The sequence below is a fragment of the uncultured Streptomyces sp. genome, from assembly GCF_947488945.1.
Classification (GTDB): domain Bacteria; phylum Actinomycetota; class Actinomycetes; order Streptomycetales; family Streptomycetaceae; genus Streptomyces.
Window position 1 is genome coordinate 1 of sequence record NZ_CANLBS010000020.1, and the last position, 57671, is coordinate 57671.

Annotated in this window: 49 protein-coding genes and 1 pseudogene (1 of these 50 running past the window's edge); 30 read left to right on the forward strand and 20 right to left on the reverse strand. The window is 73.5% G+C overall.

Annotation, left to right across the window (positions count from 1 at the left end; all coding sequences use genetic code 11):
• The 5 genes from Q0994_RS26410 to Q0994_RS26430 form a co-directional block, all read right to left on the reverse strand.
• The coding region (locus Q0994_RS26410; protein WP_299539094.1) for a hypothetical protein at positions 1-188 on the reverse strand (188 nt) is incomplete at its 3' end.
• A gap of 242 nt (positions 189-430) precedes the next feature.
• On the reverse strand, positions 431-1243 hold the full coding sequence (locus Q0994_RS26415) for a phosphatase PAP2 family protein (RefSeq protein WP_299539097.1): 813 nt from the start codon (positions 1241-1243) through the stop codon (positions 431-433).
• Positions 1244-2197 carry a YihY/virulence factor BrkB family protein gene (locus tag Q0994_RS26420; RefSeq protein WP_299539100.1) on the reverse strand — a complete coding sequence of 318 codons (954 nt, stop codon included), beginning with the start codon at positions 2195-2197 and terminating at the stop codon, positions 1244-1246.
• Complete coding sequence (locus Q0994_RS26425) at positions 2198-3985, reverse strand: diacylglycerol kinase family protein (protein ID WP_299539103.1); 1788 nt, start codon at positions 3983-3985, stop codon at positions 2198-2200.
• Between the two features lie 244 nt (positions 3986-4229).
• On the reverse strand, positions 4230-4625 hold the full coding sequence (locus Q0994_RS26430) for a cupin domain-containing protein (RefSeq protein ID WP_299539106.1): 396 nt from the start codon (positions 4623-4625) through the stop codon (positions 4230-4232).
• A 53-nt stretch (positions 4626-4678) separates the two neighbouring features.
• Between Q0994_RS26430 and Q0994_RS26435 the strand changes: the two genes are divergently transcribed.
• Positions 4679-5671, forward strand: a complete 993-nt coding sequence (locus Q0994_RS26435) for a helix-turn-helix domain-containing protein (RefSeq protein WP_299539108.1) — start codon at positions 4679-4681, stop codon at positions 5669-5671.
• 301 nt (positions 5672-5972) lie between these two features.
• Positions 5973-7118, forward strand: a pseudogene (locus Q0994_RS26440) (sialidase family protein); the annotation flags it as partial.
• A 183-nt stretch (positions 7119-7301) separates the two neighbouring features.
• Here Q0994_RS26440 and Q0994_RS26445 read toward each other — a convergent pair.
• The 5 genes from Q0994_RS26445 to Q0994_RS26465 all read right to left on the reverse strand — a co-directional run bounded on the left by Q0994_RS26445 (position 7302) and on the right by Q0994_RS26465 (position 15855).
• The gene (locus Q0994_RS26445) at positions 7302-8240 is read right to left on the reverse strand and encodes an ABC transporter ATP-binding protein (protein WP_299539110.1); all 939 of its coding nucleotides are present in this window, start codon (positions 8238-8240) and stop codon (positions 7302-7304) included.
• Positions 8237-13219, reverse strand: coding sequence for a non-ribosomal peptide synthetase (locus Q0994_RS26450; protein ID WP_299539113.1), 4983 nt, complete (start codon positions 13217-13219; stop codon positions 8237-8239). Before Q0994_RS26450 ends, Q0994_RS26445 begins: the two co-directional genes overlap by 4 nt.
• A gap of 118 nt (positions 13220-13337) precedes the next feature.
• Positions 13338-14153, reverse strand: coding sequence for an ABC transporter permease (locus Q0994_RS26455; protein WP_299539115.1), 816 nt, complete (start codon positions 14151-14153; stop codon positions 13338-13340).
• Positions 14150-14929, reverse strand: coding sequence for an ABC transporter permease (locus tag Q0994_RS26460; RefSeq protein ID WP_299539117.1), 780 nt, complete (start codon positions 14927-14929; stop codon positions 14150-14152). Before Q0994_RS26460 ends, Q0994_RS26455 begins: the two co-directional genes overlap by 4 nt.
• Positions 14926-15855 (reverse strand): ABC transporter ATP-binding protein, encoded by a 930-nt coding sequence (locus tag Q0994_RS26465; RefSeq protein WP_299539119.1) that lies wholly within the window; start codon positions 15853-15855, stop codon positions 14926-14928. The genes Q0994_RS26460 and Q0994_RS26465 overlap by 4 nt, the downstream gene beginning before the upstream one ends.
• Before the next feature lie 265 nt (positions 15856-16120).
• Here Q0994_RS26465 and Q0994_RS26470 point away from each other — a divergent pair, with 265 nt between their 5' ends.
• Positions 16121-17098 carry a radical SAM protein gene (locus Q0994_RS26470; protein ID WP_299539122.1) on the forward strand — a complete coding sequence of 326 codons (978 nt, stop codon included), beginning with the start codon at positions 16121-16123 and terminating at the stop codon, positions 17096-17098.
• Positions 17099-17111: 13 nt separating this feature from the next.
• A complete protein-coding gene (locus Q0994_RS26475) occupies positions 17112-17630 on the forward strand; it encodes a 2'-5' RNA ligase family protein (protein ID WP_299539124.1) in 519 nt (172 codons plus the stop codon).
• Here the strand turns inward: Q0994_RS26475 and serS are convergent.
• Positions 17627-18913: a serine--tRNA ligase gene (serS, locus tag Q0994_RS26480; RefSeq protein WP_299539127.1), complete on the reverse strand. Its 1287-nt coding sequence runs from the start codon at positions 18911-18913 to the stop codon at positions 17627-17629. The two genes, Q0994_RS26475 and serS, sit on opposite strands and share 4 nt — an antisense overlap.
• 101 nt (positions 18914-19014) lie before the next feature.
• Here serS and Q0994_RS26485 point away from each other — a divergent pair, with 101 nt between their 5' ends.
• The 10 genes from Q0994_RS26485 to Q0994_RS26530 all read left to right on the forward strand — a co-directional run bounded on the left by Q0994_RS26485 (position 19015) and on the right by Q0994_RS26530 (position 31015).
• Positions 19015-20076, forward strand: a complete 1062-nt coding sequence (locus Q0994_RS26485; protein ID WP_299539375.1) for a radical SAM protein — start codon at positions 19015-19017, stop codon at positions 20074-20076.
• Positions 20073-20855, forward strand: coding sequence for a bifunctional 2-polyprenyl-6-hydroxyphenol methylase/3-demethylubiquinol 3-O-methyltransferase UbiG (locus tag Q0994_RS26490; protein WP_299539130.1), 783 nt, complete (start codon positions 20073-20075; stop codon positions 20853-20855). The genes Q0994_RS26485 and Q0994_RS26490 overlap by 4 nt, the downstream gene beginning before the upstream one ends.
• Complete coding sequence (locus tag Q0994_RS26495; RefSeq protein ID WP_299539132.1) at positions 20852-22201, forward strand: hypothetical protein; 1350 nt, start codon at positions 20852-20854, stop codon at positions 22199-22201. Before Q0994_RS26490 ends, Q0994_RS26495 begins: the two co-directional genes overlap by 4 nt.
• Complete coding sequence (locus tag Q0994_RS26500; protein ID WP_299539136.1) at positions 22198-22959, forward strand: deoxynucleoside kinase; 762 nt, start codon at positions 22198-22200, stop codon at positions 22957-22959. The genes Q0994_RS26495 and Q0994_RS26500 overlap by 4 nt, the downstream gene beginning before the upstream one ends.
• 1 nt (position 22960) lies before the next feature.
• Positions 22961-24331 carry a hypothetical protein gene (locus Q0994_RS26505; protein ID WP_299539139.1) on the forward strand — a complete coding sequence of 457 codons (1371 nt, stop codon included), beginning with the start codon at positions 22961-22963 and terminating at the stop codon, positions 24329-24331.
• Positions 24328-26073 (forward strand): carbamoyltransferase C-terminal domain-containing protein, encoded by a 1746-nt coding sequence (locus Q0994_RS26510; protein WP_299539142.1) that lies wholly within the window; start codon positions 24328-24330, stop codon positions 26071-26073. Before Q0994_RS26505 ends, Q0994_RS26510 begins: the two co-directional genes overlap by 4 nt.
• Positions 26070-27179: a 1-aminocyclopropane-1-carboxylate deaminase/D-cysteine desulfhydrase gene (locus Q0994_RS26515; protein WP_299539145.1), complete on the forward strand. Its 1110-nt coding sequence runs from the start codon at positions 26070-26072 to the stop codon at positions 27177-27179. Before Q0994_RS26510 ends, Q0994_RS26515 begins: the two co-directional genes overlap by 4 nt.
• Complete coding sequence (locus Q0994_RS26520; RefSeq protein WP_299539147.1) at positions 27176-29041, forward strand: hypothetical protein; 1866 nt, start codon at positions 27176-27178, stop codon at positions 29039-29041. The genes Q0994_RS26515 and Q0994_RS26520 overlap by 4 nt, the downstream gene beginning before the upstream one ends.
• 65 nt (positions 29042-29106) lie before the next feature.
• The gene (locus Q0994_RS26525) at positions 29107-30444 is read left to right on the forward strand and encodes a lysine N(6)-hydroxylase/L-ornithine N(5)-oxygenase family protein (protein WP_299539150.1); all 1338 of its coding nucleotides are present in this window, start codon (positions 29107-29109) and stop codon (positions 30442-30444) included.
• Positions 30437-31015, forward strand: a complete 579-nt coding sequence (locus Q0994_RS26530) for a GNAT family N-acetyltransferase (RefSeq protein ID WP_299539152.1) — start codon at positions 30437-30439, stop codon at positions 31013-31015. Before Q0994_RS26525 ends, Q0994_RS26530 begins: the two co-directional genes overlap by 8 nt.
• Before the next feature lie 161 nt (positions 31016-31176).
• Here Q0994_RS26530 and Q0994_RS26535 read toward each other — a convergent pair whose 3' ends face one another.
• Complete coding sequence (locus tag Q0994_RS26535; RefSeq protein WP_299539154.1) at positions 31177-32115, reverse strand: LysR family transcriptional regulator; 939 nt, start codon at positions 32113-32115, stop codon at positions 31177-31179.
• Positions 32116-32375: 260 nt separating this feature from the next.
• Between Q0994_RS26535 and Q0994_RS34190 the strand changes: the two genes are divergently transcribed.
• From Q0994_RS34190 to Q0994_RS26585, 11 genes are all read left to right on the forward strand, one after another.
• A complete protein-coding gene (locus tag Q0994_RS34190; protein WP_363325580.1) occupies positions 32376-32480 on the forward strand; it encodes a putative leader peptide in 105 nt (34 codons plus the stop codon).
• A gap of 466 nt (positions 32481-32946) precedes the next feature.
• Positions 32947-33513 (forward strand): NADPH-dependent FMN reductase, encoded by a 567-nt coding sequence (gene ssuE, locus Q0994_RS26540; RefSeq protein ID WP_299539156.1) that lies wholly within the window; start codon positions 32947-32949, stop codon positions 33511-33513.
• A 148-nt stretch (positions 33514-33661) separates the two neighbouring features.
• Positions 33662-34900 (forward strand): SfnB family sulfur acquisition oxidoreductase, encoded by a 1239-nt coding sequence (locus Q0994_RS26545; protein WP_299539159.1) that lies wholly within the window; start codon positions 33662-33664, stop codon positions 34898-34900.
• Between the two features lie 55 nt (positions 34901-34955).
• Positions 34956-36104 (forward strand): LLM class flavin-dependent oxidoreductase, encoded by a 1149-nt coding sequence (locus Q0994_RS26550; RefSeq protein ID WP_299539161.1) that lies wholly within the window; start codon positions 34956-34958, stop codon positions 36102-36104.
• 214 nt (positions 36105-36318) lie between these two features.
• A complete protein-coding gene (locus Q0994_RS26555) occupies positions 36319-36765 on the forward strand; it encodes an ABC transporter permease (protein WP_299539163.1) in 447 nt (148 codons plus the stop codon).
• A 455-nt stretch (positions 36766-37220) separates the two neighbouring features.
• The gene (locus Q0994_RS26560) at positions 37221-37361 is read left to right on the forward strand and encodes a hypothetical protein (RefSeq protein WP_299539165.1); all 141 of its coding nucleotides are present in this window, start codon (positions 37221-37223) and stop codon (positions 37359-37361) included.
• A gap of 151 nt (positions 37362-37512) precedes the next feature.
• Positions 37513-38544, forward strand: a complete 1032-nt coding sequence (locus tag Q0994_RS26565; RefSeq protein ID WP_299539168.1) for an amino acid ABC transporter permease — start codon at positions 37513-37515, stop codon at positions 38542-38544.
• The gene (locus Q0994_RS26570; protein ID WP_299539170.1) at positions 38541-39395 is read left to right on the forward strand and encodes an amino acid ABC transporter ATP-binding protein; all 855 of its coding nucleotides are present in this window, start codon (positions 38541-38543) and stop codon (positions 39393-39395) included. Before Q0994_RS26565 ends, Q0994_RS26570 begins: the two co-directional genes overlap by 4 nt.
• 75 nt (positions 39396-39470) lie before the next feature.
• The gene (locus Q0994_RS26575) at positions 39471-40496 is read left to right on the forward strand and encodes a transporter substrate-binding domain-containing protein (protein ID WP_299539172.1); all 1026 of its coding nucleotides are present in this window, start codon (positions 39471-39473) and stop codon (positions 40494-40496) included.
• A 74-nt stretch (positions 40497-40570) separates the two neighbouring features.
• Entirely contained in the window at positions 40571-41674 is a 1104-nt protein-coding gene (locus Q0994_RS26580) for an FAD-dependent oxidoreductase (RefSeq protein ID WP_299539174.1), read from the forward strand.
• Between the two features lie 93 nt (positions 41675-41767).
• On the forward strand, positions 41768-42592 hold the full coding sequence (locus Q0994_RS26585) for a GNAT family N-acetyltransferase (protein ID WP_299539176.1): 825 nt from the start codon (positions 41768-41770) through the stop codon (positions 42590-42592).
• A 75-nt stretch (positions 42593-42667) separates the two neighbouring features.
• On the opposite strand, the gene manD is transcribed toward Q0994_RS26585, so the two are convergent.
• The 3 genes from manD to Q0994_RS26600 form a co-directional block, all read right to left on the reverse strand.
• Positions 42668-43882, reverse strand: coding sequence for a D-mannonate dehydratase ManD (gene manD / locus Q0994_RS26590; RefSeq protein WP_299539178.1), 1215 nt, complete (start codon positions 43880-43882; stop codon positions 42668-42670).
• A gap of 9 nt (positions 43883-43891) precedes the next feature.
• On the reverse strand, positions 43892-44563 hold the full coding sequence (locus Q0994_RS26595; RefSeq protein ID WP_299539180.1) for a hypothetical protein: 672 nt from the start codon (positions 44561-44563) through the stop codon (positions 43892-43894).
• Between the two features lie 96 nt (positions 44564-44659).
• A complete protein-coding gene (locus Q0994_RS26600) occupies positions 44660-45745 on the reverse strand; it encodes a MerR family transcriptional regulator (RefSeq protein ID WP_299539183.1) in 1086 nt (361 codons plus the stop codon).
• A gap of 244 nt (positions 45746-45989) precedes the next feature.
• Here Q0994_RS26600 and Q0994_RS26605 point away from each other — a divergent pair, with 244 nt between their 5' ends.
• The 3 genes from Q0994_RS26605 (at position 45990) to Q0994_RS26615 (ending at position 48644) form a co-directional block, all read left to right on the forward strand.
• On the forward strand, positions 45990-46937 hold the full coding sequence (locus tag Q0994_RS26605) for a GNAT family N-acetyltransferase (protein ID WP_299539186.1): 948 nt from the start codon (positions 45990-45992) through the stop codon (positions 46935-46937).
• A gap of 229 nt (positions 46938-47166) precedes the next feature.
• Complete coding sequence (locus Q0994_RS26610; protein ID WP_299539188.1) at positions 47167-47625, forward strand: MarR family winged helix-turn-helix transcriptional regulator; 459 nt, start codon at positions 47167-47169, stop codon at positions 47623-47625.
• 362 nt (positions 47626-47987) lie between these two features.
• Positions 47988-48644, forward strand: a complete 657-nt coding sequence (locus Q0994_RS26615; protein WP_299539190.1) for an NADPH-dependent F420 reductase — start codon at positions 47988-47990, stop codon at positions 48642-48644.
• Positions 48645-48759: 115 nt separating this feature from the next.
• Here Q0994_RS26615 and Q0994_RS26620 read toward each other — a convergent pair whose 3' ends face one another.
• The 3 genes from Q0994_RS26620 to Q0994_RS26630 form a co-directional block, all read right to left on the reverse strand.
• Positions 48760-50436, reverse strand: coding sequence for an FAD-dependent oxidoreductase (locus Q0994_RS26620; RefSeq protein ID WP_299539192.1), 1677 nt, complete (start codon positions 50434-50436; stop codon positions 48760-48762).
• A gap of 228 nt (positions 50437-50664) precedes the next feature.
• Positions 50665-51585, reverse strand: coding sequence for a diiron oxygenase (locus Q0994_RS26625; protein WP_299539194.1), 921 nt, complete (start codon positions 51583-51585; stop codon positions 50665-50667).
• 475 nt (positions 51586-52060) lie between these two features.
• Entirely contained in the window at positions 52061-52543 is a 483-nt protein-coding gene (locus Q0994_RS26630) for a DoxX family protein (protein ID WP_299539197.1), read from the reverse strand.
• A 417-nt stretch (positions 52544-52960) separates the two neighbouring features.
• Between Q0994_RS26630 and Q0994_RS26635 the strand changes: the two genes are divergently transcribed.
• Both Q0994_RS26635 and Q0994_RS26640 read left to right on the forward strand, forming a co-directional pair.
• Complete coding sequence (locus tag Q0994_RS26635; protein ID WP_299539200.1) at positions 52961-54766, forward strand: gamma-glutamyltransferase family protein; 1806 nt, start codon at positions 52961-52963, stop codon at positions 54764-54766.
• A gap of 116 nt (positions 54767-54882) precedes the next feature.
• Positions 54883-55380 (forward strand): NUDIX domain-containing protein, encoded by a 498-nt coding sequence (locus Q0994_RS26640; protein ID WP_299539203.1) that lies wholly within the window; start codon positions 54883-54885, stop codon positions 55378-55380.
• Here the strand turns inward: Q0994_RS26640 and abc-f are convergent.
• Positions 55350-57032: a ribosomal protection-like ABC-F family protein gene (abc-f, locus tag Q0994_RS26645; RefSeq protein WP_299539206.1), complete on the reverse strand. Its 1683-nt coding sequence runs from the start codon at positions 57030-57032 to the stop codon at positions 55350-55352. The genes Q0994_RS26640 and abc-f overlap by 31 nt on opposite strands.
• Before the next feature lie 268 nt (positions 57033-57300).
• On the reverse strand, positions 57301-57671 hold the final stretch of the coding sequence (locus tag Q0994_RS26650; RefSeq protein WP_299539208.1) for an NAD(P)-dependent alcohol dehydrogenase. The gene runs 670 nt beyond the window's last position; 371 of the gene's 1041 nt are visible here — the last part of the coding sequence; the start codon falls outside the window, past its right edge — the gene reads right to left on this strand; it ends in the stop codon at positions 57301-57303.

A 57671-nucleotide genomic window follows, 5' to 3' on the forward strand; every position in this document is an offset into this window, starting at 1 on the left:
CTCACCGTCTCCGGCCCCGACTGATCCGCCTTCGGCGGCAACGGCTCACGCGGCTCCACCGGCTCCGACACCGACGGAGGTACGGAGCCCGGCACGCCGGGCACGCCGTCGGCCGGACCGGCGGGGCCCAGCAGCGCGTCCGCCGCCTTCTCCGCCGCCGCTTTCAGAGGGTTCTTCTTCTCGCTCATGCCTTCAGCTCCTGGAAGTGCGTCGCCCGGACGATTACGTCACTCCACGACACATACCGCGCACACGGGGTGATCGCCGCGCGGAAATCCTCTGCTCCTCCCCCACCCGGCACCCGAGGGGGCCGCGCTCCGCAGGCCGCGCCGGGCGGCGGGGGTCGGCGGGGCCGCCAGCCGGGTGCACCGCCGTTGGACTGACGGGGTGGCGCTCCGCGCGGTCGCCCGAGCCGGTGGCGTGCCGGGTGTCAGGCTTCCGGGCCGTCGTCCGTACGGCCGGACCGGGCGCCCACGTGGTCGGGTTCGGGCTCGTCGGTGTCCAGTTCGGGTTCCAGGCCCTCGGCCACCGTGGTGCGGCGCAGCCCGGCATCGGCGCGCCAGGCCTCGAAGGACCAGGCCGTCAGGGCGACCACGGCCAGTCCGAGGATCCAGCCGCCGACCACGTCGCTGAACCAGTGCACGCCGAGCGCGATCCGGGTGAAGCCCACGCCCAGTACGGAGACCACGGCGACGGCCCAGCAGAGGCCGCGCAGACTCCGGCGCACCATCGGCAGCAGGACGAGCAGCAGCACCGCGAACGAGGTGGTGGCGGTCATCGCGTGGCCGGAGGGGAACGAGAAGCCGGGGGCGTGCGCGACCGGGTCGGACAGCACGGGCCGGGCGCGTTCGACCACGGCTTTCACCAGCAGTCCGGTGAGGCCGCCGCCGATCGCCGTCACGGCGGACCAGGCCGCCAGCCGCCAGGCCCTGCGGTACAGCAGCCAGCCGGTGAGCAGGGCGACGGCGACCCGCAGGGTGACGGGGTCCCAGACCCGGTCCGAGAGGAAGCGGAGGGTGCCGGTCCAGCCGGGATGTTCGAGCGCCGCCCGGTGCAGCGAGGTGGCGGCGCTCTCGTCGAGCCGGTGCAGGGGCGGCCAGCCGCTCTCCACGAGCAGCAGGAGCAGCCCGAAGAGCACGGCGGCGCCCGCGGCGGCCGCCGCGGAGCCGAGCAGCCGCATCCCGTAGGTGCGGTCGGCGGCCTCGCGCCTCCGGGCGCGCGGGGTGGGGGGTGGCACGGCCATTCAGGCTCCAGGGTCGGGCTGGATCGGGCCGGGCTTGCGGGCCCGGACCGCCTCCAGCTGAGCGGCGAAGGACAGCCCGAGGAACAGGGCGATCGAGGTGAGGTAGGCCCACAGCAGCAGGGACATGAAGGCGGACAGCGGGCCGTACACGGTGTCGAACGACCCGCTGATGCCCAGGTAGAGGCTCAGCAGCCAGGTGAGCAGCGTCCAGAGCACCAGGTAGACGGCGGCCCCGAAGGCCAGCCAGGTGTAGCCGGGCTGCTTGCGGCGCGGGGAGCGGCGGAAGATCGCGCTCGCGGAGAGCAGCGCGAGGATCAGCCCGAAGGGCCACCGCAGCAGGTCCCAGGCGGTCTCGGCGGTGTCGCTGAGGTGGTACACGGACACCGCGGCGGAGACCAGCTCGCCGCCGGCCACCATGAGGATGAAGCCGAGGCCGAGCGGGATGCCGGCGCTGAGCGACATCACCAGGCCGCGCAGGTACTTGCGGTGGAAGACCCGGTCGCGCTCCACGCCGTAGATCCGGTTGGCGCCGCGCTCTATCTGGCACATGGCGGTGGTGACGTTGACGAGGGAGAAGACCAGGCCGAACCAGAGGGCGAGCTGCGCCCCCTCGTCGGCCGTCCGCCGGCTGCGGTCCAGTGCGTCGTCGACGACGTCGGCACTGGGGCCGGCCGTGATCCGTTGGATCGTCAGTTCCGCGACCTGGCCGATGTTCTCGGTGTGCAGGGCGGTGGAGAGGCCGATGAAGGCGATGACCAGCGGTATCACCGCCAGCACCGTCTGCAGGGCGAGGGCGCGGGAGTGGCTGAACCCGTCGGAGTACCGGAAGCGGACGAAGGAGTCCCGCAGCAGCGGCCACCGGCCGTAGCGCCGCAGGGTGACGAGTGCCTCGTCGGCGGAGAGTTCCTCCCCGATCATGTCGCGGGTCTGCGGGACCCTGGTCGCGGTGCCCATTCACGCCTCCCGGGCCGGCAGCAGCACGGTGAGCGCACCGGGCACGACCTCGGCGGCGATCAGCCGTCCGGGCGCCACGGTGTCGCCGTCGAGTTCACGGGGCTGCTCGGTGCCGAAGTCGATGTGGGCGCGGCGGAAGGTGAAGTACTCCACCGCGCCGCGGGGCGACGAGGGGCCGGGCCGGGTGTCCCCCGCGGGGCGGGCGGGCGCGGCCGGGCGGCGGCGCAGCAGGGTCGTGGCGGCGCGCATCCAGCCGCCGGGACCGTGCGGGTCGAGGATCATCAGGTCGAGCAGTCCGTCGTCGGGGCGGGCGGTCGGTACCACGGCGGCACCGCCCTGGATGGTGCCGGTGTTGGCGATGAGCACCATCCGGGCGCTGCGGCGCAGGGCCGGGCGGTCGTCCAGACGGAGCGTCAGGCTGGTGCGGGGGCCGCGCAGTTCACGGACCCCGGCGAGGACGTAGGCGGGCCAGCCGAGTCCTGCCTTCGCGCGGTCGCTGGTGCCGTCGAGCATCGCGGCGTCCAGCCCGGCTCCGGCCATGGCGGCGAAGTGGGCGGGCGGCAGGCCGTCGCCCTCGATCCGGCCCAGGTCGATGCGGTGCGGTGTGCCGCGCAGGGCGGCGTCGAGCGCGTCGGCGGGCTTGATCGGCAGTCCGAGGTTGCGGGCCAGCAGGTTGCCGGTGCCGCAGGGGACGACGGCGAGCGGTACGCCGGTGCCGGCGAGGGCGTCGGACGCGGCGCGGACCGTCCCGTCGCCGCCGCAGACCACGACCAGCGCGGCCCCGTCCCGCACCGCGTCCCCGGTCTGGCCGCCGCCCGGGTCCTCGGCGGTGGTGGAGACGAACTCCGCGCCGTGGTGGCCGTGGCGTTCCAGCACCAGGCGCAGCGCGTCGCGGGTGGCGTCGTCGGTGACGGTGGGGTTGAAGACCACCACGGTACGGCCGGGGACCTGGTCGGACCCGGACTCGGCGGCGGCCAGCGCGACGTCCAGGGCGGCGGCCGGGCGGGGGGCCGGCACGTGGGCGCCGGACAGCAGGGCGCGTCCCACGACGAACATCGAGAGACCGCCGTTGAGCATGCCGCCCACCACGTCGGTGGGGTGGTGCATGCCCCGGTACAGGCGGGCGACTCCGACCACCAGCGGCAGCAGGAACAGCAGGAAGGCGACGGCCTTGCGCCAGGGGCCCTTCATCCGGGCGAGCACCAGCACGGCCAGGCCGGTGTAGAGCGCGGTGGCGGCGCCGGTGTGGCCGGAGGTGTAGCTGGAGGTCGGCGGCGAGTCGTCGAGGCGCTCCACGTCCGGGCGGGTGCGGTCCACGGCCTCGGTGATGACGAGGAAGATCAGTGACTGGAGGGAGACGCCGACGGCCAGGAAGACCGCCTCCCGCCAGCGCGGCAGCCGGGGCACCACGATCAGCAGGAGGCAGGTGACGAAGGTGATGAGGACGATGGTGAGGGTGTTGCCCGCCTCGGACGCGACGAACGACACCTGGTTCCAGGTCTGCGTGCGGATCCGCTCGAAGCCCGTGTTGATGTCGTCCTCGGTCGTCAGCGGCCAGAAGTGGGCGCCGGGCCGGGTGATCAGCAGTCCGATCCCCACCATCAGCGCGGCCTGGCACACCGCCATCGCGGCGATCAGCCCGGCGGCGCGGGCGGCGCCGGTCGTCAGCGCGGGCGCCCGGCCGGGCCGCCGGGAAGGGGCGGTCCCTTCGCCGGAGTAGGGCGCCCGGGGTCCGGGGACCGCCCGGTCCGCCTGGGTCGCTCGTCTCTCGGGTGTGTCCGTCGGCATCGGTGTCCCCGCCCCATTTCATGTCGTCCGGCCGCGGCAGCGGCGGGCCGGGCGCGACGTGTGCGACCAGCTTTCCGCCGCCTTCCCCCAAAGCGGCTCGTCAGACATGGCGGGGCGGGTGCCACGCGGGTTCGGTCCGTCCCCGCGCCGTCCCGTCCGTCCCGCCGGGCGCGCGGCCCCGGATTCACCGCGCCGGGCGGTCCGCCCGGCGCGGTGCGGTGACAGGGAGACCGGACCGGCCGCTTCAGACGCCCAGCTCGTGCCCGGTCGTCGCGTCGACGTGGTCCGGGACCGCGTCGTGGCGATCGCCCACGGTCGGTGTCCCGGTCGGCTCGAACAGGAGGATGGCGGCGCCGGACGGCGCGTACGGCTTGTGTTCCGTACCGCGCGGCACGGTGAAGACCGCCCCTTGCGGGAGGAGCACCGTGCGCTCCCCCTCGGGCTCCCGCAGCCGGATGCTCAGTTCGCCGTCGAGGACCAGGAAGAACTCGTCGGTGTCTTCGTGTACGTGCCACACGTGTTCGCCTTCTACCTTGGCGACGCGGACGTCGTAGTCGTTGACGCGCGTGACGATGCGAGGGCTCCACAACGCGTCGAAGGAGGCCAGGGCCTTGCTGAGGGAGATGGGTTCGCTGCTCATGGGACTCATCCTGCGACGTGCGGCGTGCCTACCGTGAGTGCTAGAAATCGCATATGACGCAAGAATCCTCGCACGCGGTCGGCCCAGCACGCCCCCACCGGGTCGTCGTGATCGTGGACGAGAACTCCAACCCCTTCGAGCTCGGCTGCGCGACCGAGATCTTCGGTCTGCGCAGGCCGGAGATCGGCCGCGACCTCTACGACTTCGGGCTCTGTTCCGCCGAGCCGCGCACCCTGATGCGGGACGGGTTCTTCACCCTCACCGGGGTCGCCGGCCTGGAGGCGGCCGACGCGGCGGACACCCTGATCGTGCCCAATCGCCCGGACGTCGAGGTGCCCCGCCGACCCGCGGTCCTGGCTGCCGTCCGCCGGGCGCACGCCCGTGGGGCGCGGCTGGTCGGTTTCTGCAGCGGCGCCTTCACGCTGGCCGAGGCCGGGGTCCTCGACGGCCGCCGGGCCACCGCCCACTGGCAGTGGGCGGACTCGTTCCGGGCCCGTTTCCCCGCCGTCCGTCTCGAAGCGGACGTGCTGTTCGTGGACGACGGCGACATCCTCACCGCGGCGGGGAGCGCGGCCGCGCTCGATCTCGGGCTGCACGTGGTCCGTCGCGACCACGGCGCGGAGATCGCCAATTCCGTGAGCCGTCGGCTGGTCTTCGCCGCGCACCGGGACGGCGGACAGCGGCAGTTCGTGGAGCGTCCCCTCCCGGACCTGCCGGACGAGTCCTTGGCGCCCGTCCTGGCCTGGGCGCAGGAACGGCTGGACTCGCCGCTCACCGTCGCCGGTCTCGCGGCGCGTGCGGCGGTCAGCCCGGCGACCCTGCACCGCCGTTTCCGGGCGCAACTGGGCACGACACCGCTGGCGTGGCTGACGGGGGAACGGCTCGCCCTGGCATGCCGGCTGATCGAGCGCGGTGAGTCCCGGTTCGAGGTGGTCGCGCGTCGCAGCGGTATCGGCACCGCCGCCCATCTGCGCACACTGATGCGCCGGGGAACCGGCATCACACCGTCGGCGTACAAGCGCCGGTTCGGGCAGGCGACGGACTGACGGCCGCGCTCCCGACGGGGCGTCGGCGGGGCGCCGGCGGACCACGTCCCACGACGGCGCGGACGTGCCGGCCGCCACGTGGCCCGGCCGGGTCAGCCTTCCCTTGTACGTGTGCGCCGCCGCGCGGTCGGCGCGGCGGACCGTGATATGCGTCTACCGACGCCGGTCGCCGTGCCGGGGCCTCCCCCGCCACAGCCCGCACCCGTGTGACCCTCCGCACCGCGCTCCGAGCGCGTACCGCGCCCTGGCCGGCGCCCCGCTCCGTCGCGCGCTCGTCCCCCTCACGAGAACAGAGCCGTCCATGCAGCGCAGACGCACCCCGGCCCTGGCGGCCACCGCCGCCCTCCTGGCGATCGCGGCGGGCGCCGCCGTCGCGGCCCCCGCGGCCGGGGCGGACGAACCGGCCCCGCTGGACATCGCGTCCCAGGGGATCGGCTCCCCGTACTACCGCATCCCGGCGCTGACCACGTCCGTCCGGGGCACCCTGCTCGCCGCCTACGACGCCCGGCCCACGCTCGCGGACCTGCCGGGGAACATCGGGGTCGTGCTGCGGCGCAGCACCGACGGCGGGGCCACCTGGCGGGCGCAGCAGGTGATCCGGGCGGAGGCCGCTCCGAAGGGGTTCGGCGATCCGAGTCTGCTGGTCGACCGCGTCACGGGCCGGATCTTCGTGTTCTACGCGGCCTCCGTGAACCAGGGGTTCTTCGGCTCGGCCACCGGCGTCGACGAGAGCGACCCGGACGTCCTCCAGACCGACTACAGCTACTCCGACGACGACGGGCTGACCTGGAGGCACCGCAGGATCACCGGCCAGATCAAGAACCCGGCCTGGGGAGGCATGTTCGCGGCCTCGGGAGAGGGCGTCCAGCTCCGGGCCGGCGCCTACGCGGGGCGCCTGATCCAGCAGTACACGGTCTTCCACCGCGGCGGCACCTACGCGGTGAGCGCCTACAGCGACGACCACGGCGTCACCTGGAGGACGGGCGCACTGGTGGGGCCCGGCGGGAACGAGAACAAGACCGTCGAGCTGAACGACGGCCGGATCATGCTGAACAGCCGCGCGGCGCCCTACCGGAAGGTCGCCTATTCGAGCGACGGCGGCGTCACCTACACCCCCTTCGTCGAGGACGCCCGGCTGCCCGATCCGGCGAACAACGGCTCGCTCATCCGCTACGCCCCGGACGCCGCCGCCCCCGATCCGCGTTCGTCGTGGCTGCTGTTCAGCAACACGGAGAGCACCTCCGCACGGGTCAACCTCACGGTGAAGATGTCCTGCGACAACGGCCGTACCTGGCCGGTCCGCAGGGTCGTCGAGCCCGGCAGCGCCGCCTACTCGACGCTGACCCGCCTGCCCGGCGGCCGGTTCGGGCTGCTCTGGGAACGGGACGGCTACCGGCACATCACCTTCTCCTCGTTCGGCCCGGCATGGCTCGGCACCTGCGCGGACGCCGGTGCCGCCCCGGCGACCGGGACGTGACGGCCGGGGTCGAGCGCGGGAGGGAGCACCACGGAGTGGCGCCCGGAAGGCGGGGACGCGTACGGGTGCGGGCTTGCGGACGGGTGCCGATGCCGCTCCCGTTCTCGTTGGGGCCTCTGGGGAAGACGCTGCCGTCGTGGTTCCGGAGCCCGCTCAGCCGACCAGGGCACGACCGGTGAGGCGCAGGAAGACGTCCTCCAGCGAGCCCTTGCGGACCATACTGGCTTCCGAGCGGATGCCCCGGTCGCGCAGTCGGGCGAGCACCCGTTCCCCCTCGTCGACGTACACCAGCGTGCGGTCCGGCAGCACCTCCACGTGCGAGGCCAGTCCCGCCATCGCGTCCCGTACCCGCGCGTCCTCGCCGGCCTCCGTCCGGATCTCCACCACCTCGGGTGCGGCGTAGCGGGCCGTCAACGCGGCGGGCGTTCCCTCCGCCGCGGTCCTCCCCCGGTCGAGGATCTGCACGCGGTCGCACAACTCCTCGACCTCGTCCATGTAATGGGACGTCACGACGAGGCTGACACCCTCCTTCTTCAGCAGCCGGAGCTGCTGCCAGATGATCTGCCGGGCCTCGGGGTCGAGACCGGTGGTGGGCTCGTCCAGGATCAGCAGGTCCGGGGAGTTGACCAGGGCCCGCAGGATGACCAGCCGCCGTCTCATCCCGCCCGACAGGGTTTCCACGGTGGAGTCGGCCCGGTCCGTCAGGCCGGCGAAGGCGAGCAGTTCACCGGTCCGCCGCCGGGCTTCCGGCCGCGACAGACCGAAGAACCGTGCATACGCGTAGAGGTTCAGGCGGGCGCTCAGTTCGGTGTCGAGGCAGTCGTACTGGGGCACCACACCCAGCCGGCCGCGGATGTGGGGCCCCCGGCCCGCCGGGTCCATCCCCAGGACGCGCAGCTCGCCCGAGTCGGGCCGGGAGACGCAGCCGATCATGCGCATCAAGGACGACTTGCCCGCACCGTTGGGGCCCAGCAACCCGACGGACTCCCCGCGCCCGACCGTGAAGTCCACCCCGCGCACGGCTTCGTGACCGCGGTAGCTCTTGCGCAGGCCGCGCGCCCGCACGAGCGCCTCGTCCGGGGCGCCGGTCACCGGGGTCCCTCGGCCCGCAGGTCCGCGACCGCCGAGGCCAACCCCCGTGGCGTCGGCACTGCGAGGAAGCGTCGGACGGGGACCTGCACTCCGACCTCGGCACGGATGGCTCTGATCAGCCGGATGGCCAGCAAGGAGTGTCCCCCCTGGTCGAAGAAGTTGTCGTCCGGGCCGATGCCGGGCCGATCCAGCACGGCGGCGAACGCGCGCAGCACCGCCTTCCCCGTCTCGCCCGGCTCGCCCGGTGCCGGATCCGGCCCAGGGTCCGGATCCGCGCCGGGGGCCGCCGGGTGAGCGGCAGCAGGACGGACGACGGCGGTCTCCATTCGGTCCACGAACTCCTCCCAGCGGTCGAGGAAGCGCTCCACCGTCTCCCGGCCGTAGAGGGACGACCGGTAGTGGACGGTGATCCCCATACCGTCGGGGCGCTCGACGAACGCCACGGCGATGTCGAACGGGGAGGAGGTGACCGGCGGCGTCACCGCCGTCACCTCGGCACCGGGCAGTGAGGGCAGCGTGTCCGCCGCGTCCTCCTGGGCGAGCATGATCTGGAACAGCGGGTTGCGGTCGGGACGCCGCTCGGGGTTGACGGCCTCGACGATGTGGGCGAAGGACAACTCGGACCGGGCGAAGGCCGCCGGGTGACCGTCGCGGACCTCGCGGAGCAGATCGGTGAATCTCACGCCGTCGTCGATGCGGAGCCGGAGCGCGATGGTGTTGACGAAGAACCCGACGACGTCCTCCGAGGCGGCAAGCGTCCGGTTGGCGATCGGGCACCCGATAACCACGTCGCCGCCGGCCCCTGACTCGGCGAGGACGGCGGACAACGCGGCGCTCAGCACCAGATAGGGCGTCGTCCCGGTCCGCCGTGCGAGGGAGCGGATCGCTTGCGCCCGTTCCGTGCTCCAGGTGCGGTGGACGGCCGACCCGGCGGTGTCGCTGGAGCGGGCGCGGTCCGTGGGGAGGGTGACCTCCGCGGGTGCGCCCGCCAGGTACTCCCGCCACCACGCGACGGACTCGGCGCCGCGCCGGGTGGGCGCCCCGACCGGGCCGATCTCGGCCCGCTGGCGGGCGGCGTGGTCGGCGTACGCCAGGGCGGGCGACGGGAACGGCTCACCGGCGTAGGCCGCGGTGAGGTCACTCGTCAGGCGCCTCACCGACCAGTCGTCGGTGACGATGTGGTGCAGGCAGAGCAGGACGACGGCGTCGTCGGGTCCGAGGTGGAAGACGTCCAGGCGGAAGGGCAGGTCCCGCTCCAGCGAGAACGGCCGGGACGCTGCCCGCGCCAGCCCGGCGGTCAGTCCGGCCGCGGTGGTCCGGTGTTCCACGGGTGCCCACGCCGGGTCCGGGTCGATGCGCTGCCGGGGTGTTCCGTCCTGCTCGGGGAAGCGGGTGCGCAGCACCGCGTGGCACCGGACCACCGCGTCCCAGGCCGCCCGGAGGGCCGCCACGTCCAGCGGCCCGCGTACCCGCCAGGTCCACGGGACGACGTAGGCGTCGTCGTCGGGATCAAGCGTCTGGAGCGCCCACAGCCGCTCCTGTTCGAAGGAGAGCGGTGCGTCGTACGGGTCCGCGCGGACCCCCGGGGCCGGGGGCTCTGCCCCGGGCGGAGGCATGACACGTGCCAGGTCCGCGACGCGCGGATGGGCGAACAGGTCGGCCAGCCGGGGCGCGCGGCCCCGGCGGGCACGGACGGCGTTGAGGAACCGGATGGCGAGCAGCGAGTGGCCGCCAAGCGCGAAGAAGTCGTCGTCCGGGCGCACTTCGGGAATCCCGAGCACCTCGGCGAGCACCTCGCACAGCAGTCCCTCGGTGTCGTCCGACGCCGTGGCGGTGGAGGGTTCCGTCCTCCGCTCAGGCAGCGGGGACGACCGGCGCGGCGCGGTGACCGGGTGCACGAAGACCGGCTCGCCGGCCAGCACCGACGTGAGTACCGCGTCGACCCGGTCCAGGAGGGCGTCCACCGTGCTCCCGTCGTAGAGGGCGGTCCGGTATTCGGCGGTCAGGGTGATTCCGTCGGGTCCTTCGGCGAACCCCAGTCCGAGGTCGAAGGCCGCCGCGGCCCCGGTCGCCGTGACGGGCTCGACCTTCGCGTCCGGGAGGCGCGGCACCACACCGGTGCGGTACTGCTGCGCGAGCATGACCTGGAAGAGAGGGTTGCGGTGGGGCAGCCGGGGTGGCCGGACCGCCTCCACGACGTGGGCGAGCGAGACCTCCGAGCGGGCCAGGGCGGCCAGGTCCGTCTCCCGGACCCGGTCGAGGAGTTCGGCGAACGAGGCGCCGTCCGCCACCCCGACCCGCAGCACCACGGTGTTGACGAAGAACCCCACCATGTCGTGGGTGCGTGCGTCGGTCCGGCCCGCCACCGGGCACCCCACCACCACCTCGGGTCCCACCCCCTTCTCGGCGAGCGCCACGACCAGGGCGGTGTGCATGACGTGATAGACCGTCGCCCCGGAGGCACGGGCCCGTTCGGCGACGGCGCGCCGCCGTTCCGGCGACCAGTGACGGTGGATCACCCGGCCCGTCAGGTCCGCCGACCGCGTCCGGTCGTGCGGGAGGGACGTCTCGGCGGGAAGGCCGGCCAGTTCCTTCGACCACCACTCGACCTGTTCCGCGGCCTGGCCCACGGGCGCGCCGACCTCTCCGAGCGTCTCCCGCTGCACCCGGGCGACGTCGGCGAAGTCCACCCGCGGGCCGGGCAGCTCGGGGACCCGGCCCGCCGCCCGGTGCGCGTAGGCGGTACTCAGGTCCTCGGCGAGCCGGACCGTCGACCAGTCGTCGGTCACGATGTGGTGCAGGCACACCACGACGACGTGCTCCCGGGGAGCGACGCGGTGGACGAAGATCCGGAACGGGAGGTCCTCGACGAGCCGGAACGGCTCACTCAGGGCCGCCACGACGTCGTCCGTGAGCCGGACGGCCCACGTCGGCTCCGGGTCGACCACCTGGGCCGGGACGCCGTCGGTCACCGGGAAGCGGGTGCGCAGCACCGGATGGCGGCGGATGACGTCGGACCAGGCGGCGTGCAGGATCTCCAGGTCCAGATCGCCCCGTACCCGCCAGGCCCACGGCACCACGTGCGGACTCTCTCCGTCGGACAACTCCGCCAGCAGCCAGAGCCGTTCCTGTTCGAAGGAGAGGGGTGCCGGGCCCGCTCCGCCCACCGACGCGGCCGGCTGCACGGCACGGCGGAACGCCCGGACCAGGTCGGCCGGCCGGTCGGCCGAGAACAGGTCCCGCACGGTGGGCGCCCACCCCAGCTCGGTCCGCAGCCGGGCGATGATCCGCATCGCCATGAGGGAGTGCCCGCCCCGGGCGACGAAGCCCACCGTGTCGCCGTCGCCGTCCCCCAGTTCGTCGGCGAGCACGGCCCGCAGCACGTCCTCGGCCGCGTCGGGGACGGCGGCCGGGTGCCCCGTGGCCGACGGAGTCACCGGGGCGTCCGGGACCTCGGGTGTCTCAGGAACCGCGGGCTCCGTCGCGGGGACGGCCCGTCGGTCGACCTTGCCGCTCGGCAGCGTCGGCAGGGAGGGCACCGCCGTGATCACGTTGGGCACCATGTAAGGGGGCAGCGCGGCGGCCACGTGCGCACGCAGCTCGGAACCGGCCACGCGGTCCCCGGCCACGAACGCGACCAGTTCGGTGCCACGCGTGGTGACCAGCGCCTGCTGCACGGCCGGGTGCGCCAGGAGCACGGACTCCACCTCACCGGACTCGATCCGGTGACCGCGGACCTTCAGCTGGGCGTCGGCCCTGCCGACGAACTCGTACACTCCCGAGGCGTCCAGCCGGACCCGGTCACCGGTGCGGTACATCCGCGTCCCGGGCGGGCCGTACGGGTCCGCGACGAAGCGCCCGGCGGTGAGGTCCGGGCGACGGAGGTAGCCGCGGGCGAGGCCGTCGCCCGCCAGATACAGCTCCCCTTCCTCGCCCGGCGCGACCGGACGCAGCGCCTCGTCGAGCAAGCGGATCCCGGTACCCGGGTCGGCGATCCCGATCGGTGCGAGGGGGCGCGTCCACGCCGGATCGAAGGACCACAGGGTGGAGTTGACCGTCGCCTCCGTGACACCGTACGCCGCGACCGTCACGCACCTTCGTGACCAGCGGCGCATCAGCTCCGTGGGTACCTTGTCCGCCCCGGTCATGACGGTCAGCCCCGGTGGCAGGGGGACGTCGTGCGGAAGCAGTTCGAGGAAGGCGGGCGGCAGGGCGGTGTGCGTCACCCCCTGTTCCCGGAGCAAGCGCCCGAACTCGTGGTCGGGCACCCGCGCGTCGTCGGGCACGATCACCAGTCTGCCGCCGAGCAGGAGGGCCATGGCCGTCTCCCAGAAGGCCACGTCGAAGCTGAGCGAGGAGAACTGGGTGATGACACTGTCCGGCCCCACGGCCACGCGTCGCGCCGCGGTCTCCAGCAGGCTCCGCACGCCCGTGCAGGTCACCACGACGCCCTTGGGTCTGCCGGTGGATCCGGAAGTGTAGATGACGTAGGCGGCGCTGTCGGCGGGCGCCGTGGGTCCGACGGCGCAGTCCGCTTCGTCGCTCCCGTCGCTCCCGCCGGTCCCGTCGGTCCCGTCGGTCCCGTCGGTCCCGTCGAGGAGCAGGATGTCGTGGGCGGCTTCCCCGATGCGCGCGCGTCCCCCGGGGGTGGCCACGACCAGTGCGGGGCGGGCGTCGTCGATCATCATGGCCAGTCGTTCCGGCGGGTAGTCGAGACCCAGCCACAGACAGGCGGCGTTGACCTTCGCCACCCCGAGCCAGGCGACGACGGCGAGCGGTGAGCGTTCCACGGCCAGCGCGACGATGTCCCCCGTGCCGAGTCCCCGTGCGGCGAGACGCCGGGCGAACCGGTCCGACGCCCGGTCCAGTTGTCGGTACGTCAGCCGTTGCGCGCCGCACACCAGCGCGGTCCGGTCGGCACGGGCACGCACCCGCTCGGCGAAGAGTTCAGCGATCGGCGACGGCGTACGCAGGGGCATGACGGGTTCTCCTACGAGTTCGGGCCGGCGCGGCGGGCGGTGCCGGACGGTTGGCACGCGGGGGCGCTCCCGCGGAGGGAACCGGCGGACCGCACGGGCCTCCGGCGATCGGGACGGTTCAGTCGAGCAGCAGGGTGGCCAGGCGCCGTCCGGTCACCAGGACTCCCAGGGCCGCGACGGCGGCGAGGTATCCGGCGTTCAGCAGCAGGTCGGGGGTGGGCGCGCCCGAGCACAGTCCGCGCAGCAGCCTCACCGCGTGGGTGAGCGGCACGGCCTCGACGAACGGCCTGAGAGGCCCGGGATAGGCGCTCAACGGGAAGAAGGTGGTGGACAGGAGGGACATCGGCAGGGTGGCCAGCGAGATCAGGTCGAGGTCCTTCCAGTTCCGCAGGAACGTCGTCGCGGCCATGCCCGTCGCGGCGAACGCGAACGCGGTCAGCACCGCGGCGGGGAGGGCGAGGAGCGTCCACCAGGTGTGTGCCTCGCCCATGGCGGTCAGGACGGCGAGGAAGACTGCGGCGTAGCCGGCGCTGCGCACCAGCGCCCAGCCGATCTCTCCCAGCGCGATGTCGACGGGGCCCAGCGGGGTGGCGAGAAGAACGTCGTACAGCCGGGAGTGCCGGAGGCGGAAGAGGACCTTGAAGCTGGTGTCCGCGACCGCGCTCGACATCATGGCGGAGGCGAGCAGTCCGGGTCCGAGGAACGCGGTGTAGGGCATCGGGCCGAACGGCGTTCGTACGTCACCGATCAGCGCGCCGAGCGTCGCGCCGAACAGGACGAGGTAGCACAGTGGTTCCACGAGTCCCGCCGCGAGGTCGAGCCACTGGTGGCGGTGGGCGCGGGCGGCCCGCCTCACCACGGACCGGGCGCGTCCGGCGTACAGGCCCGTCAGGGCGAGCGCCGGGCGGCGGCCCCGGGCGGGTGCGGTCGTCATACCGTCAGCCTCCGCCGGAAACGGGTCACCGTGAGCGCGGTGCCCGCGGTGAGCAACGCCAGCAGGTAGCCGAGGTGCGGGAGCGCGCCGCCGTCGCCGCGCGCCAGTGCGACGCCGTGCCACAGCGGCAGCGCCCACGCCGCGGGTTGGAGCCAGGCCGGAAGGAGACCGAAGGGGAAGAAGGCACCCGACAGGAGCACCATGGGCGGACTCAGCACGCGGGTGACCAGCTGGATCAGCCCCGTCCCCTCGGCCATGACCACCGTGAGGGCGCTGAGCGCGGTGGCGAACGCCGTGCCGCAGAGGAACGCCGCGAGCGCGGCGCCGAGCACCGGGCCGGGCGGAACGGCGGTGAGCAAGAGGACGGCGAGGCAGGTGCACAGGGTGGTCACGGCGATCCGTGCGGCGACCCAGAGCACATGGCCGACGGCCAGTTGGGCCGGGGTGATGGGGGTGGACACCGTGGCGTGGTAGGTGCGTTCCCCGTTCAGTCCGGTCATGATCGGGTGGATGGCCTCCCCCGCCGCCGTCTGTACCGCTCCTACGACGAGGATCGCCGGAGCGAGGTATTCGAGGTAGGGAACGCCGCCGCCGATCCGCTGTTCCTGCTCCCCTCCGTCGAGGAGGCCGCCGACCCCCAGGCCGAGGGCCAGGAGCAGGAGGGTGGGGTGGACGAATCCGGATACCAGACAGATGCGCCAGTTGCCCCGGTACCGCGGGGCCGATCCCTCCATGACCAGGTAGACGCCACGCCACCAGACCGCACCGCTCCTCATCTCCTCCCCTCCGGCACGGTCAGGGCGAGATAGGCGTCCTCCAGGGAGGCACGTCGCACCACGGCCGCCTCGAAGTCGGCCGACGCCCGGCGCACCGTGGCCAGAGCCCGCCCCGTGTCGTCGGTGGGGACCAGCAGATGCTCTCCGACGGTGTGCAGACCGGGGAAGTACGGGGCCAGGAGGGTGGCGGCGGCCTCGGCCCCACCGGCGCGGAACCGCAGCTCCAGCACGCGTTCTCCGCCGTGCCGGGCGATCAACTCCTGCGGGGTGCCCTCGGCGACGACCCGTCCGCCGGCCAGCACCACGATCCGGTCGCACAGGGCGTGCGCCTCCTCCATGTGGTGGGTGGTCAGGAGTTGTGCCACGCCCCGGCTGCGCAGTTCCCCGAGCAGCGACCAGACGGCCTGTCTGGCCTGGGGGTCCAGTCCGGACGCGGGTTCGTCGAGGAGCAGCAGGTCGGGGTCGTTGACCAGGGTGCGGCCGATCGCGAGTTTCCGGGCCATGCCGCCGGAGAGGGAGCCGACCCGGGCGCGTGCGCGGTCGGAGAGTCCCGACAGCGCCAGAAGTTCGTCGGCGCGACGCCGCGCCGCGGCCCGCCGCAGGCCGAAGTACCCGGCCTGCACCTCCAGGTTGTCGCGGACGTTCAGCTCGGCGTCCAGCACGCTGCGCTGGGCGAGGTACCCGGTCCGGGACCGGATCCGGGGGCCGGCGACGTCCGGATCGTGGCCCAGCACCCGCAGGTGCCCTGCGTCTCTCCTGCTCAGTCCAGCGAGCATTCGGATGGTGGTCGATTTGCCTGCACCGTTGTGCCCGAGAAGGCCGACGATCTCCCCGGCGCTCATATGGAGGTCCACCCCTCCGACTGCGTCGACACGCCCGTACGCCTTCCGAACACCCCGGGCTTGAACAATCCATTTACTCGCCATCCGCGCCGAGGCTACCCCGGCTCCACCGACCGATCAAGACCGCCCCGCTCCGCCGGATTCACCCTCACTTCCCTTGCGTAGAAGGAGACTTGACCTCGGTCTACTTAGGTTCCCCTGACCATTCAATGGACCCTGGACAGCTCCGGAGGCCGCTGCTAGCGTTTCTTTTCTCGCTCGTCCGAAAACCCGTTCGGCACGGCGAAAGCCCGCTCTATGCAATTTGTGGAGAAATTCGCAAGATGTAAAAGACGGAAGGGTGATCAGCGTGCGAGTCAGTCTCGACTTGGCACCAATAGGACAGAGAATTCCGCCGGAAAAAAGGGTTTCGGTCGTATCCGAAATCGAGCAGAGACTCGCCGACCGCGGTCAGACCCTCGCCGAGGCCATCAGCGACCGGGAGCTCTACTTCCGCATGTCGGTCGTCGGTACCTGCAACCTCTCGTGCAGCTTCTGCCACAACGAGGGTGCGCCCACGTCCGGCAAGATGAACACCGAGAACGCTGACCGTGCGATCGCCGCCGCCGTCCGCGCCGGGTTCACCCGGGTACAGCTCACCGGCGGTGAACCGCTGCTGCGTCAGGACATCGACGAATTCGTGCGCGTCGCCCGCAGGCACGTGGACGACGTCGGCGTGACGACCAACGGAACCTATCTGCCCAAGCGGCTGGACGCCCTGATGGACGCCGGGCTGGCCCGCATCCACGTCTCCCTCCAGACCGAGCCGCTGGAGGAGGCCGGCACGGGCGGCGCCTGGGGAATCCCCGACTGGCTGCTGCCCACCGTCGAACGGGCCAGGTCCGGCGCCTTCAGTCTGCGATTCAACCTTCCGGTCCCCGTCGACTGCCTCGACCGTGCCGACGCGTTCCTGGACCTGCTCACCTACAACGGCGTCGACGTGAAGGTCTTCTCCGTGCTCCCGGAGGGTGAGCAGCGGGAGGACACCTATCCGCTGGAACGGCTGGAGGAGATCGTCGAGCAGGCAAACGCCCGCGCGGTCGCACCGGCCGGCAAGCGGCCCGGAGAAGTGTTCATCCGGGGGTTCCGTCCCCCGTCGGGCCTGCGCTGCGGCTCCTGCGGCGACGCGGCACGCTGCATGGAGCAGTCACACTCGCTGCGCCTGGGTGCGGACATGAAGTTCCGTCCCTGCCTGGCCACCCGGGACTGGGACAGCTGGTTCACCGAAAAGGACCTCGACGCCACGGTCCGTGAAGCGGCTCTGCTCGCCCTGGACTACCGGTGGTGAGCGGGGAGGGCAGGTGAACCCCCTGAGCCACCTGTCTCTCTGGCTCCATCCCGCGGCGCGGGACGAGCCCGCGTTGCGGGCGGAGATCGGCCGGCTGGCGACACGGTGGGGTTCACCGCCCTTCGCACCGCACCTGACGCTGGTCGGCGGATTCGACGCACCCGAGGACGAGGCCCGCCGCCGGGCGGCGGACCTGGCGTCGGAACTCGGCCCGCTGGACGTCGAGTTCACCACGCTCGCCTCGGAGGAGCCGCTGCACAAGTCGCTCTTCCTGGGCGCCGCACCGAACGCTCGTCTGGACGCGGCGTTCGGCACGGCGGTCCGGATCTGTGCCGGCCCCGTGGGCGAGGAGCCCTTCCGGCCGCACCTGAGCCTGGCCTATCTGGACGCACCGGCGGAGCTCAGGGAACGCGCCGCGGCCTCCATCGCCCTGTCCCTGCCGGTACGGGCGCGCTTCGACGCCCTGGCGCTGTGGCGCACGCCCATGCCCGTGGTGGAGGACTGGCGGAGGGTTGACGTATGGGCGCTCTAGCTCTTCGGCCGGACCAGCCGGTCGGTTCCCACCCGGTCGCGCAGGACCTCGGGGATCACCACGGAACCGTCCGCCTGCTGGTGCTGCTCCAGGATCGCGGGAAGGATGCGGCTGGTGGCCAGGGCGGACCCGTTCAGCGTGTGCAGGAACTTCGTCCTGCCCTGGGCGGGGCGGTAGCGGATAGCGGCCCGGCGGGCCTGGTAGTCACCGGCCCAGGAGACCGAGGAGACCTCCTTGTATCCGCCGACGTGCGGCATCCACACCTCGACGTCGAGCGTCTTGCGCATCGAGGCGCTGGCGTCGCCCGCCGCCAGCAGCGACGTGCGGTAGTGCAGCCCCAGGCCCTCCAGCAGGGACTCGGCCTGCCTGACCATCGAGTCGAAGGCCTCGGGTGCTTGCTCCGGGGTGGTGAACTGGAAGATCTCGACCTTGTTGAACTGGTGGCCGCGGACCGTACCGCGCTCGTCGGAGTGGGCTCCGGCCCGCTCCCGCCGGTAGCACGGGGTGTAGGCGAATGCCCGGTGCGGGAGGTCGCCCTCGGCGAAGATCTCGTCCTGGTGGGCGCCCAGAATGGCCGTCTCCGACGTCGGCAGCAGGAACTGCGGCCGGTGGGAGTCCGGGTTGGCGATGTGGTAGACGTCGTCGCGGAACTTCGGGAACTGCCCCGCCGCGAAGCCGGCCGACTCGAGCAGCATGTGGGGAGGGAGGAGGAAGGTGTAACCGGCGGCGATGTGCTGGTCGATGAACCAGTTCAGCAGCGCCCACTCCAGGCGGGCGCCGTAGCCGGTGTACATCCAGTAACCGGCGCCGCCGAGCTTCGCGCCCCGGGCGAAGTCGACCAGGCCGTACTCCTTGGCGACGGTGGTGTGGTCCACCACCTCCGACAGCGTCGGTTTGGTGCCCCACTCGCGCAGGACCCGGTTGCTCTCCTTGCCCCCGGCCACCACGTCGTCGGCCGGGAGGTTGGGCAGGGCGCTCATCTCCTCGTGCAACGCGGCCTCGACCTTGGCCAGTTCCTCCTCCAGCGCCGCCACCACCGCCTTGGTGTCCGTGGGCGGCGCGGGCGGCTCACCGGACGACGCGCGCTTGGCCGCGGCATAGGCGCGGGCCGCCTCCTTGCGCTTGTGCTGCTCGTCCGCGATGCGGCCCACGAGGTCCCGCCTGCTCACGTCCAGCTCAACAATCGCGGACAGCGCGCGCTCCACCTCGGCGGCGTCCAGCCTTTTGGCCAGCGCGGCGGCCGTGGCAGCCCTGTCCTTACGAATCACGTCCAGATCAAGCATGCGTGTTCCTCACGATCGACTGCTACTGGGAAGGGAGCAGGGAGTTGTCCAATCCAGACCAAAGCGGCACCCAGCGGGGCCGACACCATGACACGCCGGCCGTGGAGTCCGGACGGGGAGCGAGTCTAGCCGCTGACCTGAGCCGGATCTTCTTCTGGATCAACAGCGGCTGCAACGCGCGCTGCCGGATGTGCGACATCTGGAGGGAACCCCCCGGCAGGACCTTGGCGGCGTCCGACGTCGCCCGCTGGGCCCCCGGTTGGCGGGAGCGCGGCGTGTCCCGGGTGGTGCTGTGCGGCGAACCCCTGCTCCATCCCGAGATGGCCGAGGTGTGTGCCGCGGTGCGCGACGAGGGCATCCGTCTCGACATGCTGACCAACGGCCTGCTGCTGGAACGGATGGCCGACCAGGTGGTGACCTCGTGCGACACCCTCACCGTCAGCCTGGACGGCCCCGAACCGGTGCACAACGAGGTCCGTGGTCGCGGCAACGCCTACGGCCGTCTGCGGGCGGGCGTCCGGGCCGTCCGGGAGAAGGCCCCGGACCTCCCGGTGGCGGCGCGCTGCGCCGTGCACCGGATGAACGCCCCGCATCTGCGGGCGACCGTGGCCGCCGCCCGTGACCTGGGCGTCGACGGCATCAGCTTCTCCGGGGTCGACCTCCACAACGAGGCCGCCTTCCGGCGCGAGGGCGTGATCGACGGTGCCTACGTCGACGGTCTGAGCGTACGGGGCACCGACCTGGACGCGCTGGAGACGGAGCTGTCGGCGCTGATCAGCACGCACGCGGCCGACTTCGCCTCGGGGTTCCTCAACGACTCACCCGGCCACCTGCGCTCGGTACTGGTCGACTACTACCGGGCGCTGGACGGCCGGGGGCAGATGCCGGAGCCCCGCTGCAACGCGCCCTGGCGGTCGGCGGTCCTCGAGTACGACGGCACCGTGCGCCCCTGCTTCCCGATGGAGCCCTACGGGAACATCTTCGACACCGACGACCTGTTCCGGGTGGCGAACGGCGCGACGGCGCGCGCGCACCGCACGGACCTCGACGTGCGGACGGACGCGACCTGTCTCGGCTGCGTGTGCCAGACGCGGATCACCGACGAGGTGTCCAGGAGGTGGGCCGAGCGGCCGGACGAACTGGCCATCAAGGCGATCCGGTGACCGCACTCCGGGCCCGCCGCCGCCGGGTCAACGAGCACGCGTGGGACCTGCGGACCGGAGTGCATCTGGACTCCTCGTTCTACGACGTGCCGTCGGTGCGGGCGGGCCGCTGCACCCTGGGTGAGCGAGAGTTGTCGCAGGCGGGTGACGTCACCGGTGCGCGGCTGCTGCACCTCCAGTGCCACTTCGGACTGGACACCATCTCCTGGGCGCGGCGCGGAGCCCTCGCCACCGGGGTCGACTTCTCGCGGACCGCGGTGGCCGAAGCCCGCTCCCTGGCGGCCGAGTTGAGCGTGCCGGCCGAGTTCCACCGCGCCGACGTGCAGGATCTGCCGGCCGGGCTCCGCGGCTTCGACCTGGCCGTGGCCAGCTACGGGGTCATGTGCTGGCTGGACGACCTGTCCGCGTGGGCCGCCTCGGTGCACGGGGCCCTGCGTCCGGGGGGCCGTTTCCTGCTGGTGGAGTTCCACCCGGTGCTGGAGCTGGCCCTGCCCGGATCCGTCAGCGGCCACGGCTCGTACTTCGGCGTGGCCGACCCGCCACCGGCCGCGACGTCCGGCACCTACACCGACCGCGACGCGCCGATCCATTACCAGGAGTACCGCTGGCAGCACCCGGTCGGGGATGTCGTGAACGCCCTCGTCGGCGCCGGTCTGGAGCTCACGAGCCTGGGCGAGCACCCGGACAGCCCGGTCCCGCTGTTCGACCGGGAGTTGGAGGGCGGCCCGTTCGCACGGGCCCCGCGCACCTATTCGATCACCGCACGGAGGAAACCTTGACGGACACGACGGCGCTTCCCGCCGCGACCCGGGAGTCGGTGACCGGTCTCTTCGCCGCGCTCGCCCGCGACCAGGAGCGTGCCAGAGCGACGCTGAACCTCGTGCCGAGTGAGAACGTCCTGTCACCGCTGGCCCGGGTGCCCATGGTGCTGGACGCCTATGCGCGCTACTTCTTCGACCACAAGCGGATGTTCGGCGCCTGGTCGTTCTTCGGCGGGACGGGCGCGGGAGAGATCGAGCAGGAGACGCTGGTCCCACTCCTGCGCGACCAGGCCGACGCGCCGTTCGTGAATCCGCAGCCGGTCTCCGGGCTGAACTGCATGACGGCGGCGATGAGCGCCCTGGCCTCGCCCGGGGACACCGTCGTGCTCATTCCGACCGACGCCGGCGGCCACATGAGCACGTCCGGGGTGGCGCGGCGGCTGGGGCTGCGGGTGCTGACGCTCCCCATGGCCGACGCCCACACGGTCGACCGCGAGGCGTTCGACGTCCTGCTGCGCACCGAACGGCCCGCGCTGGTCTACCTCGACCAGTCGACGGTGCTGTTCCCGCTGGACTGCGCACCGTTACGGGCGGCCATCGAGCGGGAGTCGCCGGGGACGCTTCTGCACTTCGACTCCAGCCACCTCAACGGCCTCATCCTGTCGAAGGCGCTGCCGAACCCGCTGGACCAGGGAGCGGACACCTTCGGCGGGTCGACGCACAAGACCCTCGCCGGCCCGCACAAAGCGTTCCTGGCGACCCGCAGGGAGGACCTGGCCGGCCGCATCGCCGCGTCGACCGCCGACCTCGTCAGCCACCACCATCCCGCGGAGGTGCTCTCCCTGGCGGTGACCCTGCTGGAACTGCGGGACCGTGACGGTGCCGGCTACGGCGCGGCGGTCCTGGCCAACGCCCGTGCGCTGGCGGGGCGGCTGCACGAGCGGGGAGCCTCGGTGGCCGCCGCCGAACGGGGCTTCACCGGCTGTCACCAGGTGTGGCTGGACACCCGGTCGGACGACGAGGGCGTCTCCATGGCGGACACCCTGTTCGAGGCCGGCGTCGCGGTGAACCGGGTGGGCGTGCCGGGTGTGCGCGGTGCCGGTTTCCGGCTCTCCTCGGCCGAGGTGACCCGCTGCGGGGCCACCGAGGCGGACAGTGTGGAACTGGCCGACGTCATCGCGGACGTGGTGGTCGACGGCGCCCCGGCGGACCGGGTGGAGGCCCGGGCGGCAGCTCTGCGGGCCCGCCTGTACCGCCCGAGGTACTGCTTCGACGGCGAGGCGCTGGAGGATCCGGCGGTGCCGCAATGGCTGCGCCGACTGGCCGCGGCCGTGGCCCACGGCGTGTACGGGGAGGACCGATGACCACCCTCGACCAGGACACCGCGGACCGGCTGAAGGCCGTCGCGCAGAACCTCTACGACGTCGCGCCCGACGACAGCGGGCGGACGAACGGCGCGGGCCGCTACATCGCGATCTCGGGCAACACCGCGGCGGGGAAGACGACGCTGATCGACACGGTCGCCGAGAGCCTGCGGGAGGACGGAGCCGACGCGGTGGGCGTCAGCGAACGGGTGTTCCACCACCGCTACCTCAAACTCATGTTCTCGGCGTCGGCGGACTTCGCCTTCCCCATCCAGTTGTCGTTCATGCTGGAACGCCATCTGCTGCTGCTGGACAACCTCGTCCGGCGCGGGCGCACGATGGTGATGGAACGCTCGCACCTGGACGACGCGATGTTCGTCCGGGAGCACGTGGGCACCGGCAACATCACCGCCGCCCAGGAACGGGCGTACACCGAAGTGTCGAGGGAACTGAACGCCCGCATCCCCAACCCCGGCCTGATCGTCCTGATGAATCCGGAGCCGGAGCTCTCGCTGGAGCGGCTGGCCCGGGCCGAGGCCGAGGGCCGCAGGCCCAGGGAGTTCCCGTCGGAGAGCGCCAAGAGCGCCTGGGTGCACCGCTGGTACGACCTGTACCGGGAACTGCACGACGACTACCGGCGCCGGGCCGTCGACGGTGACCTGCGAGGCACCGTGCTGCTCGAACTGGACGCCGCGGCGCCGCCCGAGGAGAAGATCGCCGCGGTGGTGGCACAAGCGCGTTCGCTGGTGGGGGGCTGAGGTGGACCTCCCCCCGGTTCCGGCCGGTGCTCCCGCTCTGCTGCCCCGGCTGCTCGACGCCGGCTCCTGGTTCGGACGGCGGTTGGCGGACGCCTGGGACGTTCCGTTGCGCTCCTATCTGCGCTCGCTGATCCCGCCCGAGCGGCCGTCCGGCTCGGCCGGTCCCTGGCTCTCCCTGCTCGCGGAGGCGGTGGCCCGCGACGCGGACGGCGGACCGGAGGCGGCCGACACTCTGCTGCGCCGTCCGGTGATCCAGCAGAGCGATCACGCGAACCTGCTGCTGGACCGGGAGACCTGCCTCAACAACGTGCTCTTCCACCGGGCGGCCGCCGACGCCGGGCTCCCCGTGGCGATCAACAGCCAGTGCACGACCGTCGTCTGCCTGTCCCGGCGGGTCCCGCCCACCGGGCCGGTCTTCCTCGGCGTCGCGGGCGGCAGGTACGACGTGTTCGGCCGCTCCAGGAACGAGTACCGCCGCTCGAACTTCTGCGCGCTGCGCGGGCCGGTGGAGATCGTGCTTCGTCCGACGGGGCCCACCGCGCTGCCGCCGTCCCTGGCCGCACGCTTCGTCGGCCGGGTCTTTCCCGACGCCCCGACGGCGTACCGGGTGTGCAACACCGAGCTGTGGTCCGGCTTCGGGACCGACCGGGGAGTGCGGCGCGTGCAGCTGGACGAGGCGACGACGGCCGAGGCACTGGCCCTGCACGTGGAGCATCCCGGCTCCCCGGTGCGGCGGCTGCTCTTCGACCCTCCGGTCCGGTCCGCCTTCCTCGCCGTGAAGCGGGAGATCGTGGCCTCGCCGGACAACCTGGTCGTCAACCGGGCCGCGCCGGACTGGTTCTGGCTGCGCAGGGGCTCACGTCTGGTGGCACTCGTCCGCACGGAGGGCGGTTACGTGAGCGAGCACGACGGTTCGCCGGCCCCGCTGGACCTGGAGGATCCGGCGGTGGTCGCCGCCGCGCTGCGCGCGGGCGACCTGCACGGGGACCGCGTCCTGGCCTATCTGGTCCGTTCGATGCTGCCGGGCGCGGTCGCCGTGGGGGGCTCGGTGCAGCAGGACTACACGGCCGCCTACCGGACCATGCTGGCGAGAACCCAGGAACTGACCCCTTTCCTCGACGCCGGGGAACTGGCCACCGTCCTCGATCCGGACCTGAGTCGGCTCGGCGGCGCTCCCCTGCTGGAGCCGCCTCCGGCGGAGCACGCCGACTGGGACCGTCTCGGCGTCGGGGCGGACCCGGCTGAGCTCGTCGCACCGTGGCTGGAACGAACGGTGGGCGCGGCGGTCGGCGGCCTGGACTGCGCCTGGTTCTACGACGGCAACCTCCGCGCGGCCCAGCGGCGTCGCGTGATCCAAGGAGCGAACTCTTGATCATCGGTATGAACAGCTACTTCGAGCACCCGTCGATCGCGGTGCTGGACCAGGACGAGATCCTCTTCGCGGTCGAGGACGAACGGTTCACCGGCATCAAGCACGGCCGGACGTACAGCCCTTATCAGACCTACCTTCCGGTCGCGTCGCTCTACCACGGGCTCGCCGCGGTGGACGCCACGGTCGACGACATCGACGAGATCGGCTACTCCTACCACCGGTGGACACACCTGCGGAGCCTGACGGGTTGTTTCACCGGCAAACGCGTCTCCGGTTTCCGTGAGGAGCTGACCGCCTTCTTCAGCCTCGTCAATCTGCGCCAGGCCATGCGCAGCGGTTACGACATTCCGCGCCGTTACCGGGACCGTGTCTTCCCGGAGAAGCTGGCCAAGATCCCCTTCCGCGAATACCACCACCATCTCGCGCACGCGTCCTCGGCGTTCCACTGCTCCGACTTCGAGGAGGCGCTCGTCGTCGTGGCCGACGGCGCGGGCGAGCGGTCGGCCACCTCCGTCTACCGGGGCCGGGGCGGTGCCCTCGAACGCATCGGCGGAGTGGACCTGCCGAACTCGCTGGGGATCTTCTACTCGATGCTCACCGCCCACCTGGGATTCGAGCCGTTCTCCGACGAGTTCAAGGTGATGGGCCTGGCGGCCTACGGCGAACCGGTCCATCAGGACGCCTGTGCCCGCATCCTCCGGCTGGGCCCCGCGGGCTCGTACGTCCTGGATCTGGCCGCGCTGCGCTCGCTCGGCGCTCTGCTCGGTCCCGCCCGCCGACCGGGCGAGCCGCTGACGCGGCGGCACCAGGACATCGCGCGGTCGGCGCAGGACCGGCTGACGGAGGCCCTGCACCATGTGGTCGGTCACTGGCTCCAGAACACCGGTCTGCGCAACGTGTGTCTGGCCGGCGGCACCTTCCTCAACTGCGTCGCCAACGGCAGCCTCGCCCGGGATCCCCGGATCGAGGGCATCTTCGTCCAGCCGGCCGCGCACGACGCCGGCACGGCCGTCGGCGCGGCGGCGCTCAGCGCGATCCGGCGCGGTGGCGGCCCGAAGATGACGTTCCGGTCGGCGGCGCTGGGCACCTCCCACACCTCGGCGGCCTGCGAAAAGGCGTGCGCCGACGCGGACGTGCCCCATGTGCGGCTGAAGGAGGAGGCCATGCTCGACGCGGTCGCCCGTCGGCTGGCGGCGGGCGAGGTCGTCGGAGTCTTCCGGGGCCGCATGGAGTTCGGGCCCCGTGCACTGGGCATGCGCAGTCTGCTGGCCTCCCCCGTCGACCCGACGATGCGTGACCGGCTGAACCGCATCAAGGGACGGGAGGATTTCCGGCCGGTCGCCCCCATCGTCCTGCGGGAGCACTTCGACACGTACTTCGACGGGCAGCCCAACCGGTACATGCTGTTCACCACGCGCGCGCTGGAGCGGACGGTACGGGACGCGCCGAGCGCGGTGCACGTGGACGGGACCGCCCGGGTGCAGTGCGTGCAGGAGGACGAGGATCCCTGGCTGCACGCGCTGATCACCCGTTTCGCCGAGCTGACCGGCCTGCCGATGGTCATCAACACCTCGCTCAATGTCCGTGGCAAACCCATCGTCGAGTCGCCCTTCGAGGCGCTCGCCTGCCTGGGGTCCACCGCGATGAACCTGCTGGTCCTGGAGGACGTGCTGGCCGGGCCCGCAGCCGTCGCCGCCGCACGGCCGGCGGTCCACGGCACGATGCCGGAGGAGGCGGTATGACGAACTTTCCCACCACGGTCGCCGCCCTCTTCCCGGGCGCCGGGCTCACCGCTGCCGACGGGGAGATCCGGGTGCCGTCGCCCCTGGACCCGGCGCCCTCGCTCGGCTCCGTGCTGGGGGTCGACCTGTGGGTGAAGCGGGAGGACCGTCTCGACGACCTCGGGTGCGGGCACAAGGTCCGCAAACTGGCCCACGTGGTCGCCCACGCGCGGGCCGGCGGGGCGACCGCCCTGGTGACCACCGCCAGCGTGCCCTCCAGCCAGGCGGTCATGGTCGCCGCCGGCGCCGCCCGGGCCGGGCTGCGGGCCCACGTCGTCTACTGCGGTGACGTGCAGGAACGGCCGCGCTCCGCAGCGGGCAACTACCTCCTGGTGGGACTCCTCGGCGCGGACGTCACCTGGCACGAGCACACCGCCTGGGACCGCTGGCCCGAGCTGCTGGCCGACGTCGTGGCCCGTCTGCGGGACGAGGGCGAGATCCCGTATGCCGTACCGCCGGGCGTGACGGACTGGCCCGGTCTGCTCGGCAGCGTCGAGCTGGGGCTCGAACTGGCGGCCCAACTGCCCGCGGACGGTCGGACGACCCACGTCCTGACGGCCGCGGGATCCGGGGGCACGGCCTACGGGATCGCGATCGTGGCGGCCCTGCTGGACCTGCCCTGGCAGGTGCACGGCATCTGTCTCGGCACGGGGCCCGCGGGGGTCCTGGCGGAGATGGACCGGCAGCACGCGGACGGCGAGAAGGCGCTGGGCACGGCGCTGCCCGGGCCGGAGCGGGTCCGTCTGCACGACGGGGCGCGCGGCGGGGGCTACGACCGCTGGGGGCGGGCGGAGGTGACGGAGATCCGGCGCTGGCTCACGCACCAGCAGACCCTGCTCGACCCGACGTACACGGCGAAGACGGCCGTGGGCCTGACCCAGCTCGTCGCCGGCGGCACCGTGCCCCGAGGGGCACGGGCCGTCTTCGTGCACACCGGCGGGAGCTTCCGGACGCTGCAAGGCGCGCCCGCCCTCGACGCGGAACTCGGCAACCTGGTCCGCGGGCCCGCGCCAGGTTTCCGGACCCCCGCCGCCGTGCCCGAGACGAACGAGGAGTCACCTGCATGAAGAACCTGACCGACACCATGCCCGTCCAGGTCTACGCGGACCCGTCCGAGGCGGTCGAACGGTCCGCGCGGTGGCGGCCGGGCGACCCCTTCCCCCTGCCGGCGGGCCCCGCGCTGGACCGCTTCAGCCGGCTGGTGGGCGAGCTGCCCGCGGTGGAGGTGACGCCGCGCACGGGCACCGTCGTGTCCACCGGGGGCCCCGTCTCGCGCGCGGCAGGGCGGCTGCTGGCCGTGGCGACCGGGCGCCCGCACCTGCACGTCGACCCGGCCGGGCTCGCCTCGGCCGTGGCCGGGACGGGCCCGGTCGCCCTGGTGGGGCTGGCGTCCGACCTCGCCCGCGTGGGCGACTGGCCTGCGGCGGGCAATCCCCGGGTGGGCGTGCTGACCGGACGTACGCCGGCCTCCCTGCTGTGCCTGGTCTACCGGACCCTCGTGCCGGAGGCCGGCGCGCGGGACGGGACGTTCGTGGTGTCGAATCCCTTCCATCAGGACGAGTTGGACGCCGACGCGGTCGAGAAGGCCGAGATGGACCGGCTGTTCACCGAACGGAACCGACTGGTCGTCTACCACCTGCACGGGCGGGAATGCAGTGCGGGGATGCCGGACGCGGTGATCTGCGGGCGGTCGGACGACGGTGTGGGCCCCCCGGCGCCGCTGCCGGACGGCTTCAGGATCCCGTCGTGCCTGCGGGGCGAGGGGTGCTACCGCCGTGATCTTGCCGAGGAGCAGCGCGTCAGGGCCATGGACCTGAACGCCGTCCTCGTCTTCTCCCAGAGCTGCTCGACGGTCGCGGTCGGCGCTTCCGCCTTCCCCCCCGAGGTGTCGCTCGGCACGGGGTTCCTGGAGGGGACGACCGTGGCGGTCATCGGGGGCATGGGCTCGCACATGGCGGAACCGGGGCTGGAACGGGAGGTGCTCGACGGGGTGGCCGCGGGGCTGCCGCTGGGCGACATCGTGGCCCGGTTGAACGCCGGGGAGCGGGGGCACCGGGGCGGCATGGCGGCCTTCGGGCTGCTCGGCGACCCCGGCCTGGTGCTGACGCCTCCGGCCGGACCGCAGACGCCGCAGCCGTCCCGCGCGCCGGCCGGCTCCGGCGCGGACGAGGAAGCGGCGCTGGAGACCCTGCGCCACCTGTCCGATGTCGTTCTCCCGAGGTGCGAGCGGTTGCCCTGGCTGGAACTGGACGGCGCGCAGGAGGAGTTCCTCGCCCTGCGTCGGCGTATCCGGGAGGTGGCCTATCGTCCCGACGCCGCGGACGCGGCCGCGCGGGCCGCGCTCCTGGCCGACGAGGTGGCCGAGGCGCAGCACCATCTGATCCGGCGGGCGGCCGCCTCGGCGCAGCGTGAGGGAGCCGACTTCCTCGGCGACTCGTCCCCGCTGTTCGACCAGGAGGCGCGGGAGGAGATCCACTGCGTCGGCTGCGACCGGCCGCGTGCCTTCCGGATCAAGCTGCGGCACCGGGTGGAGCGGGGCCTGACCGTCCTCACCGAGCAGTGCAGGCGCTGCGGAGACCTGCACTGGTCCACCGCCGAGTCGCCCGAGACGGCTCCCCGCATCCTCGGCCCGGTGGACTTCCCCGCCGACAGGCGGACCGCCGCGGTGCTGACCCGGGACATCGTCAACCCCGGGCCGCACACCGTGCGGGGCGCGGTGGGGTTCGCGTTCCAGACCAAGGACGAGCCGGTCCTGCCCTCGTGGGTGAGCGAACCGGTCGAGATCCCCGCGGGCGGGGTGTACCGGTTCCGGATTCCGCTGGATCTGCCGGCCTTTGCGACGGTGCGGCCCGACCCCCACACCGGGCAGGTGATGGCGTTGCTCGACGGCGTCTGCCTTCTCTCGCCCGCGGTGATGAATCTCGCCTGACGCACACGGGCGACGGGCGAGCGACAGGCGCCGACGCCTCGACCGGCACCGAGGAGGTAGCAGAAGTGGCAGAGGAATTCCCCGGAGGAACCGACGTGCTCGACGTCGTGGGCATCGGTTTCGGCCCGTCGAACCTGGCACTGGCGATCGCTCTGGCCGAGCACAACGCCGCCGTGCCCGAGGCCGACCGGGTCTCGGCACAGTTCTACGAGAAGCAGGCCGCGTTCGGCTGGCACCGCGGCATGCTCCTGGACGACACCACCATGCAGGTGTCCCATCTGAAAGACCTGGTCACCCTCAGGAACCCGACCAGCCGATTCACTTTCCTGGCCTATCTGCACGACCGCGGGAGACTCGCCGATTTCATCAACCACAAGATCATTTTCCCTTCACGTGTCGAGTTCCACGACTACCTGGAATGGGCCGCGGCCGCTTTCCAGAAGGAGGTGGCGTACGGAACCGAGGCCGTCGACGTGCGACCGGTCGAGCAGAACGGTGAAGTCGGCCACTTCGAGGTGACGGCTCACAGCGGGGCGTTGCCGTCGAAGCCGTTCGTGCAGCGGGCCCGCAACGTCGTCGTGGCGTGCGGACTGCGCCCGCACCTGCCCGGGGGCGCGACACTGTCGGACCGGATATGGCACACCGGCGAACTCCTCGACCGGCTCGGGCGGCTGCCCTCGCCCCGGCCGCGCAGCTTCACGGTGGTGGGCGCGGGGCAGAGCGGCGCGGAAGCGGTCGCGCATCTGCACCACGCGTTTCCCGGGGCGGACGTCCACGCCGTGTTCAGCGGTTACGGCTACTCCCCCGCCGACGACAGCTCCTTCGTGAACCGCGTCTTCGACCCGGGGGCCGTCGACCTCTTCCACGGGGCTCCCGAGGACGTCAAGCGGATGATGCTCGACCGCCACCGCAGCACCAACTACTCGGTGGTCGACCTCGACCTCATCGACGAGCTGTACCGCCGCGTCTACCAGGAGAAGGTACGCGGCCACGAACGGCTGCACGTGCACGGGCTCACCCGACTCGTGGAGGCGCGCACCACCGGGGACTCGGTGCGGGTGACCGTGGAGTTCCTGGCGACCGGCGAACGTCGGCTGCTGGACACGGACGTCCTCGTCCACGCGACGGGATACCGGCCGGCGGACCCGCGCGAAGTGCTGCCCGGACTCGCGCCGCATCTGCTCACCGACGAGCACGACCGGGTCCGGGTGAGGCGTGACTACCGCGTCGAGACGGGTCTGCGCGGCCCCGCCGCGGTGTATCTCCAGGGAGCCACCGAACACAGTCACGGCCTCGGCTCCAGCCTGCTCAGCAACACGGCGGTGCGGGCCGGCGAGATCGGCCGGGCCATCACGGGAGGCGGCTCCCGCGACGCCGGCCCGCGAAAGGGCGCCCATGCCTGACACTCTTCTCGACGCGAGACTGGACGTACGGCCTCCGTGGTCCGCCACGCTCCTCACCGGCGCGGCGGGGGAGGGCGAACTGCTGTCGACCCGGATGCGGCAGGACTATCTGGTGCGCACCTGGGGGCGGGTGTGGCCGGCCGAGCGCTGGACCGAGCACTTCGTCCGGGCCGCCGCCGGGGGCACCAACCGGCCCTTCCTCGTCAGGTACGAGGACCGGCTGTTCGCCTACGTGGAGGTGTACCTGCTCACCGACTCGGTACTGGCTCCGCACGGCGACTGGGGTGCGCACGACCTGGGATTCCACATAGCCGTGATCGATCCGGCGCTCACCCGCCGCGGGCTCGGCACGCGCTTCGTCCAGGACCTCACCGCGGCCCTGTTCCGCCAGTCGCCCGCCACCTCCCAGATCGTCACCGAGCCCGACATCGCGAACACCTCCATCTGCAAGACACTGGAGCGCTCCGACTTCCGGCTCGTCCGCCCGGTCCGCCTCGCGGACAAGACCGCGGCCCTGATGCGCTGCCCCCGCCCGGCGTCGGGCGGGATGCCCGCCGGCACCGGGCCGTGAACGTTCCATGGCCGGTTTCGGGTGTCTCCGGCCCCTGCCTCCGACGCCCCCTCCGAAGGCCGTGAACCCCGCTGCGCGCCGTGGACCCCGTTGCACCCGTCGGGCCGTCGCGCGGGACGGACGCGCGCGGGCGTGTCCGTCCCCCGCCGGGCTCACGGCTCTCACGCGTCGCCGCCCGCCGGGGCGTGCTCCGTCCGCGTGCGGGTGTGCAGGGCGGCCTGTTCGACCAGTGCGGCGCGCAGTTCGCGGGCCGCTCGCGGGAAGGAGCCGCTGCGGGGGCGCTGGACCACGACCAGGACGCGCGTGGCGGTGTCCGAGAGAGAGCGGCAGGTGAGCAGTCCGGCCCGCTCCAGCGGATCGCCCTCGACGCTGAAGTCGGGGAGCACGGTGACGCCGAGGCCCTCGGCGACCATCAGCTTCCCGACCTCCGCGCCGTCCGTCGCGTACGAGAAGGACGGGGTGCGGCCCTCCAGCAGACGGTGCGTGTACCGGTGCATCACGTATCCGGCGCGCATGGCGATCACCGGCTCGGTCAGCAGCTCGGCCGGTGTGACGACGTCCAGCGCGGCGAGCGGGCTGTCCGGGCGCATGCAGACGACCGGGCGACCGCGCAGCAGCTCGGTGGTCTCCATGTCCGGCGGAGTGTCGTCGCCCTGGAGGTAGTTGACGAGTCCGAGGTCGAACGCGCCTTCCCGCAGGCCGCGGTGGATGTCCTCCTGCTGGGTGCCCACCACCTCCACCTGGGTGGCCGGATGGGCGGCGCGGAACTGCCGCATGGCGGGCATCAGCAGCGGCACGGTCGCCGCGTTGACCGTGCCGACGCGGACCGTCCGGCTGCTGTGGTGCTGGTCGTGCGCGGCGCGACGCAGCCGGTCCACCGATTCCAGCACCTCGACGATGTGGGGCAGCAGCTCGCGGCCCTGCTCGCTGAGCCGGGCCCCCGAGCGGCGGCGGTCCAACAGGTCGACGCCGAGCTCGCGTTCGAGGTTGCGCACGGTCTCGCTCAACGCGGGCTGGGAGAGGTGGAGATCGACGGCCGCACGCCGGAGCGAACCGGTTCGCGTCACCGCCGCGATGCATTCCAGCTGTTCGATGCGCATGCCGTCCTCCTCGGTGCCGGACCGCCGACGGCGGGCGGGGCGCGGGCCGGTCGGCGGGCCAGGTGAAAGGGGGACCCTATCAATGGTTCGCCGATACCGACTCCCACCTCCGGGCCGGGGGCCGGTAGGCTCCCTGACGGAACGGCGGGGCGCGGCCTGCGGGCCACCCGTCGGCTCCCCGGAGGTGACCGGGCCGCTCGCGCGGCGCGGGCGCCCGGTGTCATCCGTGCCGACGGCACGCTCCTACCGGATCGGTGAGCATGGACAAGCGAGTGGAACTCACGCGGCGACGCCACGTCGACCTCGCGCGCGTCTCCAGCTCGGCCTGTCGCCCCGGCCCCAGCTGCCCCGGCGGACTCAGCTGACCCGAGCGCGGTAGCTCCCCCGCACGCCCCACCGGTCCCTCCCGACCCACCGGGTGCCCTGTCGAGGCGTGCGCGCACCATGTCCCCCACCGCCCGCGCACGGTTCCGCCCCCTGCGTCCCCGCGCACGCGTGCGACCGGTCGCGCCGCACGCGTGCGCGGACCGCCTCCCGCCCCCGCGGGGACGGGAGGCGGGGACGCCGGGCTCGTCGCCTTCCCCCCTTCTGCCACGTACGCGCCACAGGTGCACAGGTTTCCCGATCGCCGGGTGACCGGCATCGCGGTGTCCGTGCCGTCCGTGCCGTCCGTGCCGTCCGCAACGCGGCTCCCGGCCGTCCGGCCGGGGTGCCGCGGTGCGCCGGCACGGATCGCGCCGCACGCGGTCCGTCGGCAACCCGGTGCGTACGCCGTCCGTCCCGCCATCCGCCCGTGCGGTCCCCCGACCGCGCCCGTTCCACGGAGTTCCCATGGCCGTCGTCCTGTCGCTGTCCGGAAGCCCGTCCGCCGCCTCGCGCACCTCCCGGCTGCTGCGCCACCTCGACGCACGGCTGGAGGCGAACCGGCACGAGGTCGTCCCGCTGAACGTGCGGGACCTTCCCGCGGAGGCGCTGCTGGGAGCGGACCCGGGTCACCCGGCGATCGCCCGCGTCGCCGGGCTGGTCGCGCGGGCCGACGGGATCGTCGTCGGCACGCCCGTCTACAAGGCCGCGTACGCGGGGATCCTCAAGGCCCTGCTGGACCTGCTGCCGCAGTACGCGCTGGCCGGCAAGACGGTGCTGCCGCTGGCCACCGGCGGATCGACCGCGCACGTGCTGGCGGTGGACTACGCCCTGCGCCCGGTGCTGAGTTCGATGGGCGCGGCCCACATCACCCAGGGCTGGTTCGTCCTCGACAAGGAGATCGGATCGGGTCCGGACGGACGGGTCACGCTGCCCGCCGCGACGGCCGCCACCCTGGACGAGCTGGTGGACCGCTTCTCCGCGTCGCTGACCGCCACCACCGCCGTGCCACGGCCCCTCCACGTCGCGGGCTGACCGCCTCCCCCGCCCGGCCCTTCCCCCGTTCCCCGTTCCCTCGTTCCCCGTTCCAGCAGAACGCTTCCGCTCCCGTAGCCGCAGAACGCCCCTGTTCCCGTACCCGCAGAACGCCCCCTTCCGCCCCGTCTCTCCCCCGGAGCCCGCCATGACGTCCGCCGCCCCGCCCCACCCGGACCCCGCCGACGGCACGGTCCCCCCGCCGGCCGCCCATCTCGTCCACGACGACGCCGAAGCCCTCGCCCTGGCGGAGGAGTTGGCCGACCGGTTCCGGCCCGGCGCCGCCGGGCGCGACGCGCGGCGGGAACTTCCGCGCGCCGAACTGGACGCGTTGTCGGCCTCCGGGCTGCTCGCGGTGTCCGTTCCGGCCGCCTACGGCGGGGCGGGCGTGCGGCACACCACGCTCGCCCGGGTGTTCCGCACCCTGGCGTCCGCCGACGCGAGCCTCGCGCAGATACCGCAGAGCCACTTCGTGTACGTCAACGTGCTGCGCGCCCGGGGCACCGAGGAGCAGCGCCGCTTCTTCTTCGGGGAGGTCCTCGCCGGCCGCCGCTTCGGCAACGCGCAGTCCGAGGCGGGCACCAAGCACGTCCAGGACATCCGCACCCGGCTGTTGGTCCGCGACGACGGCTCGTTCGTGCTGGACGGGGTGAAGCAGTACTCCACCGGCGCGCTCTACGCCCACTGGATCCCGGTGCTCGCCAAGGGCGACGACGAGGAGTTGTACGTGGCGTACGTGCCGCACGACGCGCCCGGTGTGTCCGTGGTGGACGACTGGGACGGCATGGGGCAGCGCACCACGGCCAGCGGAACCGTGCGGCTGACCGGTGTCGTGGTGCCGGCCGACCGGGTGGTCCCGCACCATCTGACCTTCAGAGGACCGCAGTTGCACGGCGCGGTGGCCCAGTTGCTGCACGCGGCGATCGACGCCGGCATCGCGGCGGGGGCGCTGGAGGAGGCCGCCGGGTTCGTGCGGACCACGAGCCGCCCGTGGTTCGAGAGCGGCGTCGAGCGGGCGGTGGACGATCCGCTGCTCGTCCAGCGGTTCGGCGAACTCTCCCTGCGCGTACGGTCGGCGGACGCCCTGCTGGCGGAGGCGGCACGCGCCGTGGACCGGGCGGAAGCGGATCTGACCGACGACACCGCGGCCGAGGCCTCGCTCGCGGTCGCCGCGGCGAAGGTGGTCGCCGCCGAGGCCGCGGTGGAGACGGGCTCGGCGCTCTTCGAGGTGGCGGGCACCCGGGCGGCCCTCGACTCCCTGAACCTGCACCGGCACTGGCGCGACGCGCGTACCCACACCCTGCACGACCCGGCCCGCTGGAAGGTGCAGCATCTCGGCCGCTGGGCGCTCAGCCGGATCCGTCCGCCGCGCCACGGCCTGCTCTGACACGCGCCGCCTCCCGCGCCCACCCCCGTACCCCTCCGCAGAAGGACGCCTTCCCATGAATCTCACCTTCCACTGGTTCCTGCCGACCAACGGAGACAGCCGCCACGTGGTCGGCGGCGGTCACGGCACCCCGGTGACCGCCGCCGGCGGGGACCGGCCCCCGACCGTCCGCTACCTCAGCCAGATAGCGAGCGCCGCCGAGCAGTTGGGCTTCGTCGGGGCGCTCACGCCCACCGGCGCCTGGTGCGAGGACGCCTGGCTGACCACCGCGCTGGTCAGCGAGAACACCGAGCGGCTGAAGTTCCTGGTGGCGTTCCGCCCGGGTTTCGTCTCGCCGACGCTGGCCGCCCAGATGGCCTCCACCTACCAGCGCCTCACGCACGACCGGCTGCTGCTGAACATCGTCACCGGCGGCGAGAGCCACGAGCAGCGCGCCTACGGCGACTTCCTGGACAAGGAGGGCCGGTACGCGCGGACCGGCGAGTTCCTGCAGATCGTGCGGGAGCTGTGGCAGGGCGGGACGGTCGACTTCACCGGTGAGCATCTGCGGGTGGAACAGGCGCGGTTGGCCCGGGTGCCGGACCCGGCGCCGGAGATCTACTTCGGCGGTTCGTCGCCGGCCGCCGGCAGGGTCGCCGCCCGACACAGCGACGTGTATCTGACCTGGGGCGAGCCGCCCGCCGCGGTGGCCGAGAAGATCGCCTGGATCAGAGGGCTCGCAGCGGCCGAGGGGCGCACCGTCCGCTTCGGCATCCGTCTCCACGTCATCACCCGGGACACCGCCGACCAGGCGTGGGCGGAGGCCCGGCGGCTGCTGGACGGCTTCGACGAGGCGACCGTCCGGTCGGTCCAGGAAGGGCTCGCGCGCAGCGAGTCCGAGGGGCAGCGGCGGATGCTCGCGCTGCACGGCGGCGGCCGGGACGGGCTGGAGATCCACCCCAATCTGTGGGCGGGCATCGGTCTGGTGCGCGGTGGGGCGGGCACCGCGCTGGTCGGTTCGCACGAGGAGGTCGCCGACCGGATCGAGGAGTACCGGGCGGTCGGCATCGAGGAGTTCGTGCTCTCCGGCTACCCGCACCTGGAGGAGGCGTACTGGTTCGGTGAGGGCGTCCTGCCGGTGCTGGAGCGGCGCGGTCTGTGGAAGCACCCGTTCGGCAGCGGGGCCGCGCCGTCGTCCCTGGTGCCGTTCGCGGGCCGGTCGTGACGGCCGCGGGCGCGCCCGCCGTGGCGGGTGCCGGGCCGGGGGCGGACGCCTCCCCCTCCGCGCCCACCCCGGCCGCGGCGGCGGACCGCGCGGCCGGCCTGCGCCGGGGCGCGGCGCGGGCGGGCCTGGGGCTGCTGGTGCCGGCCGCCCTGCTGGTCGGCTGGCACGTGGCGGCGCACTCGGGTGCGTACGCGCCGAGTCAGCTGCCGGAGCAGTGCCGTCGCTGGCCTGGGTGCCGCTGCTGCTGCTCTGGCTGGGCATCGGCGAGACGCCGAAGATCACCCTGGTCGCGGTCGGCGCGTTCTTCCCGGTGTACACGACGGTGTCGGCCGCGCTGGACCACGCGGACCCCGGCCTGCGCGAACTCGGACACGCCTACGGGCGCCGGGGCGCCGCGCTGCTGGCCCGGGTGCTGATCCCGGCGGCCGCCCCGTCCGTGCTCTCGGGGCTGCGGCTCGGGCTCGCCCAGGGATGGCTGTTCCTGGTGGCGGCCGAACTGATCGCCTCGTCGATGGGGCTCGGCTTCCTGCTGATCGACAGTCAGAACACCGGGCGCACGGACATCCTGCTGCCGGCGATCGTGCTGCTGGCCGTGCTGGGCAAGGCCACCGACGCCCTGCTGGGGCTCGTGGAGAGCGCCGTGGCCCGGCGGTGGAACTGACGGGCCCGGCTCCGGCCCACCGGCCCCCGCCCGTCCTGCCCGGGGCGGGCGGGGGCCGGGCCGTTCCCCGTCCTCGCATGCGTCCGTCATATGTACCGCCGTAACGCACATATGAAGGGCGTACGAAATGACCAGCCGTTCCCGAGGGATCGGCGCGGGGTCCACGCACGCGGCCCGTTTCCGCCCTCCCCGGCGAACACCCAGGTCACAGGCGCGCCGGGCGCCGTCTCCCCGGAGCCTCGCGGACTTCCGGTGACCGAACAGGAACGCGTACGGGCCCCGTTGACGCGTCCGCACACACGTGCCTTACTTGCGCCGGACCGGTCCGGCGCCAGAGCCGGCAGGTCCACGGCGACGAACCCGTGCGCCGTCGGGGCGCGTTCCGCGAGGACGTCCGTACAGCAGAGGGAACCAGGGTGACCGGCAACGTGGGCGCGGCGAGGAGGAGCGAGGTCGTGTCCGTCCGTCGTTCCGCTCCGGCGGCCTCGTCCGGCCGCGTCGCCCTGCGCCACACCGGTCCGCTGTCGGGCGGCGCGGGCTCCCCCACCGGGTGTACGGGCGGGCTTCCGGCCCGCGTCCCGGCCACCGGACGCTGAGCCGGAGGGCCGGCCCCGGCACCGGGGTCGCCGTCCCGCAGGCCCGCGCCTTCCGCTCCACCCTCCCACCCCGAGCCACCGGGGCCTTCCGACCGGGCACGACCGCGCCGGTATCCGCCGCCCGGCACCGCCCCCGCACGCTGGAGTTCCCATGCCCGAGACGTCCGTGCCCACGGACGAGCCGGCCACCACCGGCTCCTCCTCCGCACCGCCCGGTCCACCGGCCGGTCCCCCGCCGCCCTCCCTCACGTCGAAGGCGCGCGATCCCCGCCTCGACGCCGAGCGGGTGCTGCCGCTGCGCCATCCCGGCCGGTGGGTGCTGACGGCCGTGGTCCTGGTCGTGGTGGCGCAGATCATCCACGGGCTGGTGTCCAACCCCTTCTACCAGTGGGACCGGTTCTGGTACTGGTTCTTCCGGCCTGTGGTGCTGGACGGCCTGCTCATCACCCTGGAAGTCGCCGCCCTCAGCGCGGTGTTCGGGCTGCTGGGCGGGGTGGTGCTGGCCCTCGGACGGCTCTCCCCCAACGCGGTGCTCCGGTCGGTCTCCTGGGTCTACATCTGGCTCTTCCGGTCGGTCCCGCTGATCGTGGTGCTGCTCTTCCTCTACAACTTCTCCGCCCTCTACCAGACGTTGAGCGTCGGGGTGCCGTTCGGCCCGGCGTTCTTCCACTTCGACGAGTCGCGGCTGGCCACCGACATGGTGGTCGCGGTCGTCGGCCTGAGCCTCAACGAGGCGGCCTACGCCGCCGAGGTGGTCCGCTCCGGGGTGCTCTCGGTGGACCAGGGCCAGCACGAGGCGGCCGCCTCGCTCGGCCTGACGCGCCGCTACCACTTCACCCGGATCGTCTTCCCGCAGGCGCTGCGCGTGATCGTGCCCTCCTACGTCAACCAGCTCATCGGCCTGGTCAAGGGCACCTCGCTGGTCTTCTACGTGTCGCTGCTCGACCTGTTCGGGACCGTGCAGTCGCTCGGCTCCACCTACTCGGGCGACATCGTGCCGCTGCTGCTGGTGGCGACCACCTGGTACATCGTGCTGACCAGCGTCATCTCGGTGATCCAGTTCTACGTGGAGCGGTACTACTCGCGCGGCGCGCTGCGCACCGTTCCGCCCACCCCGCTGCAGAGGTTCCGGGCCGGCGTCCGCACGCTGCGCGCCCGCATCGCGATCGGATCAGCCGCATGAGCGCCACCACGGAGACCACCGCCGGCGCCTCCCCGGTCGCCGCAGTACCCGCCGCCGAGGAGTCCGCCGCCGGACCGGAGCCCCGCCCCGAGCCGGTGGGCGTCGAGATCCACCACGCGCACAAGTGGTTCGGCGAACACCTCGTGCTGGACGGCATCGACCTGACGGTCGCCCCGGGCTCCGTCACCGTCGTCCTCGGGCCGTCCGGCTCGGGGAAGTCGACGCTGCTGCGGGCCGTGAACCACCTGGAGAAGCTGGACATCGGCCACGTCAGCGTCGGCGGCGAACCCATCGGCGTACGCCACCACCGGGGCCGGCTCAAGGAACTGGGCGAGCGGGCGATCCGGGCCCAGCGCGCCCGGATCGGCTTCGTCTTCCAGAACTTCAACCTGTTCCCGAACCTGACCGTGCTGGACAACGTGGCCGCCGCGCCGACCGCGTCCGGCCGCACGGACCGGGCGGGCGGCCGGGCACTGGCCCGGACACTGCTGGAGCGGGTGGGTCTCGCCGACAAGGCGGACGCCTACCCCCGGCAGCTCTCCGGGGGCCAGCAGCAGCGGGTGGCGATCGCCCGCGCGCTCGCGCTGGAGCCCGGCGTCATCCTCTTCGACGAGCCCACCTCGGCGCTCGACCCGGAACTGGTCGGGGAGGTGTTGGCCGTCATCAGGGAACTGGCGACCGGCGGCACCACCCTGATCGTGGTCACCCACGAGATCGGCTTCGCCCGCGAGGTCGCCGACCAGGTCGTCTTCCTCGACCGGGGGCGCGTCGTGGAACAGGGGCCGCCCGGGCAGGTCCTCGACCACCCGCGCGAGGCCCGCACCAGGGAGTTCCTCGGCAAGGTCCTCTGACCCTCCCCGTACCCCGCACCTCCCGCGCACCGCTCCCCTCCCCTTGCCCACCCTCACCCACCCAAGGAATCCACCATGCCCCGCCGCAGATCAGCTCTCTCCCTCGCCGCAGCCACCCTCACCGTCCTGGCCCTGACCGCCGGCCTCACCTCCTGCGGGGAGGAGGGCGGCGCGGACGGCGCGGCCGCCCCGGCGGGCGCGGTCGCCGACGGATCGGTGGTGATCGGCGCGGTGTCCAACGGAGCCGCGAAGGAGACGACGGTCAAGGTCGACGAGGTGGCCTCGATCCGGGCCAAGCTCCCCGAGTCCGTCGTCGAGGACGGCAAGCTGACCATCGGGCTCGGCATGCTGCCCTCCGGTTCGCCGCCGCTGGGCTACGTCGGCGACGACCAGAAGACGGTGACCGGTTCGGAGCCCGATCTCGGCCGGCTGGTGGCCGCCGTCTTCGGCCTGGAGCCCGAGATCAAGAACGCCACCTGGGAGAACCTCTTCGTCGGACTCGACAGCGGCCGCACCGAGGCCGGGCTGTCCAACATCACCGACACCGAGGAGCGGAAGAAGAAGTACGAGTTCGCCTGCTACCGCGAGGACAACCTGGGCTTCGAGGTCGTCAAGGACTCCGACTGGAACTTCGACGGGACCTACCAGAGCCTCGCCGGGAAGACCGTGGCGGTGGGCGCGGGGACCAACCAGGAGAAGATCCTGCTGGAGTGGAAGGAGAAGCTGGAGGCCGACGGCGAGAAGCTGACGGTGAAGTACTACCAGGAGTCCAACAGCACCTATCTCGCGCTGAGTTCGAAGAAGATCGACGCCTACTTCGGACCCAACCCCAACGTCGCCTACCACATCACCCAGGCCGCTTCGACGCCGCGCGCCACCCGCAGCGCCGGGACGTTCTCCGGGGCCGGCGCCTCGCTGCAGGGTCTCATCTGCGCCACCGCGAAGAAGGACAGCGGGCTGGCCGAGCCCCTCGCCGAGGCGATCAATCACCTGATCGACCATGGACAGTACGCGAAGTGGCTGGACGCCTGGAACCTGGCGGACGAGGCGGTCAAGACGGCGGAGGTGAACCCTCCGGGTCTCCCGCTGACCAATTCGTGACACCGGACGGTCGCACCGGGCCCGCCCGCGCGTCAGCGCGCGGGCGGGCCCGGCCCAGGGAAGGACACACGCTCATGGCACTTCGGGTTCTCGTCGTCGGCGGCGGGCTGATGGGGGCGGCGGCGGCCTGGCGGCTGGCGGCGCGCGGTCACCGGGTCACCGTGCTGGAACGTTTCTCCCCCGGCCACGACCGGGGCAGCTCGTACGGCACCTCCCGGATCTTCCGACTGGCGTACCCGGAGCCCGCGTACACCGGGCTCGCGCTGCGGGCCCTGCCGCTGTGGCGGCTGCTGGAGGAGGAGTGCGGACAGCGGGTGCTGACGCTGACCGGGGCGGTCGACCACGGGTCGCCCGGAGCCGTGGACCGGCTGGCCGCGGTGCTCGCCGGAGCGGGCCGGTCCGCCCGGCGGCTGACCCCCGCCGAGGTGGCCGACCGGTGGCCGGGGCTGCGGGCCGACACGGCCGCGCTGTACCACCCGGAGGCCGGCCGGGTGCACGCCGACGACGCCGTGGCCGCGCTGCTGAAGGCGGCAGGGCAGCGGGGCGCCGAGGTGCGGCACGGGGTACGGGTGACCGGCGTGCGGCGCGACGGCGACGGGGTCACCGTGGTCACGGACGCCGAGGAGGCGCTGTGGGCGGACGCGGTCGTGGTCGCCGTGGGCGGCTGGGCGCCCACGTTCCTGCCGGACCTGGTGACCGGGCTGCCGCCGATGCGGGTCACCCAGGAGCAGCCGGTGCACTTCCCGGTCCCCGACGCGCTGGACTGGCCGTCCTTCATCCACCACCCGGGGGCCGGTTTCCACCAGCCGGGCGGCCTGTACGGGCTGGGCAGCGTGGAAGGCGTCAAGATCGGCCTGCACGGCGTCGGGCGGGCCGTGGACCCGGACCGCCGCGACCGCACCCCGGACCCGGCGGCGGTCGAGCGGCTCCGCGCCTACGCCGAGGAGTGGCTGCCCGGCGTGGCCGGCGTCGAGCCGGAGCCGCTCACCTGCCTCTACACCACGACGCCGGACGAGGACTTCGTGATCGACCGGCAGGGCCCGGTCACCGTGCTGGCGGGTTTCTCCGGGCACGGGTTCAAGTTCGGGCCCGCCGTCGGCGAGCTGGCGGCGGATCTGGTCGAGGGACGGCCGGGCGCCGCCCGGTTCGCCCTCGGCCGCGCGACGCCCGCGCGCTGAGTCGTCCGGCAGGCGCCCCCCACGGGGACGCCGGGCCGCGTTCCCCCCGGCACCGCACGTGAGGTGCGTGCCCGCACAGAGAAGAGACCCCCGATGTCGACGGACCTCCAGCCCCCGCTTCCGCTGCCCCGCCCCGCCGCCACCGCTCCGCCGGCGTCCGCGCCGCCCGGGACGGCCGCCGTGCCGGGCCCGGCGCCGGACCTGGTGCCGGACATCGGCCTCCTCCCTCATCCGGTCCTGGACAACCCCGCCTGGGCGGCGCTCTCCGGGCCGCACCGCGGGTTCGCCGAGATCGTGGGCCGCGCGGCGCGCTACCGCGCCGACGTCGCCCCGTTCGTGGCCCTGGGCGACCCGGACGACCCGCGCGCCTGGGACGATCTGGCGGAACTGCTGGGTCCGGGCGGGGTGACGGCGATCACCGGGGCCACGGCCGTCCCGGACCACTGGGAGACCGTGCAACAGGGCTCCGGGGTGCAGTTGCTCGCCACCTCGCTGCGGACCGCCGTCGACCGGGAGGCGGTCCGGCTGACCACCGCCGACGTCCCGGAGATGCTGGACCTGGTGAGCCGCACCAAGCCCGGCCCGTTCCTGCCGCGCACGGTCGAACTCGGTGCGTACTGGGGCATCCGACGCTCCGGCCGGCTGGTCGCGATGGCCGGGGAACGGCTGCGCCCGCCGGGGTACACGGAGATCAGCGCGGTCTGCACGGACGCCGGCCACCGGGGCGAGGGCCTCGCCACCCGCTTGGTGCGGCACGTCGCGGCGGGCATCGAGGACCGGGGCGACCAGCCGTTCCTGCACGCGGTGGCCGAGAACACCCGTGCCATCGCCCTCTACCGTTCGATCGGCTTCACGCTGCGCCGCCGCACGGTCTTCCCGGTCGTACGCGCCCCGGGCGGGGAGGCGGCCGGAGCGTGAGCGGCGTCGGAGCGATGAGCAGCGCCGGAGCCTGAGCGCGGCGGGGTGCACACCTCCGGGGCGGGGCGGCCGACGTCACCAGTCGTGGACGGTCCCGTCCTGGAGCCGGTTGACGGGCAGGTACGCCGCCTCGTAGGGGTGGGCGGCGGCCAGCTCCTCGTCGAGCTCCACCCCGATGCCGGGCGCCTCGCCGGGGTGCAGATGGCCGTCGGTGAAGGTGTAGGCGTGCCGGAACACCTCCTCGGTGAGGGGCTGATGGCCCGAGTACTCCTGGATGCCGAAGTTGTGGACCGCCAGGTCGAGGTGGATCGCGGCGGCCATCCCGACCGGGGAGATGTCCTCGGGGCCGTGCACGGCGCTCTTGATCTGGTACTGCGCGGCGAAGTCGAACAGCTTGCGCAGCGGCGTGACCCCGCCGAAGTGGGTGACGGCCGAGCGGACGTAGTCGATCAACTGCTCGGTGATCAGGGCCTGGTAGTCGTACACGGTGTTGAACACCTCGCCGACCGCGAGCGGGGTGGTGGTGCCGCGGCGCACCAGCCGCAGCGCCTCCTGGTTCTCGGCGGGCGTGCAGTCCTCCAGCCAGAACGGCCGGTACGGTTCCAGGTCCTTGCCGAGCCGGGCGGCCTGGACCGGGGTGAGCCGGTGGTGGGCGTCGTGCAGCAGCGGCAGTTCCGGTCCGAACTCGGCGCGCACCGCCTCGAACACGGTCGGCATGTGACGCAGGTAGGCGTCGGTGTCCCAGTCCTCGACCAGGGGGCGGGCCTGCTGGTGGGCGACGGCCGCGCCGGACGCGTCGGTGTCCGACACCCCGTACACCGCCTTGAGTCCGGGGATCCCGGTCTGGACGCGCACGGCGGGGTACCCCTCGGCCATCCGGGCGCGTACGGAGTCGAGGAGTTCGGGTATGTCCCGGCCGTTGGCGTGGCCGTAGGTCCGGACCCGGTCCCGGCTGGCGCCGCCGAGCAGCTGGTAGAGCGGGAGGCCGGCCGCCTTCGCCTTGATGTCCCAGAGTGCGACGTCGACGGCGGCGAGCGCCGCCATCGTCACCGGTCCGCGCCGCCAGTACGCGCCCCGGTAGAGCGACTGCCAGGTGTCCTCGATCCGGTGCGGGTCGAGTCCGACGAGCAGCGGCGCCACATGGTCGGTGAGGTAGCTGACGACGGCGAGTTCACGCCCGTTGAGGGTGGCGTCCCCGAGGCCGGTGAGGCCCTGGTCCGTGGTCACCTTGAGGGTGACGAAGTTGCGGCCGGGGCTGGTGACGACGACGCTCGCGTCGATGATCTTCATGGCGGCACGCTACCGGGCCGCATCCGGTGCCGTAGTCGCGGACCGGTCCGCAAGCGCCCGGTCCAGGGCCGCCGCCTCGACGCCGGAGAGCCGGCGCTCGGCCCGCAGCATCCGCAGGACCTCCGTGATCCGCTCCTCGTCCTCCAGCGTGCCGAGGCCGCCCCGGCAGGCGGGCAGCAGCAGGGCGAGGGCGTCCAGATCGGCGCTCGCGCAGAGCAGCCGGAGCAGGGCGCGGACGGAGGCGTCGGCCGGGCCGCCCCCCAAAGCCCCGGTGGTGCGCAACCCCCGGGCGACGCAGAGCCCCAGCCACCGCGCGTACGGTCCGTCCGGGAGACCGGCGAGGTGCGTGGCGGCCGACTCGAAGTGGGCGCGGGCCGGTTCCGGCCGGCCGAGGTCGAGGTGCGCGCGGGCGACCGTGGCGTGCAGCGAGGCGTAGAAGGGACGCACCCGGTCGTCCCCGACCGCGTCGGCGCGGGCGAGGCACTCCTCGTTCCAGTGCAGCGTGTCCTCGGGGCTCTCCTGGTGCCGGGCCACGTAGTGGGCGGCGACGCAGGCGTCGTAGTCGTCCTCGGCCGCTTCCCAGGCTTCCAGGAAGAGGGCGCGGGCGTCGGCGTCCCGGCCTTCGCTCTCGGCGCGCATGCCGTCGGCGCACAACCGTACAACGGGGTTGTCGGGGTTCATGCCGGTTCTCTGCTCCTCGCGGATGGTTCTCGGGCGGGTCGTGGGGGAAGGCGGGCGGTTCGCCCGGGGGCGGGCGTGCTGTTCGCACGGCGCCGCTCAGGGGCCGGGGGTGAGGGCGATCGGCATGACGAGGGTGGTGAAACTGCCCTGGTCGGCGGAGCGCACGACGACCGGCAGGTCGGCGGCGGCGATCTCCAGCAGCACGTCGGGGCCGACGCCGGTCTCCAGCGCTGGGGCGAGGACCGAGGGGTCGAACCCGATCGTCAGGGGCGGGGTGTCCTGCCGCACGGCGGGCAGGGCCGTGGCGCGGGCACCGTCGGGGAGGGCGACGACCAGTTCGTCCGTGCCGAGGCGCAGCGCGACGCCCGGCGCGTCGTCGCGCTCCCGGACGGCGGCCAGCAGGGCGGCCCGGTCCACGATCAGCCGGTGGGCCGGCACGGCGAGCGCCGCCAGCATCGCGCGGTAGTCCGGGAACCGCCCCTGGCGCACCGGCACCGGCCGGGTTTCCCCGGCGCTCCGGGCGTGCACCCCGTCCGGTCCGTTCACCAGGGCCACCTCGGCGGACCGGGCCGCCCACGCCCCCAGTCCGACCAGGTCGTCCGCGCCGATCAGGAACTCCCCCGGCGCCCCCTCCGCCGGCCCGGCGTGTCCCAGCACCCGCATCGAGAAGCGGTACCGGTCGGTGGCGACCAGCCGGATCTCCTCCTCGTCGTACGCGACCAGGACGCAGTCCAGCTCCGGGTGGTGCGGATCGTCGCCGGCCGCCGGGGCCACCTGGCGTGCCGCGCTCGCCAGTTCGGCTCCGGCGACGCGTACCAGGGAGCGGGCCGGTCCGCCGGAGCCGCCGGCGAGCGACCGCAGGACGGCGGCGATCGTGGCGTCCGCCGTGCGGGTCCGGCCGCGCAGGGAGGCCCGGTGGCGCTCCAGCACCTCCCGGGCCCCCGCTGCCGGGCCGTCGAGGACCGCGCAGACGTCGGCCAGCGGGAGATCGGCCTCCCGCAGGTCCCGCAGCAGCCGGGCCCCGGGCTCCTGGGCGGTGCTGTACGAGCGGTACCCGGTCGCGGGGTCGACATGGGCGGGGCGCAGGACCCGGCAGTCGTCGTAGAACCGCAGGGCGCTCGGAGTGAGCCCGACCCGTCGGGCGAACACGCCGATGGCCAGGAGTTCGTCGGTGCTTTCCATGACCGGGATTCTGGATGTTCGAGCAACCTGAAGGTCAACACGGGCAACGGTCGCGCCGCCCGGCCGTCCGTTCCCCCTCCGGACCGGACCGGCAAAAGAAGTTGATCAATGGGAGCGGCACAGTCATGCTCGGTCCCGGCGTCCGCCGGGGCCCCCGTACCGCGTCGGCGCCCGGACCCGTACCACCGCTGCCCGTGCGTCCGCCGGGCGGCGGCCGTCCCGTGCCGTGCTCCCAGGAGACCATGTGCTGTCGTTCCGCCCCACCACCGATGCCGACCTCGCCCGCGTCACCGCGATGACGGTCGACGAGCCCGTCGGCACGATCTCCGCCGACCGCTATCTCGCCGAGCGGGACCAGGGGATGTACCGGCCGGGGTGGACCTGGCTCGCCGAGGACGCGGGCCGTCCGGTCGGACGGGCGCTGTGGTGGGGCAGGCCGGACGGCGACCACCCGCTCGCCCTGGACTGCCTGCACGTCGACCCGTCCGTGCCGGACCGGGCGGAGGCCGGGGCGGCGCTGATCGCGGCGGGGCTGAGGGCCTTCGCCCGCCAGGGCGCCGCCAAGCTCCCGCTCTACAACCTGACACTGCCCGAGGCGCCGCGGGAGGGGACCGCCCTGGCGTCGGCGGTGGACTGGCGCCGGTCGGCGGCCCTGGGCGCCGGGCTGACGCAGGAGGTGGAGCGGCTGCGGCTGGAGTGGACGCCGTCCGCCGGGCTCCCGGCCGTCCGCGGCCTGCTCACGTACACGGAGGGGACGGACGAGGAGTTCCTGGACGTGTTCCGGCGGATCGCCGTGGGCAGTCTCGACGCGGAGACCCGCCGGGAGGTGGCCGCGCTCGGGGCCGGGGCCGCCGCCCGCAAGGAGATGGACTTCTACCTCGACTGCCCCGGCGAGCGCGCCTGGTGGCGGCTGGCCCGTACCACCGACGGCGAGGTGGCCGGTCTGGCGCTGCCCTCGGCGACCCCGTACCACCGCAACGTCGGCTATCTGGGCGTCGTCCCCGAGCTGCGCGGCCGGGGGTACGTCCACGAGATCCTCGCCGAGATCACCCGGTTCCACGCGGAGGCGGGGGCCGAGCGGATCACCGCCACGACGGACACCGGCAACGCCCCGATGGCGGCCGCCTTCGCACGGGCCGGCTATCGGACGACCGAGATCCGGCTCATCTGGTCGGCGCCCGACAGCGCCTGAACCGGCGCGGGCCGCACTGCACCGCGCCACGGGACGGGACCGGGGGTCGTGGGGCGGGCTGCCCGGCGACCCGGTCCGCGGAGGCGCCGCCCCTCGGACCGCACTTTTGTGCAGCATGCATATCGAGTGCATGGAACACGCCACGTGTATGACACACGCCGATGTGACAGCATGAAGGCGGCCGTCCGGAGCCACGGATCGCCCACCAGGATTCCGGAGGCGGCACACCATGGTCGGGCCCACCCATCGGGTCGAGTACGAACAGATGCTGCTCGCCCGCCACGGGCTCGTCGAGCACCACCGGCACGGGAGGGCGAAGACGGACAGACTGGATCGGAGCGCCTACATCCTGCTGAGCCGCCTCCGCGCCCAGGGCCCCATGTCGATCGGCGAGCTGAGCGAGGCGTTCGGCCTCGACGCCTCCACGCTCAACCGCCAGACCGCCGCCGTCATGCGGGCCGGCCTCGCGGAGCGCATCCCGGACCCGCAGGGCGGCATGGCCCGCAAGTTCCGCATCAGCGAGCAGGGTGCCGAGCGGCTCGACGGGGAACGCGAGCTGATCCTCGCCTCACTGGACCGCGTCATGGCCGACTGGACGAGCGACGAGGTGGCCGCCTTCGCCCACTGCCTCCAGCGCTTCAACACCGACATCGAACGCCTCGCGGGATCACCCTGGCCCCGGCCCTGACACCCTGCGGCGGGGCGGCCGGCGCGGCGTCGCCACCACCGGGAAGGGGTACCTCGACGCCGTGGAGCACGCGCGGCGACCAGCCGTGCGTCAATCTGCGGATACCCCTGTCCCCCGCAGGAGGGATCCCGGCGCCGGCCTCCCACCGCCTCGCCCGGACCGGCTCGACGACACCCACCCGACGCGTCAAGTACGCCGCCGTGCGGAGGAGTTCGACGAAACGGCGATCACCCGCCCGCCGCGCACCCTCCGCCACCGGGGGCCGGAACGCCGCCGGGAGCCCCTTCGCCGGCCCGTCGGCGCGCGCCGGGTTGCCTACCGTCGTAACGGCCGCGGCGCGCGGCCGGGAAGAGGGGCACGGAATGAGGATCGGCGTACTGGGCGCGGGCAACATGGCGGAGGCGCTCGCCGGGCACTGGGCGGGCTCGGGCCACGAGGTCCGGGTGGGGGGACGCGACCGGCGGAAGGCGCGCGAACTGGCGGAACGGCTGGGCCACGGCACCGCGCACGGTGGGCCGGAGGAGGCGGCGGCGTTCGGCGAGGCGGTGCTGGTCGCACTGCCGTACGGTGCGGGGGCCGGGGTGGTGGGCCGGCTCCGGGAAGCACTGGCCGGGACGACACTGATCGACTGCTCCAACCCGGTGGGCCCCGGCTTCCGCCTCCTGACCGGCGAGGGCCCTTCGGCCGCCGCCGAACTGGCCGCCGCCGCGCCGGAGTCCCATGTCGTCAAGGCGTTCAACCTCTGCCACGCGAACGTCTGGGCGATGGATCCGCCGGTCTTCGACGGGCAGCCACTCGCCGTGCCGCTGTGCGGCGACGACGAGGACTCGCTGGTGCGGGTGCGGCGGCTGGTGCGGGACGCCGGCTGTGTGCCGTTGAACGCGGGCGGCCTCGACCGGGCGGGACTGGTCGAGGCGACCGCGGCACTGTTCATCGGGCTCTGGGTGGGCGAGGCCGCGGACGTCCGCGCCATCGCCCCGCCGCAGGAGTTCGCGGCGGGACCGGTGAAGTGCGCCTGACGGTGGTCCGACAGGCACGGCGCGGGGACCGCGGCCCGCGGACCACCATCCGTCCAGGCCGGCACCCGCACCCGCACCCGTCGCACGGTCCGGGGCGGGCCGGGGCCCCCGCACCTCACCCCGCCGGGCTCCGGCGCTTGCCGCGGGCGGCGGCGACGAGGGCCGGGACGGTGGCGAACTTGACCCGGGGGCGGCCGTTTTCGTGGCCGGCGGCGCGTTCGGCCCGGTCGATGGCGGCGAGGCCCTTGGCGTCCACGACCTGGCGGTTGCGGCTGCGGGCGAGCCGGGCCAGTGCCTTCGCGGTGGAGCGGGCCGGGGGCAGCGTGCCGGCGACGGCGTCGGCGAGGAGCGTGCCGACGGTCTCGGCGGCGCACGACCGGTTGGCGCCAATGCCGCCCGAGGGGCCCCGCTTGATCCAGCCGACGACGTAGGTGCCGGGCATGCCGGTGACCCGCCCGGCCTCGTGCGGCACCGTGCCGGCGGTCTCGTCGAAGGGCAGGCCCGGCACGGGAACGCCCCGGTATCCGACGGCGCGGAGGAACATCCCGGTAGGCAGGTCGAGTTCACCGGCTCCGGCGGTGACCCGGACCGACGAGACCCGCTCCTCGCCCTCCACCCGCAGCGGGGCCGAGTGGAAGCGCAGCACGATGCGCCGGCCGGAGCCCTCGTCCGGCGTCCGTGACCAGTCGACCGCCTCGCGCGGCAGGTCACGCAGGAGTGCGGCCTTGTCGCCCGGTCCCGCGGCGTCGAGGGCCGCGCCGACGCGGGGGTCGTGGTCGTCCACGACCAGGCTCACCCCGGGGAGGTGGCGCAGCGCGCTGAGCTCGGAGCGGCTGTACGCGGCGTGTTCCGGGCCACGTCGGCCGAGCAGGACCACCTCGCGGACCGGGGAGTCCCGCAGCGCCGCGAGGGCGTGGTCGGCGATGTCCGTCGCGGCCAGGGCGGCCGGGTCGGCGACCAGGATGCGGGCGACGTCGAGCGCGACGTTGCCGTTGCCCGCCACCACGACGCGTCGGGCGGACGGTCCGGCGCCCGCCGGGCCGACGGAGTCGGGCGCGGTCTCGGGGTGCGCGTTGTACCAGGCGACGAACGCCGTCGCGGAGAGGCTGCCGGGCAGGTCCTCGCCGGGGATGCCGAGCCGGCGGTCGGCGGAGGCGCCGACCGCGTAGACGACCGCGTCGTGGTGGGCGGCGAGTTCGTCCGCCGTGAGGTCCTTGCCGACCTCCACACCGAGCAGCATCCGCACCCGGGGGTGGTCGTGGAAGCGGGCGAAGGTGTCGCCGACCTTCTTGGTCGCGGGGTGGTCGGGGGCGACGCCGTGGCGGACGAGACCGCCGGCCACCGGGAGCCGGTCGACGAGGGTCACCTCGGCGTCGGTGTGCAGCAGCAGGTCCTCGGCGGCGTACATGCCGGCCGGACCGGTGCCGACGACCGCGACTCTCAGCGGCCCGAAGTCCGAGGGGAGGCTGCGGTCGAACGCCGGGGCGTCCCAGGCGTGGAAGTTGGGCGAGTGGCCGCCCGGCGCGGGCGCGGCCCCGCGGTCCGCGTAGTAGGCGGCGTTGACGGCGGCGTACTCCTGCTGGTCCGGGGGGAGGCTGTCCACCGGGTGGATCGCGTCGACGGGGCAGGCGTCGGCACACGCCCCGCAGTCGATGCAGGTCGCGGGGTCGACATAGAGCATCTCGGTGCTGCCGAACGCCCTTTCCTGCGGCGTCGGATGGATGCAGTTGACGGGACAGACGGCGACGCAGGTGGCGTCGCTGCAGCAGGTCTGGGTGATCGCGTAGGTCATGTCGTCAGCTCGGGTCTTCGTCTCGGCCCGGCGGTCGCACGGGGGCGGCCCGACCGGCGCCCGGCCGCGGCACGGGTGGTGTCCGGCGGGGCTCGGGGCGGGGGTCGGGCGGGTCCGGCGCACGGGTGGGGCGGGGTCGGATGGGGGCGGGACGGCCGCACGGCACCGCACGGCCGCGTCGCGGCACCGGAGCGGTGCCGCGGGGCGGCCGGGACGGGTGGCGGCGGGTCAGACGAGGTGGGCGCGGCGGTAGAAGTACAGGGCCGGGCGGGTCAGCAGGCGGGCGGAGGCGAGGAACTCCATCAGCCCCGCACAGCTGGACCGCATCTGGGACTTGTGGTGCTCGTTCGCCTTGGCCTCGGCGCGTGCCCGCTCGGGGTCGAGGCCCGCGTTGGCGTAGACGTCCCGGTTCACCATGCTGGTGACGATGACGTACGAGGCGATCGCGATGACGACGGCGTGGATGTGGCGGCGGACGGGTCCCGCCCGGCGCAGGCGCTTGCGGGTCTCGTCGCGGGCGAACTTCATGTGCCGCGACTCCTCCACCACGTGGATGTTGTTGATGGTGCGGACGAAGGGCACGACGCGGTCGTCGCGCATCCAGTCGCGCTGCATCACGTCGAGGACCTCTTCGGCGACGAGGATCGCGGCGTAGGCCGCCTCGCCGAAGGCCACGGTCTTGAAGACGCGGCCCAGTTCGACCGCGAGCCGGCGCGGGCGGTAGGGCGGGGCGCCCAGCTTCTGCGCTCCGCGGGCGAACATGACGGAGTGCCGGCACTCGTCGGCTATCTCCGTCAGCGCCCACTGGAAGCGGGGGTCGGTGGCGTCCTTGGCGTAGATGTCGCGCAGGACCATCTGCTGGAGGATCATCTCGAACCAGATGCCGGTGCTGGCCACCGAGGCGGCTTCCTGCCGGGTCAGTTCCTTGCGCTGGGCCTCGGTCATCTCCCGCCAGTAGGCGGTTGCGTAGAGCGTGCTCCACTCGGGGCTCGCTCCGTGGAAGTCCTTGTCGAGCGGGGTCGTCCAGTCCACCTCGACGACGGGGTCGTAGGAGAGCTGCTCCGACGAGGCGAGCAGACGCCGGGCGACGTCGCGTTCGTCGGACTCGTCCTGGTTCCGGCCTCCCGGCCGGACGGTGCTGCTGGCCATGGTGCGGCTCCTTGAATCGACATGGATCGGCAGATCGACTCGACGGCGTCGCGGCCGGCCGCCTCATCTCGCGCCCGCTCGACGAGGCCCCGGCCGTTCGGCGCCACCCGCTTGTTAGACACGGCATCTAGCAAGCTGTTAGACGCAAGGTATAGCAAGAGCCCCCGAGGGGCCTACCCCCGGGAGCAGATCTGCGCGAACTCTCCTTGTGCGCCGCCGCGTTCCTCCGTCCCGCACCCCGGTCGGCAGGCCTGCCCCGTCGGGCGCGCCCACGACGTCGCCGCAGGTCACCCGGCACGGCGACCCATGCCCGGAGGCGGCCGACCGGGCACGCCCCCGAGCGGCCTCGTGAAGATCCCGCGAGTGCGAACCGGCCCGGCCGGCCGCAGCGGCGGGAGCCCCGGAACACGACGAGGCCCGGCCCCCGCCGTCCGTGGCGGTGGACCGGGCCTCGCACGCCGCGCCCGGCGCGGGATCAGGCCGCGACGGCGGCCGTCCGCCCGGCGGGGCCGCCGTCACCGGACGGTGTTCCGGCGTCGTCCGGTCCGGGCTCCGTTCTCGGCCCCGTTCCGGCGAAGAGGCGGTCGGCGGCCGCGGCGCCGGGGCCGGTGAAGACCAGCAGCAGGAACGCCCAGCAGTAGAGCGCGGACGGTTCGCCGTTGTTCTGGAGCGGCAGCAGCGCCTCGCCCTGATGGACCGTGAAGTACGCGTAGGCCATCGAGCCGGAGCATATGAGGGCGGCGGTACGGGTACCGAGGCCCAGCATCACGAGGATGCCGCCGACGAACTCGATGACGGCCGCGTACCAGCCGGGCCAGGCGCCGAGTTCGGCGGACCTGCCACCGAGGACGCCGAAGAGCGCGGCGGCGCCGTGGCAGGCGAAGAGGAAGCCGGTGACGAGGCGGAAGACGGCGAGCACCCAGGGCTGAGCCCGGTCCAGGCGGGAACGAACGGACATGGGGGATTCCTTCGGTCGTGGTGGGGACGTGAACCGATCGGGCATCAACTTAGGTGTCCCTTATTTGTGCTTGCAAGTTCAACATCTGACTCTGGCCGGAAGGCGCCGCACACCCGGCGGGCGAGTCGCCCTTTCCGCACTCCGCACGGCACACCGCCCCCCGTCGCTCCCTCCGGTGCGGCCGGAACCTGATTTCCCGTCAAGAAAGCGACGCACCCCCCGGCCCCGACACCCGGTGTCCGTGCCCGTCAGCGGCTTCCCCGCCCCGGGCGCCGCGTCCGCCATGCGGACACGGGTCTTGTCCGCGGACCGCACGCGCCATACGGTCCGCGACATCCCTTGATCGTCATCCGCCGCGACGCAGGCCCCCGGCGACCCGCAGAAGTCTCCGCACGCCACCCACGAGGAGCCGTCACCGTGTTCACCACCCGTCCCACCCTCCAGGGCACCTTCGGCATGGTGTCCTCCACCCACTGGCTCGCCTCCCAGTCGGCCATGGCCGTCCTGGAGGCGGGCGGCAACGCGTTCGACGGCGCGGTCGCCGCCGGATTCGTGCTGCACGTGGTGGAGCCGCACCTGAACGGTCCGGCGGGCGAGGTGCCGATCATCCTCGCGCCGAAGGACGGCCAGGTGCGGGTGGTGTGCGGCCAGGGCCCGGCCCCGGCCGGGGCGGACGTCGCCCACTACCGTGCTCTCGGCCTCGGCCTGGTGCCGGGCACCGGGCCGCTCGCCGCGGCCGTGCCGGGCGCGTTCGACGCCTGGATGCTGCTGCTGCGCGACCACGGGACGCTGCCCCTGGCCGAGGTGCTGCGGTACGCGATCGGGTACGCCGGGGACGGGCACGCACCGGTGGAACGGGTGGGCCGGACCGTCGAGACGGTACGCGGTCTCTTCGAAGAACACTGGCCGACGTCGGCCGACGTCTACCTGCCCGGCGGCGTCGCGCCGCAGCCGGGCGTCCTGTTCCGCAACCCGGCGCTGGCGGCCACCTGGCGGCGGCTGATCGCGGAGGCCGAGGCGTCCGGCGGGGACGACCGGGTGGCGCAGATCGAGGCGGCGCGGGCCGTCTGGCGCGAGGGGTTCATCGCCGAGGCACTGGTCCGCCAGGCGGCCGTGCCCACCATGGACACCAGCGGCACCCCGCACACCGGCACCCTCACCGCCGCCGACCTGGCCGGCTGGTCCGCGTCGTACGAGGCGCCGGTGACGTACGACTGGAACGGCTGGACGGTGGCGAAGGCGGGCGGCTGGAGCCAGGGCCCGGTCTTCCTCCAGCAGTTGGCGCTGCTGCCCGAGGAACTGCCCGCACGCGGCTGTGCCGACTACGTCCACCTGCTGGTGGAGGGCTGCAAGCTGGCCATGGCGGACCGGGAGGCATGGTACGGCGACGCGGCCGACGTGCCGCTGGACACCCTGCTCGGCGAGGAGTACAACGCCGGGCGCCGGGCGCTCATCACGGACCGGGCGTCGCTGGAGCTGCGCCCCGGCAGCCCGGACGGCCGCACCCCGGTGCTCGGCGCGCACGCCCGCGCGGTGGCGTCGGGCGGGAGCGGCCTCGCCGCGAGGGGCATACCGGCCGCGGGCGCCGGGGAACCGACGGTCGCCCCGGACGGCGGCACCCGCGGCGACACGTGCCACGTCGACGTGGTGGACCGCTGGGGCAACATGGTGTCCGCGACACCGAGCGGCGGCTGGCTGCAGTCCAACCCGGTCGTCCCGGAGCTGGGCTTCCCGCTCGGCACCCGGCTCCAGATGGCCTGGCTGGACGAAGGGCTGCCGAACTCCCTGACGCCCGGACGCCGCCCGCGCACCACGCTGACGCCGAGCCTCGCGCTGCGCGACGGGGTGCCGGTGATGGCGTTCGGCACGCCGGGCGGCGACCAGCAGGACCAGTGGCAGGTGCACTTCTTCCTGGAGGTCGCGCTGCGCCCGCGGGTGCGCGGCGGCCTCGACCTGCAAGGCGCCGTCGACGCGCCGAACTGGCACACCGACAGCTTCCCGGGGTCGTTCTATCCGCGCGGGATGCACTCCGGCAGCCTGACCGTCGAGCCCTCGACGGACCCGGCGGTCGTGGCGGAGCTGCGGCGCCGCGGGCACGAGGTGACCGTGGGCGACGCCTGGTCGGAGGGGCGGCTGTGCGCCGTCGCCCGCGACCCGGAGACCGGAGTGCTGTCCGCCGCCGCCAACCCGCGCGGCATGCAGGGGTACGCGGTCGGCCGCTGACGGTCCGCGCCGCCACCGGCGCTCCGGGGGCACCGAGGGGGCGCACGGTTGCGCCGTCCCCCGACCCGGCCTCCCCGGCCCGTAGGCTCGACGGTCCGACGCGAGGGAGTGACGACATGTCGACGAAGAAGCGCAGTGCCGGGGTGCTGTTGTTCCGGCCGGCCGGTCCGGCGGGCGGGGCGGCCGTCGAGGTGCTCATCGGGCACATGGGCGGCCCGTTCTGGGAGGGCCGCGAGGAGGCCGCCTGGTCGATCCCCAAAGGGGAGTACGAACCGGACGAGCTGCCCGAGGCCGCCGCCCGGCGGGAGTTCGAGGAGGAGCTGGGGCTGCCGGTCCCCGAGGGCGACTGGGTGGACCTCGGGGAGTCCCGGCAGCCGAGCGGCAAGACGGTGACCGTGTGGGCGGTAGGGGCGGATCTCGATCCGGCGCGCACCGTGCCGGGCACGTTCACCATGGAGTGGCCCCGCGGTTCGGGCACGGTGGCGGAGTTCCCGGAGATCGACCGGGTGGAGTGGTGCGCGCCGGAGCGGGCCGTCCCGCTGCTGGTGGCCGGTCAGCGGGTGTTCGTGGAGCGGCTGCTCGCTCACCTGGGCCCGGGCCGCGCCTCCTCGTAGGACCGCCCCGCCGGGGTCCCGGCCGACGGGCGGCCGGCGCGCAGTTCCAGCACGTCTCCGGTGAACCGGCCGCGGAAGCTGCGGTCGTGGGAGACGACGACGACGGCGCCACGGTAGGCGGCGAGGGCCTCCTCCACCTCCTCGACCAGGTCGAGGGCGAGGTGGTTGGTCGGTTCGTCCAGGATCAGCAGATCGGCCGGGCGGGTCACCAGCCGGGCGAGGACGAGCCTGCGCTGCTGGCCCGCCGAGAGGGCGCGCACGGACACGGTCAGGTCGTCCGCGCGGAACAGGCCGAGTGCCAGCAGGTCGTCGGCGTACTCGTCGGGGTGGCCGGGCCGGCCGGCCGCGTACACCTCCAGCAGGGAGCGGCGGGTGGGGGCGGCGGGCAGTTCCTGCGGGAGGTAGCCGATCCTGGCGCGCCGCCGGACCGTGCCGGTGTCGGGGGCGAGATCGCCGGCCAGCACCCGCAGCAGGGTGGTCTTCCCCGCCCCGTTGGGTCCGGCGACCAGCAGGCGCTGTCCCGGGCGGACGTCGAGCGCCGGCACGTCGAGGCGGTGCCCCACGGTCACCGCGCGGGCCTCCAGCAGGGGTTCGCCGGCCGTTTCGGCGTCGGCGGCGAGGTCGAGTGCGGCGGTGAAGCGCAGCGGCTCGGGCGGCGGCGGGACGGGGGCGGCGCGCAGCGCCTCCAGCCGGGTGCGGGCGGCCCTCACCTGGCCGGAGAGCTTCGTCTCGTGAGAGCGCCGGTGCTTGCCGAACCCCTCTTCGGGGTCGCGCCCGGTGGCGGCGAGCCGGTGGCCGGCGGCGGCGACAAGCTCTTCGGCGCGCGCGAGGTCGGTGACCCATTCCTGGTGTTCCTGTGCCCACCGGCGGCGGGCGGCGGCCTTGGCGGTGCGGTAGCCGTCCCAGCCGTCGCCGTACCGGGTGACGGTGCGCAGGTCACGGTCGACCTCCAGGATCACCGAGGTGGTGCGCTCCAGGAACGCCCGGTCGTGGGTAATGGCGACGAGGGTGCCGCGGTGGCCCCGCAGGTGGTCCTCCAGCCAGCGGACGGCCTGCGCGTCGAGGTGGTTGGTGGGCTCGTCCAGCAGCAGGAGTTCGGGGGCGGCGGCCAGCACGCAGGCGAGCGCGAGCCGCGACTGCTCGCCGCCGGACAGGCTGCCGAGGGCGCGGTCGCGGGTGAGGCGGGCGAGCCCGAGACCGTGCAGGGCGGCGTCGGTGCGCGCGTCGGCCTCGTAGCCGCCGCGGTCCTCGTAGGCGTGCAGCAGTTCGCCGTAGTGGGCGAGGGCGGGCTCGTCGCAGGCCCCGGCCGACAGCGCTTCCTCTGCGGCGCGCAACCGGCCTTCCAGGTCGCGCAGTTCCGCGAGGGCCGCGTCGACGGCGTCCTGGACGGTGGCGCGCGGGTCGAGCGACAGGGTCTGGGCGAGGTGGCCGGCGCCGCCGGGGAAGCGGACGGTGATCTCGCCGTCGTCGGGGGTCTCGGCCCCGGCCATCAGCCGGAGAAGGGTGGATTTTCCGGAGCCGTTCTCGCCGATGACGCCGACCCGGTCGCCGGGGCGGACGGTGAGCGAGACGCGGGCGAGGACGGTGCGGTCCCCGTAGCTCTTGGAGACGTCGTGGAGGGTCAGTCGACCGCGGTCGCGGAAGGAGGACATGGGTGTTCCGGGTACTTTCGCCGAAGGAGGGCGCACGGCGGCGCTCGGTGGCGCGGGCGTGCGGGGACGCGGTGCGGCGGGACGGCGGGGCGAGCGGGTGTCGTCACCCGGTCGCCGGGTCCCTCACCGGGATCAGCGGAAGAAGTAGTACGCGTACGTGCCCATGCGGTCAGTGTAGGGCGGCGGCCGGGCGGGCCGCCGGGAATATGCGCGGGCGGGCCGTCGCAGTGGGGTGCGACGGCCCGCCCGGGGCGGTGGGGCGGCGGGGTCAGCCGTTGGGCAGGATGACCGCGCGGCCGTTGATCTTGCCGGCGTGCAGTCGTTCGTAGGCGAGCGGCGCCTCGTCGATGGAGTAGGTCTCGACGTGCACGTCGACGGAGCCGGCGTGGGCGAGTTCGAGGACCTCGGCGAGTTCCTTGCGGGAGCCCCAGTACGGCGCGGTGACCGACGTGGCGAACGGCAGGACGCCGAAGCCGACGGGCAGCAGGCCGCCGCCGATGCCGACGATGGTGACGTCGCTGTCGATGGAGGCGACCGCACCGGCGGTGGCCACGGTGGGCGGGACGCCGACGAAGTCGAACACGACCTTGGCGCCGATGCCGCCGGTGAGCTCGCGGACCTTGGCGGCGGCGTTCTCGT

Excerpts from the sequence above, each read along its gene's own strand:
- Q0994_RS26415 (WP_299539097.1), bottom strand. The coding sequence starts at position 1,243 with ATGGCCGTGCCACCCCCCACCCCGCGCGCCCGGAGGCGCGAGGCCGCC.
- Q0994_RS26420 (WP_299539100.1), bottom strand. The coding sequence starts at position 2,197 with ATGGGCACCGCGACCAGGGTCCCGCAGACCCGCGACATGATCGGGGAG.
- Q0994_RS26425 (WP_299539103.1), bottom strand. The coding sequence starts at position 3,985 with ATGCCGACGGACACACCCGAGAGACGAGCGACCCAGGCGGACCGGGCG.
- Q0994_RS26430 (WP_299539106.1), bottom strand. The coding sequence starts at position 4,625 with ATGAGCAGCGAACCCATCTCCCTCAGCAAGGCCCTGGCCTCCTTCGAC.
- Q0994_RS26435 (WP_299539108.1), top strand. The coding sequence starts at position 4,679 with ATGACGCAAGAATCCTCGCACGCGGTCGGCCCAGCACGCCCCCACCGG.
- Q0994_RS26450 (WP_299539113.1), bottom strand. The coding sequence starts at position 13,219 with ATGCCCCTGCGTACGCCGTCGCCGATCGCTGAACTCTTCGCCGAGCGG.
- Q0994_RS26455 (WP_299539115.1), bottom strand. The coding sequence starts at position 14,153 with ATGACGACCGCACCCGCCCGGGGCCGCCGCCCGGCGCTCGCCCTGACG.
- Q0994_RS26460 (WP_299539117.1), bottom strand. The coding sequence starts at position 14,929 with ATGAGGAGCGGTGCGGTCTGGTGGCGTGGCGTCTACCTGGTCATGGAG.
- Q0994_RS26465 (WP_299539119.1), bottom strand. The coding sequence starts at position 15,855 with ATGGCGAGTAAATGGATTGTTCAAGCCCGGGGTGTTCGGAAGGCGTAC.
- serS (WP_299539127.1), bottom strand. The coding sequence starts at position 18,913 with ATGCTTGATCTGGACGTGATTCGTAAGGACAGGGCTGCCACGGCCGCC.
- Q0994_RS26500 (WP_299539136.1), top strand. The coding sequence starts at position 22,198 with ATGACCACCCTCGACCAGGACACCGCGGACCGGCTGAAGGCCGTCGCG.
- Q0994_RS26515 (WP_299539145.1), top strand. The coding sequence starts at position 26,070 with ATGACGAACTTTCCCACCACGGTCGCCGCCCTCTTCCCGGGCGCCGGG.
- Q0994_RS26520 (WP_299539147.1), top strand. The coding sequence starts at position 27,176 with ATGAAGAACCTGACCGACACCATGCCCGTCCAGGTCTACGCGGACCCG.
- Q0994_RS26530 (WP_299539152.1), top strand. The coding sequence starts at position 30,437 with ATGCCTGACACTCTTCTCGACGCGAGACTGGACGTACGGCCTCCGTGG.
- Q0994_RS26535 (WP_299539154.1), bottom strand. The coding sequence starts at position 32,115 with ATGCGCATCGAACAGCTGGAATGCATCGCGGCGGTGACGCGAACCGGT.
- Q0994_RS34190 (WP_363325580.1), top strand. The coding sequence starts at position 32,376 with ATGGACAAGCGAGTGGAACTCACGCGGCGACGCCACGTCGACCTCGCG.
- ssuE (WP_299539156.1), top strand. The coding sequence starts at position 32,947 with ATGGCCGTCGTCCTGTCGCTGTCCGGAAGCCCGTCCGCCGCCTCGCGC.
- Q0994_RS26545 (WP_299539159.1), top strand. The coding sequence starts at position 33,662 with ATGACGTCCGCCGCCCCGCCCCACCCGGACCCCGCCGACGGCACGGTC.
- Q0994_RS26550 (WP_299539161.1), top strand. The coding sequence starts at position 34,956 with ATGAATCTCACCTTCCACTGGTTCCTGCCGACCAACGGAGACAGCCGC.
- Q0994_RS26565 (WP_299539168.1), top strand. The coding sequence starts at position 37,513 with ATGCCCGAGACGTCCGTGCCCACGGACGAGCCGGCCACCACCGGCTCC.
- Q0994_RS26570 (WP_299539170.1), top strand. The coding sequence starts at position 38,541 with ATGAGCGCCACCACGGAGACCACCGCCGGCGCCTCCCCGGTCGCCGCA.
- Q0994_RS26575 (WP_299539172.1), top strand. The coding sequence starts at position 39,471 with ATGCCCCGCCGCAGATCAGCTCTCTCCCTCGCCGCAGCCACCCTCACC.
- Q0994_RS26580 (WP_299539174.1), top strand. The coding sequence starts at position 40,571 with ATGGCACTTCGGGTTCTCGTCGTCGGCGGCGGGCTGATGGGGGCGGCG.
- Q0994_RS26585 (WP_299539176.1), top strand. The coding sequence starts at position 41,768 with ATGTCGACGGACCTCCAGCCCCCGCTTCCGCTGCCCCGCCCCGCCGCC.
- manD (WP_299539178.1), bottom strand. The coding sequence starts at position 43,882 with ATGAAGATCATCGACGCGAGCGTCGTCGTCACCAGCCCCGGCCGCAAC.
- Q0994_RS26595 (WP_299539180.1), bottom strand. The coding sequence starts at position 44,563 with ATGAACCCCGACAACCCCGTTGTACGGTTGTGCGCCGACGGCATGCGC.
- Q0994_RS26600 (WP_299539183.1), bottom strand. The coding sequence starts at position 45,745 with ATGGAAAGCACCGACGAACTCCTGGCCATCGGCGTGTTCGCCCGACGG.
- Q0994_RS26610 (WP_299539188.1), top strand. The coding sequence starts at position 47,167 with ATGGTCGGGCCCACCCATCGGGTCGAGTACGAACAGATGCTGCTCGCC.
- Q0994_RS26615 (WP_299539190.1), top strand. The coding sequence starts at position 47,988 with ATGAGGATCGGCGTACTGGGCGCGGGCAACATGGCGGAGGCGCTCGCC.
- Q0994_RS26620 (WP_299539192.1), bottom strand. The coding sequence starts at position 50,436 with ATGACCTACGCGATCACCCAGACCTGCTGCAGCGACGCCACCTGCGTC.
- Q0994_RS26625 (WP_299539194.1), bottom strand. The coding sequence starts at position 51,585 with ATGGCCAGCAGCACCGTCCGGCCGGGAGGCCGGAACCAGGACGAGTCC.
- Q0994_RS26630 (WP_299539197.1), bottom strand. The coding sequence starts at position 52,543 with ATGTCCGTTCGTTCCCGCCTGGACCGGGCTCAGCCCTGGGTGCTCGCC.
- Q0994_RS26640 (WP_299539203.1), top strand. The coding sequence starts at position 54,883 with ATGTCGACGAAGAAGCGCAGTGCCGGGGTGCTGTTGTTCCGGCCGGCC.
- abc-f (WP_299539206.1), bottom strand. The coding sequence starts at position 57,032 with ATGTCCTCCTTCCGCGACCGCGGTCGACTGACCCTCCACGACGTCTCC.